At 63.9% G+C, this 57,671-nt stretch carries 54 protein-coding genes and 1 riboswitch (1 of these 55 running past the window's edge); of the genes, 34 read left to right on the forward strand and 20 right to left on the reverse strand.

What is annotated here, in order from left to right; translation table 11 throughout:
* The 3 genes from LK533_RS16005 to LK533_RS16015 all read left to right on the forward strand — a co-directional run.
* Positions 1–1,257, forward strand: a 1,257-nt coding sequence (locus LK533_RS16005) for a hypothetical protein (protein WP_229364079.1), incomplete at its 5' end; no start/stop codon positions are given.
* Positions 1,258–1,517: 260 nt separating this feature from the next.
* Positions 1,518–2,870 carry a sugar transferase gene (locus LK533_RS16010; protein WP_229364080.1) on the forward strand — a complete coding sequence of 451 codons (1,353 nt, stop codon included), beginning with the start codon at positions 1,518–1,520 and terminating at the stop codon, positions 2,868–2,870.
* Positions 2,871–3,243: 373 nt separating this feature from the next.
* Positions 3,244–3,504, forward strand: coding sequence for a hypothetical protein (locus tag LK533_RS16015; protein ID WP_229364081.1), 261 nt, complete (start codon positions 3,244–3,246; stop codon positions 3,502–3,504).
* Positions 3,505–3,619: 115 nt separating this feature from the next.
* Here LK533_RS16015 and LK533_RS16020 read toward each other — a convergent pair whose 3' ends face one another.
* Positions 3,620–4,012, reverse strand: a complete 393-nt coding sequence (locus LK533_RS16020) for a TraK family protein (RefSeq protein WP_229364082.1) — start codon at positions 4,010–4,012, stop codon at positions 3,620–3,622.
* 359 nt (positions 4,013–4,371) lie between these two features.
* On the opposite strand from LK533_RS16020, the gene traJ reads away from it, so the two are divergent.
* From traJ to LK533_RS16060, 8 genes are all read left to right on the forward strand, one after another.
* Positions 4,372–4,764, forward strand: coding sequence for a conjugal transfer transcriptional regulator TraJ (gene traJ, locus LK533_RS16025; RefSeq protein ID WP_420705875.1), 393 nt, complete (start codon positions 4,372–4,374; stop codon positions 4,762–4,764).
* Between the two features lie 13 nt (positions 4,765–4,777).
* Complete coding sequence (traI, locus tag LK533_RS16030; RefSeq protein WP_229364084.1) at positions 4,778–6,841, forward strand: TraI/MobA(P) family conjugative relaxase; 2,064 nt, start codon at positions 4,778–4,780, stop codon at positions 6,839–6,841.
* A 245-nt stretch (positions 6,842–7,086) separates the two neighbouring features.
* Positions 7,087–7,254: a helix-turn-helix domain-containing protein gene (locus tag LK533_RS16035; RefSeq protein ID WP_324255324.1), complete on the forward strand. Its 168-nt coding sequence runs from the start codon at positions 7,087–7,089 to the stop codon at positions 7,252–7,254.
* Positions 7,251–7,892, forward strand: a complete 642-nt coding sequence (locus LK533_RS16040) for a histidine phosphatase family protein (RefSeq protein ID WP_229364085.1) — start codon at positions 7,251–7,253, stop codon at positions 7,890–7,892. The genes LK533_RS16035 and LK533_RS16040 overlap by 4 nt, the downstream gene beginning before the upstream one ends.
* An 806-nt stretch (positions 7,893–8,698) precedes the next feature.
* The gene (locus tag LK533_RS16045) at positions 8,699–10,609 is read left to right on the forward strand and encodes a polysaccharide biosynthesis protein (RefSeq protein ID WP_420705876.1); all 1,911 of its coding nucleotides are present in this window, start codon (positions 8,699–8,701) and stop codon (positions 10,607–10,609) included.
* A gap of 42 nt (positions 10,610–10,651) precedes the next feature.
* Entirely contained in the window at positions 10,652–11,677 is a 1,026-nt protein-coding gene (locus LK533_RS16050; RefSeq protein WP_324255326.1) for an NAD-dependent epimerase/dehydratase family protein, read from the forward strand.
* A 17-nt stretch (positions 11,678–11,694) separates the two neighbouring features.
* Entirely contained in the window at positions 11,695–12,981 is a 1,287-nt protein-coding gene (gene tviB, locus LK533_RS16055; protein ID WP_229364088.1) for a Vi polysaccharide biosynthesis UDP-N-acetylglucosamine C-6 dehydrogenase TviB, read from the forward strand.
* A gap of 161 nt (positions 12,982–13,142) precedes the next feature.
* Positions 13,143–14,513: a hypothetical protein gene (locus LK533_RS16060; protein WP_229364089.1), complete on the forward strand. Its 1,371-nt coding sequence runs from the start codon at positions 13,143–13,145 to the stop codon at positions 14,511–14,513.
* A 194-nt stretch (positions 14,514–14,707) separates the two neighbouring features.
* Here the strand turns inward: LK533_RS16060 and LK533_RS16065 are convergent, their stop codons facing one another.
* The 3 genes from LK533_RS16065 to LK533_RS16075 form a co-directional block, all read right to left on the reverse strand.
* The gene (locus tag LK533_RS16065; RefSeq protein WP_229364090.1) at positions 14,708–15,781 is read right to left on the reverse strand and encodes an EpsG family protein; all 1,074 of its coding nucleotides are present in this window, start codon (positions 15,779–15,781) and stop codon (positions 14,708–14,710) included.
* A gap of 205 nt (positions 15,782–15,986) precedes the next feature.
* On the reverse strand, positions 15,987–17,381 hold the full coding sequence (locus tag LK533_RS16070; RefSeq protein WP_229364091.1) for a lipopolysaccharide biosynthesis protein: 1,395 nt from the start codon (positions 17,379–17,381) through the stop codon (positions 15,987–15,989).
* Complete coding sequence (locus LK533_RS16075) at positions 17,378–18,604, reverse strand: glycosyltransferase (RefSeq protein ID WP_229364092.1); 1,227 nt, start codon at positions 18,602–18,604, stop codon at positions 17,378–17,380. The genes LK533_RS16070 and LK533_RS16075 overlap by 4 nt, the downstream gene beginning before the upstream one ends.
* A gap of 116 nt (positions 18,605–18,720) precedes the next feature.
* Between LK533_RS16075 and LK533_RS16080 the strand changes: the two genes are divergently transcribed.
* The gene (locus tag LK533_RS16080) at positions 18,721–19,803 is read left to right on the forward strand and encodes a glycosyltransferase family 4 protein (protein ID WP_229364093.1); all 1,083 of its coding nucleotides are present in this window, start codon (positions 18,721–18,723) and stop codon (positions 19,801–19,803) included.
* Positions 19,804–19,916: 113 nt separating this feature from the next.
* Here LK533_RS16080 and LK533_RS16085 read toward each other — a convergent pair whose 3' ends face one another.
* Positions 19,917–21,083: a glycosyltransferase family 4 protein gene (locus tag LK533_RS16085; RefSeq protein ID WP_229364094.1), complete on the reverse strand. Its 1,167-nt coding sequence runs from the start codon at positions 21,081–21,083 to the stop codon at positions 19,917–19,919.
* Positions 21,080–22,351 carry a hybrid nucleoside-diphosphate sugar epimerase/sugar transferase gene (locus LK533_RS16090; RefSeq protein WP_229364095.1) on the reverse strand — a complete coding sequence of 424 codons (1,272 nt, stop codon included), beginning with the start codon at positions 22,349–22,351 and terminating at the stop codon, positions 21,080–21,082. The genes LK533_RS16085 and LK533_RS16090 overlap by 4 nt, the downstream gene beginning before the upstream one ends.
* 227 nt (positions 22,352–22,578) lie before the next feature.
* Between LK533_RS16090 and LK533_RS16095 the strand changes: the two genes are divergently transcribed.
* From LK533_RS16095 to LK533_RS16120, 6 genes are all read left to right on the forward strand, one after another.
* The gene (locus tag LK533_RS16095) at positions 22,579–23,886 is read left to right on the forward strand and encodes an O-antigen ligase family protein (protein WP_229364143.1); all 1,308 of its coding nucleotides are present in this window, start codon (positions 22,579–22,581) and stop codon (positions 23,884–23,886) included.
* 91 nt (positions 23,887–23,977) lie between these two features.
* A complete protein-coding gene (locus LK533_RS16100; protein WP_229364096.1) occupies positions 23,978–24,661 on the forward strand; it encodes a polysaccharide biosynthesis/export family protein in 684 nt (227 codons plus the stop codon).
* 7 nt (positions 24,662–24,668) lie between these two features.
* Positions 24,669–26,870, forward strand: a complete 2,202-nt coding sequence (locus LK533_RS16105; protein WP_229364097.1) for a GumC family protein — start codon at positions 24,669–24,671, stop codon at positions 26,868–26,870.
* A gap of 8 nt (positions 26,871–26,878) precedes the next feature.
* Entirely contained in the window at positions 26,879–28,093 is a 1,215-nt protein-coding gene (locus LK533_RS16110; protein ID WP_229364098.1) for a hypothetical protein, read from the forward strand.
* Between the two features lie 5 nt (positions 28,094–28,098).
* A complete protein-coding gene (locus LK533_RS16115) occupies positions 28,099–28,374 on the forward strand; it encodes a hypothetical protein (protein ID WP_229364099.1) in 276 nt (91 codons plus the stop codon).
* A gap of 442 nt (positions 28,375–28,816) precedes the next feature.
* Complete coding sequence (locus LK533_RS16120) at positions 28,817–29,500, forward strand: recombinase family protein (protein ID WP_229364100.1); 684 nt, start codon at positions 28,817–28,819, stop codon at positions 29,498–29,500.
* Between the two features lie 28 nt (positions 29,501–29,528).
* On the opposite strand, the gene LK533_RS16125 is transcribed toward LK533_RS16120, so the two are convergent.
* The 5 genes from LK533_RS16125 to LK533_RS16145 all read right to left on the reverse strand — a co-directional run bounded on the left by LK533_RS16125 (position 29,529) and on the right by LK533_RS16145 (position 33,204).
* A complete protein-coding gene (locus LK533_RS16125) occupies positions 29,529–30,005 on the reverse strand; it encodes an RES family NAD+ phosphorylase (protein ID WP_229364101.1) in 477 nt (158 codons plus the stop codon).
* Positions 30,002–30,475 (reverse strand): antitoxin Xre/MbcA/ParS toxin-binding domain-containing protein, encoded by a 474-nt coding sequence (gene parS, locus LK533_RS16130; RefSeq protein WP_229364102.1) that lies wholly within the window; start codon positions 30,473–30,475, stop codon positions 30,002–30,004. Before parS ends, LK533_RS16125 begins: the two co-directional genes overlap by 4 nt.
* Before the next feature lie 72 nt (positions 30,476–30,547).
* Positions 30,548–31,060 carry a flavin reductase family protein gene (locus tag LK533_RS16135; protein ID WP_229364103.1) on the reverse strand — a complete coding sequence of 171 codons (513 nt, stop codon included), beginning with the start codon at positions 31,058–31,060 and terminating at the stop codon, positions 30,548–30,550.
* 102 nt (positions 31,061–31,162) lie between these two features.
* On the reverse strand, positions 31,163–32,188 hold the full coding sequence (locus tag LK533_RS16140) for a methionine synthase (RefSeq protein WP_229364104.1): 1,026 nt from the start codon (positions 32,186–32,188) through the stop codon (positions 31,163–31,165).
* A 29-nt stretch (positions 32,189–32,217) separates the two neighbouring features.
* On the reverse strand, positions 32,218–33,204 hold the full coding sequence (locus LK533_RS16145; protein WP_229364105.1) for a DUF1852 domain-containing protein: 987 nt from the start codon (positions 33,202–33,204) through the stop codon (positions 32,218–32,220).
* A 122-nt stretch (positions 33,205–33,326) separates the two neighbouring features.
* A riboswitch (cobalamin riboswitch) is annotated at positions 33,327–33,553 on the reverse strand.
* 439 nt (positions 33,554–33,992) lie between these two features.
* On the opposite strand from LK533_RS16145, the gene LK533_RS16150 reads away from it, so the two are divergent.
* The 6 genes from LK533_RS16150 to LK533_RS16175 all read left to right on the forward strand — a co-directional run bounded on the left by LK533_RS16150 (position 33,993) and on the right by LK533_RS16175 (position 40,409).
* Positions 33,993–34,454 (forward strand): hypothetical protein, encoded by a 462-nt coding sequence (locus LK533_RS16150; RefSeq protein ID WP_229364106.1) that lies wholly within the window; start codon positions 33,993–33,995, stop codon positions 34,452–34,454.
* 288 nt (positions 34,455–34,742) lie between these two features.
* Positions 34,743–35,726: a replication initiator protein A gene (locus LK533_RS16155; protein ID WP_229364107.1), complete on the forward strand. Its 984-nt coding sequence runs from the start codon at positions 34,743–34,745 to the stop codon at positions 35,724–35,726.
* 393 nt (positions 35,727–36,119) lie between these two features.
* Entirely contained in the window at positions 36,120–36,959 is an 840-nt protein-coding gene (locus tag LK533_RS16160) for a helix-turn-helix domain-containing protein (RefSeq protein ID WP_229364108.1), read from the forward strand.
* A gap of 321 nt (positions 36,960–37,280) precedes the next feature.
* Positions 37,281–38,381 (forward strand): UDP-galactopyranose mutase, encoded by a 1,101-nt coding sequence (gene glf / locus LK533_RS16165; RefSeq protein ID WP_229364109.1) that lies wholly within the window; start codon positions 37,281–37,283, stop codon positions 38,379–38,381.
* Positions 38,378–39,340 carry a glycosyltransferase family 2 protein gene (locus LK533_RS16170; protein WP_229364110.1) on the forward strand — a complete coding sequence of 321 codons (963 nt, stop codon included), beginning with the start codon at positions 38,378–38,380 and terminating at the stop codon, positions 39,338–39,340. The genes glf and LK533_RS16170 overlap by 4 nt, the downstream gene beginning before the upstream one ends.
* Positions 39,341–39,344: 4 nt before the next feature.
* Positions 39,345–40,409: a family 43 glycosylhydrolase gene (locus LK533_RS16175; protein WP_229364111.1), complete on the forward strand. Its 1,065-nt coding sequence runs from the start codon at positions 39,345–39,347 to the stop codon at positions 40,407–40,409.
* Positions 40,410–40,436: 27 nt separating this feature from the next.
* On the opposite strand, the gene LK533_RS16180 is transcribed toward LK533_RS16175, so the two are convergent.
* Complete coding sequence (locus LK533_RS16180) at positions 40,437–41,558, reverse strand: acyltransferase family protein (RefSeq protein WP_229364112.1); 1,122 nt, start codon at positions 41,556–41,558, stop codon at positions 40,437–40,439.
* A gap of 273 nt (positions 41,559–41,831) precedes the next feature.
* Here LK533_RS16180 and LK533_RS16185 point away from each other — a divergent pair, with 273 nt between their 5' ends.
* Positions 41,832–42,848: a glycosyltransferase gene (locus tag LK533_RS16185; RefSeq protein ID WP_229364113.1), complete on the forward strand. Its 1,017-nt coding sequence runs from the start codon at positions 41,832–41,834 to the stop codon at positions 42,846–42,848.
* A gap of 66 nt (positions 42,849–42,914) precedes the next feature.
* Here the strand turns inward: LK533_RS16185 and LK533_RS16190 are convergent, their stop codons facing one another.
* The 4 genes from LK533_RS16190 to parA all read right to left on the reverse strand — a co-directional run bounded on the left by LK533_RS16190 (position 42,915) and on the right by parA (position 45,946).
* Positions 42,915–43,976 (reverse strand): acyltransferase family protein, encoded by a 1,062-nt coding sequence (locus LK533_RS16190; protein ID WP_229364114.1) that lies wholly within the window; start codon positions 43,974–43,976, stop codon positions 42,915–42,917.
* Positions 43,977–44,108: 132 nt separating this feature from the next.
* A complete protein-coding gene (locus LK533_RS16195) occupies positions 44,109–44,825 on the reverse strand; it encodes an SGNH/GDSL hydrolase family protein (protein ID WP_229364115.1) in 717 nt (238 codons plus the stop codon).
* Between the two features lie 201 nt (positions 44,826–45,026).
* Entirely contained in the window at positions 45,027–45,293 is a 267-nt protein-coding gene (locus tag LK533_RS16200; protein WP_229364116.1) for a ribbon-helix-helix domain-containing protein, read from the reverse strand.
* Positions 45,293–45,946, reverse strand: coding sequence for a ParA family partition ATPase (gene parA / locus LK533_RS16205; RefSeq protein ID WP_229364117.1), 654 nt, complete (start codon positions 45,944–45,946; stop codon positions 45,293–45,295). Before parA ends, LK533_RS16200 begins: the two co-directional genes overlap by 1 nt.
* A gap of 258 nt (positions 45,947–46,204) precedes the next feature.
* Between parA and rfbC the strand changes: the two genes are divergently transcribed.
* The 5 genes from rfbC to rfbA are packed head-to-tail and all read left to right on the forward strand — an operon-like array spanning position 46,205 to position 50,724.
* On the forward strand, positions 46,205–46,771 hold the full coding sequence (gene rfbC / locus LK533_RS16210) for a dTDP-4-dehydrorhamnose 3,5-epimerase (RefSeq protein ID WP_229364118.1): 567 nt from the start codon (positions 46,205–46,207) through the stop codon (positions 46,769–46,771).
* A gap of 11 nt (positions 46,772–46,782) precedes the next feature.
* A complete protein-coding gene (rfbB, locus tag LK533_RS16215; RefSeq protein ID WP_229364119.1) occupies positions 46,783–47,835 on the forward strand; it encodes a dTDP-glucose 4,6-dehydratase in 1,053 nt (350 codons plus the stop codon).
* Between the two features lie 24 nt (positions 47,836–47,859).
* The gene (gene galE, locus LK533_RS16220) at positions 47,860–48,864 is read left to right on the forward strand and encodes a UDP-glucose 4-epimerase GalE (protein ID WP_229364120.1); all 1,005 of its coding nucleotides are present in this window, start codon (positions 47,860–47,862) and stop codon (positions 48,862–48,864) included.
* A 37-nt stretch (positions 48,865–48,901) separates the two neighbouring features.
* Complete coding sequence (gene rfbD, locus LK533_RS16225; protein ID WP_229364121.1) at positions 48,902–49,852, forward strand: dTDP-4-dehydrorhamnose reductase; 951 nt, start codon at positions 48,902–48,904, stop codon at positions 49,850–49,852.
* Positions 49,849–50,724, forward strand: coding sequence for a glucose-1-phosphate thymidylyltransferase RfbA (gene rfbA, locus LK533_RS16230; RefSeq protein ID WP_229364122.1), 876 nt, complete (start codon positions 49,849–49,851; stop codon positions 50,722–50,724). Before rfbD ends, rfbA begins: the two co-directional genes overlap by 4 nt.
* A gap of 106 nt (positions 50,725–50,830) precedes the next feature.
* Here rfbA and LK533_RS16235 read toward each other — a convergent pair whose 3' ends face one another.
* The 3 genes from LK533_RS16235 to LK533_RS16245 form a co-directional block, all read right to left on the reverse strand.
* Complete coding sequence (locus LK533_RS16235; RefSeq protein ID WP_229364123.1) at positions 50,831–51,616, reverse strand: SGNH/GDSL hydrolase family protein; 786 nt, start codon at positions 51,614–51,616, stop codon at positions 50,831–50,833.
* Positions 51,617–51,981: 365 nt separating this feature from the next.
* Entirely contained in the window at positions 51,982–53,205 is a 1,224-nt protein-coding gene (locus LK533_RS16240; RefSeq protein WP_229364124.1) for a glycosyltransferase family 4 protein, read from the reverse strand.
* Between the two features lie 132 nt (positions 53,206–53,337).
* On the reverse strand, positions 53,338–53,922 hold the full coding sequence (locus LK533_RS16245) for an SGNH/GDSL hydrolase family protein (RefSeq protein ID WP_229364125.1): 585 nt from the start codon (positions 53,920–53,922) through the stop codon (positions 53,338–53,340).
* A 460-nt stretch (positions 53,923–54,382) separates the two neighbouring features.
* Here LK533_RS16245 and LK533_RS16250 point away from each other — a divergent pair, with 460 nt between their 5' ends.
* A complete protein-coding gene (locus LK533_RS16250) occupies positions 54,383–55,075 on the forward strand; it encodes an acyltransferase (RefSeq protein ID WP_229364126.1) in 693 nt (230 codons plus the stop codon).
* Positions 55,076–55,095: 20 nt separating this feature from the next.
* Here LK533_RS16250 and LK533_RS16255 read toward each other — a convergent pair whose 3' ends face one another.
* A complete protein-coding gene (locus tag LK533_RS16255; RefSeq protein ID WP_229364127.1) occupies positions 55,096–55,923 on the reverse strand; it encodes a M48 family metallopeptidase in 828 nt (275 codons plus the stop codon).
* On the opposite strand from LK533_RS16255, the gene LK533_RS16260 reads away from it, so the two are divergent.
* From LK533_RS16260 to LK533_RS16270, 3 genes are all read left to right on the forward strand, one after another.
* Positions 55,915–56,955 (forward strand): metallophosphoesterase family protein, encoded by a 1,041-nt coding sequence (locus tag LK533_RS16260; RefSeq protein WP_324255325.1) that lies wholly within the window; start codon positions 55,915–55,917, stop codon positions 56,953–56,955. The genes LK533_RS16255 and LK533_RS16260 overlap by 9 nt on opposite strands.
* Before the next feature lie 125 nt (positions 56,956–57,080).
* Positions 57,081–57,320: a hypothetical protein gene (locus LK533_RS16265; RefSeq protein ID WP_229364128.1), complete on the forward strand. Its 240-nt coding sequence runs from the start codon at positions 57,081–57,083 to the stop codon at positions 57,318–57,320.
* A 149-nt stretch (positions 57,321–57,469) separates the two neighbouring features.
* On the forward strand, positions 57,470–57,671 hold the 5' portion of the coding sequence (locus tag LK533_RS16270) for a hypothetical protein (protein WP_229364129.1). It continues 137 nt past the right edge of the window; 202 of the gene's 339 nt are visible here — the first part of the coding sequence; it begins with the start codon at positions 57,470–57,472; the stop codon falls past the right edge of the window.

Below are 57,671 nucleotides of genomic sequence, written 5' to 3' on the forward strand. Positions count from 1 at the left end.
GCATATGTTCTTGCCCCCAAGATCGATCTGATCGCCGTTTCCGGATCGGGCGTGCGCCCGGAAGATCTGATCACTGCGGTCGCCTTCGTGATCTATGCCTGCAAGCGCAGGCGTGCGCCGCTGAAGATGCCCAAGCATGTGGTGGTCTATGGGATCTTTATCGGCGTGAGCTATGTCTCGGCGCTGATCAACTATCCGCGAGAAGGCTTGATCGGGATCGTCTACGCGACTCGTCTGGTCGAATATATGGTCTGGTTCTTCGTCATGTACGAAGCCTGCCAGACGGTATCGCCTCGCCAGGTGCGAACCAGCCTGCTGGTCGTCAACGTCGCGCTGATCGTCTGGGGGGGGCTGGAAACCGCGGGGCTCGCCGGCGGCATCGGCAAGTTCACCGGTGCGAGCGAGCGACTTACCATCAACACCAGCGGTCCGTTCGAGACCTCGGTGATGCTGGCCATGCTCGGCTATGCCGCGCAGCAGTTGGTCGTGACGCCAGCCATGGGGGTCATGGTGATCCTGACCCAGTCGCGCATCACGCTGGTCGCGATGCTCGCGAGCTTCCTTGCGATCCGTCCGGGCCGTGGGCTGGTGCTGGCGGGCGCCACCCTTCTGGTCGCCGCAATCCTGGCGGGACCGATCATGTCGGTGCTGGGGGAGAGCCGCCTGGCGAAATCTGCAACCCCTGTCACGATGGTGAAGCTGCTGGTCACTCAGTGGGAGCGCCTGCCTCCGCTTGAGAATCCCGCCTATTTCCGTGCGCACTTCCTGGGTGCGGACACCGTGTCCCGGTACCTCGGCAACAGCAGCGCCCGCGGGGGCGACGTCAGCTTCAAGTTCCGTGCCGTGCGCTGGCCGCTGGTGGTCAAGTCCACGCTCTATTCGCCGGTGCACGCCCTGATTGGCTGGGCGCCGGGCGCCTGGGGCGTGGCGCTGGACAGCTATTACGTGCGGGTATTGGGCGAGGTCGGGCTGATCGGCACGGGCGTCTTCTTTTGGTGGCTGTTTGCCTTCCTGCGCAGCGCGAGGCGCGACAGCGTGGTCCGCTTCTCGATCTTCATGCTGGCGATCGTGGCGGTGTTCATCGACATCTTTACCTCCTCCAAGGTGATGCCGATCCTGTGGGCGTTCGCAGCCCTCGACCATGCGCGACATCCAGGCAGCCTGGCGTCGCCGATGTTCCGTCGCACCCCCCGCGCGCTGCCGCCGCCGGCCCAATTCGCATCGATGCCGCCGCCTCGCCTGCCGGTCCAGGCATAAGGCAGCAGTGGCGCTGCCAGCGCTTCAGATGGTGGGCGAAACTAGCAGGTGGTCGGTTGAAGGCATTGTCCCAGGCAATGCTAGCCGAGCCTTGATCCGCCCTCTATGGGTCTTGGGAAGGCAGTCCGAACCTCCGTCGGATCATGGTGTTGCGTAACATGTCTCTCGATAGCGAAGGACGGGGGGAGCGCAGCGCAGCCGCGGCGCCTTTACCTAGAGAAACCAGTAATTTATCCGGCCCGAGTGCGTGGGGTTCGGACATGACGACGCAGCAATGGCGTCCGAACAGCGGCGCCATCCGTCTGCGCACCTTTGTGTATCCCATCCTACTCGATGCCCTGTGCATCAGCGTCAGCTTTGCGGCCACGGCGCTGGCCCGGGGTGTTTTCTTCACGGAAACAAGCTGGATCTTCGTCCTGGCGCTGATCCTGCCGTCCTATCTGCTGGTGGCGTTGAACGGCAAAGTCTATTCAATCTCGCTCCTGTCGAAGCCCTGGCCGGCAGTGGGGCGGACGCTGCGCGCCTATCTGATCGCGCTGGCGGTGATGACGCTGGCGGGCTTCTACCTCAAAGCGAGCGAAGGCTTTCCCCGCCTGACCGTCGGCTTCGCCTCGTTGATGGCGGTCGTTCTGCTTGCCGCAAGCCGCTATTATTTCGTTCGGTATCGTCGCGCGATCGTCGGGGGAGAGCCCTACAGCGTGGCCCTGATCTGGGAGCCGGGGCAGCTGGTGCCGCCGATCGACTTTTCCGTGCGGATCGCGGCGGAAGGGTTTGCCGATCCGGAACAGCACGACCCGCTCATGTACGACCGGTTGGCAACGGCGCTGAGCGGCGTCCACAAGGTGGTCGTGTCCTGCCACCCCGACCGGCGCGCCGCCTGGACCCACGCCCTCAAGGGGGCCTGTATCCAGAGCGAGATCCTGATGCCCGAGCTCCAGTCGCTCGCCCCCCTGGGCATGAGCATCCATGGCTCCATGGCCGCGGTGGTGGTTTCCCATGGGCCGCTGAACCTTGCCGACCGCCTGATCAAGCGCGCCTTTGATCTCGTCCTGGCATCCATCGGCGTGCTTCTGCTATCGCCGATCCTGTTGCTGATCGCGCTGCTCATCAAGCTGGAGAGCAGGGGGCCGGTCTTCTTTCGCCAGAACCGGATCGGCCGTTCCAACCAGGTGTTCCGGATCATGAAGTTCCGCAGCATGAGCGTCGAGGGAAGCGACGGGCATGGCGTACGCTCGGCATCGCGCGACGATGACCGGATCACGCGGGTCGGCAAGATCATCCGCAGCACCAGCCTCGACGAACTGCCGCAGCTGTTCAACGTGCTGGCCGGAACCATGAGCATCGTCGGCCCGCGCCCGCATGCACTGGGGTCGCGGGCCGCGGACAAGCTCTTCTGGGAAGTGGATGAGCGATACTGGCATCGCCACGCCGCAAAACCTGGCCTGACCGGGCTGGCGCAGGTCCGCGGCTATCGCGGTGCGACCATCGTCGAGGACGACCTGCGCAATCGTCTCCAGGCGGATCTCGAATATCTCGAGGCATGGTCGATCTGGCGGGATCTCAAGATCATTGCCGCAACCTTCCGCGTGCTGGTCCACCGAAACGCGTTCTGATCTGCGCGGCAAGGCGGGCAGTGAAGCATGCGCAGCGGCCGCGCCGCCCTCAGCGGTATCAGGGCGCGTCGGGCTGCGGATGTCAGCAACGGTCCAGCAGATAGGGCAGGTGAGGTACTACCCCACAGCTACCTTTGCTGACCCCTTGCTGCGCAACCCTGCATTTGCGATCGTAGCGACGCGGCCCGGTCAGTCCCGGCCGTGGGGCGTAGGAACCCCTTCACCACGTCGATCTGGTCGAGTTCTCGGCCGGGTGGCCGACGCACATGTCCAGGGCTCTGCCTAAAAGCGGCGGCGCCTTGTGCGACGTGCAGGGTTCCTAACACCCGGCTTTTGGCCGGGCTCCGCCTCCTAAATAACCATGGAGGTACCTGTGCTGGACGATGACTTTGATGATGATGCTCGGGACGAGGTGCTTCAGCGCCTGGACGCACGAGTGAAGACCATGATCGGCGTGCTAGAAATGGAGTTTCAGGCCACGCCCAAGGACATCGTAACTTCGGTCGTGACGTTGCTCTCGGATCGCGATCCGGCAGGTATGGCGGATCATCTGACTGACCACGCAAACAGGCTGGTGACGTTTTTTGGAGCAGTCCCGCAGCGAAATTTCCACCCCAAGCTCAGGCGACGGTAGTCCTTGCGGAATGGTCCGCATCTCAGCCGACCACTCGCACTTGGGATTGCGTTAAGGCCCCGTTCCCGTCCGTCAAAAGCTTAGCGCACGATTCCGAGTATCCTTTCACCGGACCCTAGATAAGATCCTCCTTCCGAGGAAACGGGTTATGGATGAACCTTGCCGGCTTCGGCTTGGGAGTGGGTTCGATGCCTGCTGCCTCGGCTGCCTGAGCGACCATGGGGGGCGTCTTTTTGGCCGACTTCCGTGGCATTCCGAGTGCTGGTTTACCTTGGATCAAGGTGCGGACATATTTGGCGAACGCGGTGTGGCCGAACCGGATGCGGCCCTCGGCGCGAAGCTGCTCCCAGATCATGCGGCCGGACCAGCCCTCATCGAGCGCTGCCTGGATGTCGTCCTTGGCCCGCAGGAACTCGATCCGATTGCGGCTGCTGCTGCCCTTCTCCTCCGCGTTCACGAACTCCCACATGCGCTCGGCGAGAGATTTTTCTGGAGGTGTGTCGGTCATGGCGTTTCAACGCTACGCTCGCGCTCAAAGCAGGACAAGGCGGAACATTCCGCTACACAGCCGATCAAAGCCGCACAAACTTGATACAAACCTGCGTCAAACCATGTAAAAAGCAGAATGATGCAGGACAAAGGCGAACGTCCGGCTTTGTCCTGCATTGTACTAAGTTTGTATCTAGAGTGTCCGAGGTTTGTGCAGAGCAGACGAAGGGCAAGATAGGTGATGTTGGCTAACCAGCGAGCCGGCTAGCCAACATCACACCGCCTTATTCGCAGCGGGGCTGCTCAACGGCGATCTTGCTCTACGAGATCGAACGGCTACCGCCGTGAGAGGAGGATGCCATGGTCGAAGCAGCGGAGATCAGCGCCGACGACAAAGCGGGAACTAGCCGCCGCAGTCGTCATCTTCGCGTGCCCGTAACGGCCGAAGAGGGCCGCACGATCGAGGCGCTGGCAGAGCATGTGGGCCTGCCGATTGCGGCTTATCTGCGCCTGGTCGGGATCGGCTACCAGCCTCATAGCATGATCGACGTCGAGCAGGCCCGCGAGTTGGTGCGCGTCAACGGCGACCTCGGCAGGTTGGGCGGGCTACTAAAGCTCTGGCTTACCGACGATGCCAAACTGGCCGAGCTGAAACCGGACAGGGTGCCTGAGATTATCCGAGGCCTGCTGAAGCAGATCGAAGCCAACCAGGAGCAGATGAACGACATCATCAAGGCCGTGCTGCGCTCCCGCCAAAGCTACAGCGACTAGGGCCGCCCCGCCGATGATCGCCAAGCACAGCCCCATGAAGGTGACGCGCAAGAGCGACTTCGCCGGGCTGGTCCGCTACATCACCAGTGCCCAAGGCCGTGACGAGCGGGTTGGCGAGATCACGATCACCAACAGCACGGCTTACGCCCCGGAGGGGGCGGCGTATGACGCGATGCTGGTACAGTCGGCCAACCACCGGGCCGCGGCGGACAAGACCTACCACTTGATCGTCTCCTTCGCCCCCGGTGAGCATCCCGATCCCGCAGTCGTGCGGGACATCGAGGAGCGGCTGTGCATCGGGCTCGGCTTTGCCGAGCATCAGCGGATCAGCGCGGTTCATCACGACACCGATCACACGCACCTGCACATCGCGATCAACAAAATTCATCCCGACCGGCTGACGATCCACACGCCGCTGCGCGACTACCGGACCTTGGCCGAGCTGTGCGAGCGGCTCGAAATCGAGCATGGGCTGGAGCGAACGAACCACCAATCGCGCAAGCGAGGAGGGGAGACCCGTGCCGCCGACATGGAGCAGATTGCCGGCCTGGAGAGCATGATCGGGTGGGTACGCCGTACCTGCGGCGACGAGATCAAGGCGGCTGATAGCTGGCAGTCCCTGCACGCCGCCATGGCGGCCAATGGGCTGGCGATGCAGGCTCGCGGCAACGGGCTCGTCGTGGTCGCGCAGAACGGAACCGTGATCAAAGCCAGCTCGATCGCCCGCGAGCTGTCCAGGAAGGCGCTGGAGGGCCGTCTGGGGCCATTTGTGGCGGCCGATGCCGCGCAGGTGTCGACCGTGCCTGTACGAGCCTATGAGCCCCGTCCGATGCCGTCCCGCGTCAACACGGCCGAGCTGTTTGCCCGCTACCAGGACCAGCAGAACAGTCGCCGTACGGCCCGATCGGCTGAACTGGCAGCGGCATCGGCGAAGAAGGCGGCCGCGATCGAGGCGGTGAAGCGTGCGGGCCGGCTGCGCAGGGGGGCAATCAAGTTGACGGGCGGGAGTGGCCTCACCCGCAAGATATCCTACAGCCTCGCGTCCCACGCGGCGAAGCAGGCGCTCAACAAGATCGCGGCGGCCTACAGCCGCGAGCGCGATCGGATCAACAAACGCAACGATCGGATGGGCTGGCACGACTGGTTGCAGGTCGAGGCCAAGGCTGGGAACGTCGAGGCGCTGGCGGCCCTTCGCGCCCGTGAGGGCCGCAGGCACACACCTGCGAATGCGGTGCAGGCGAGCCCGACCGCCGGACACGGTCTCAGCGCGATCGAGCGCGCCGACCATATCACCAAGCGTGGCACCATCATCTATCGGACAGCCGGTGCGGCCGTCAGGGATGATGGGGCGAGGCTGCACGTCTCCCGTGGCGCCGAGATCGAAGGGATCACCGCCGCGCTCAGGATTGCGCGCGAGCGGTACGGTGAGGAGCTGTCGATCACCGGCAGCGCCGAATTCCGAGAACGGGTCGCGCAGGCCGCGGCCAGCGCCTCGCTTCCTATCCGGTTCAACGATCCCGAACTGGAGCGTCGCCGGCAGGCGCTCGCTGCCGGCCCCGACCGGCAGGAGACGGTCGATAAAGCCAGGCGGTATGCAGGCAGAATGCCGCCCATTGCTCGTATTGGTCGAAATCCACCGCCCCAAGCTCATGGCCGCGTGCGGCATCTGTCGGAACTCGGTATGGTCGACACCGCAGGCCGACCTTCGCTGTTGATGCGGAACAGGGACGCTGAGGCCCCACGGGAGCGACTTTTGCGGTGGAATGTGCCGAGGGCTGGGGCGGCGCCTGAACGGATCGATGCGGCGGGGAAATACATCGCCGAACGCGAGGCCAAGCGCCGGGCCGGAATGGATGTCCCGAAACACCGCCCCTTTGAGGCGGGCCACGGCCCGCTATCCTACGCCGGCACGAGAGAGGTGGAGGGCCAAAAACTGGCGCTTCTCCGACGCGGCGACGAGATCATGGTGCTGCCGGTGGATGCCGCCAGCGCGGCCAGGGCTGCCAGATTGGCAGTAGGCGATCGTATCGAGATCGGGGCCGATGGAGCCTTGAAGGGTAGGGGGCGGGGCCGATGAGCATCGACGTGCCATGTTGGCGTCGGCAAGCGTCTGCACGAAAGCATGCGGTGCGGCGAACCTCTGAGAGTCGACGCCTAGGGTCTGGCAGATCGTGGCGGTCAGCCGGTCCGGCAGCAGGACCACCGGCGGCACCTGGATCGGATCGCCGACGACAATGGTCCGATTGGCGCGCCGATTTCGAGCGGCATCTTATCGACGAGAGAGCCCGTGCCGGCCTGGCTGCCAGGCGTGCACGTGGTCGCTTGGGAGGCCGTCCCCCGGCCCTCACCCCCAAGCAGCTTCGCGAAGCCCGGCTGCTGCTCACCGGTCCCGAGGCGACGGTGACGGCCGTGGCCGAGCACTACGGCGTCAGTCGAACCACGCTCTACAAGGGGCTGAGGGAGCTTGCGGCCAAGGAAGGGAATGCATGAGAGCCATATTCATTCGTCATGGGCAGAGCACCGGTAACGCCGGCATGCCGTGTCATGATCTGGCGACGATCGAGCTGACCGAGAAGGGCTGGAACCAGGCTCGCCAGGTTGCGACGGACTGGACCGAAACACCATCACTGATCGTGACCTCACCGTTTCTCCGCACCCAGCAAACGGCCGCCCCGACGATCGAGCGCTTCCCAGACGTACCCATTGAGGTGTGGCCAATCGAAGAGTTCACCTATCTCCAGCCTTCCCGCTGGAACGGCACGCTGGCGGCCGACAGGGCGCCGCATCTGGTACGGTATTGGGACGAGGCCGACCCGGCCTATTGCGATGGCGAGGGCGCGGAGAGTTTCGGCGCGCTGCTACGCCGCGCCGAGGCTGCGTTGGGGCGGCTTGCCGCCCTCACCTTACCCGGTCCGGTCTACATTTTCAGCCACGGGCAATTCATCCAGGCGGTGCGTGCCGTCGTCACGGAGGCCGAGCTGGACGACCGTGGGAAGATGCTGCGCTTCTGGCGCAAGGGCGAGCCGCCGGCGATCGGCAACGCCGAGCTGGTGTCCTTCGCGTGGTCGGATGCTGGATGGAGCCACACGCCACCTGTCGCGGGTGATAGCGGGGTTGTGCCGTTCTGATATCAGGCAGGCGCGCGTGCGCCTGGAGCGATCGGGCAACCTGGTAGTGCCGAGCGGATGCGCAGCATGGCCAAGGTAGCCAGCGCGCTTGAGCGCGATCCGTAGCTTCAATCGGCGCTGCATCGTCATGCGCCCGAGCTCAAGCTGAACCTGGAACAGGATCAACCGATCGGCGACGCACTGGCAGCATCGGTCGCGACAGGGCGCGAGCGCAATCGGGTGGAGCCGGTAGTCGTTCGTGCTTTCGGATAGAAAAGGGAGATGCGCGGCAAGGATCACGAACCGGCTGCCGCGACGAGGGCGTTTGAGCGCCTACGCGGGGGCGCCTGACAGTATCTCGCAGTTCTTGGCCGTTCGGCTCACCGCGCTGATTTCCGCGGTAGTGCTCGGCAATGCAGGCAACACGCGCAACGAGCGCTCGGAATTCCGCTCTGACACGCAGCGGAACGCTTGCCGGCGACGGCCGTGACCCAGGAGCATCCGGCCATATGGCGTCGTAACCGAACGGTTGATGGATCTCTCCCTTGGTTAGAGGGATCGATCTGTGCGACGTCGCTCTTGCCTTTCCCAGGCGGCGAGGCGGTGCTAACGGGCAACCCTACAGGTACGTCATTTAACGTACATCATGGTCAGTTATCAAAGGGCGGCCAGCGAATAAATAGAAAAAGGCCGCAAACCGCTTTCAGAAAAGCAGAGACGCCCAAGCCGAGCAGAACGAAAATGTTTACATAGCAGGCCGCTAATCAAATGCGCGCAGGCCGCGATGATGCAGAAAGACTCTGGGGATGGTTAATCAAATCGCGCGCATGTCATTAAGTGCGCTCGATACTCTTACTGGCCTTCGGCGGTCGGCCAGACGGTGGATGGTATTCTCCGCCGACGTTCTGCTCTGTTTCCTGGCCGCTTGGATTTCACTGGCGCTACGGCTTGGTGAGTGGCCAAACGACTTTCGCATATTGCTGATATTGACTGCCGTTTCTGTTTGCGTGTGGGCACCGGTTGCTTGGCGGGTGGGGGTATACCGGAACCTTGTTAGGTTTTCCGGGGCCCGTGCATCGGGGCGCCTTTTCTACTCCTGTGCTTTGTTGGCAGCTGCTCTTGGGGTCATTTTCGGAATTCTACAGATACAGGGAATGCCGCGCACCGTATCTGTGATCCACCCCATAATATTCTTCCTACTGATGCTCTTCATCCGGCTGAGCATGCGCTTTGTCGTGGGGGATCTGCTGCACCTTGAGCCCGGAAAGGGGGCGAGCCGGCGGCGGCTGCTGATCTACGGTGCAGGACGCGGTGGCCAGCAACTCGCAAATTCGCTACGTCAAGAGCGGCATTTGACGCTCGTCGGCTATGTCGACGATGATGCGCGGCTAAGCAATCAGCAGATCGACGGATTCACGGTCTGGCATTCCTCGTCTCTTGATCGCGTTCTTGAAGAACGAAGGGTCGACGAGGTTCTGCTCGCGATACCCAGTGCGTTGCGAGCGCGTCGGCGCGAGATCGTAACTGCTCTGCAAGGCCGCAAGATACGCGTCCGAATGTTGCCGGGCTTAAGGCAGCTCATCGACGGCCAGGTCACCGTCAGCGACCTTCGCGACGTTCAGGTGGAGGATCTGCTCGGACGCGACGCGGTGCTGCCCAGCGAACTGCTGATGGCAAGCTCTCTGCTGAGCAAGAATGTCCTGGTGACAGGCGCGGGCGGATCGATCGGCAGCGAGCTCTGCCGCCAGATCCTGCGGTCGCGGCCCCGCCGCCTGATCCTTGTCGAGCAATCGGAATATTCGCTGTACGCGATCGAGCGTGAATTGCGGCAGCTGGCTTTGGTGGAAGGCTATGATGTCGAGCTGGAGCCGGAGCTTGCCGATGTGGCCGACCGGGACTCCGTTGCCCGGATCTTCCGCCGCTGGCAGCCGGAGAGCGTTTATCATGCGGCGGCCTACAAGCATGTGCCGTTGGTGGAGCGCAATCCGGTCGCGGGTCTGCGGAACAATATCTTCAGCACGCTCCATTGTGCCCTTGCGGCCGAAGCGGCCGGCGTGGGGCGCTTCATCCTGGTGAGCACCGACAAGGCGGTGCGCCCAACCAATATCATGGGGGCTTCCAAGCGGGTCTGTGAACTCGTTCTGCAAGCCAGGGCGCAGGAGCAGCAGAATACCCTTTTCACGATGGTGCGCTTCGGAAACGTGCTCGGTTCGAGCGGCTCGGTGGTGCCTCTGTTCAAGGCGCAGATTGCGGCGGGAGGGCCGGTCACGATCACGCACAAGGACGTCACCCGCTATTTCATGACCATTCCCGAAGCGACGCAATTGGTGATCCAGGCGGGCGGCATGGCCAAGGGGGGCGAGGTCTTCGTTCTCGACATGGGCCAGCCCGTCCGCATTCGCGACCTCGCCGAGACGATGATCCGGCTTTCGGGTCTTGCCGTGCGCGATGAAGCGACCCCGGACGGAGATATCGAGATCGTCGAGGTCGGGTTGCGCCCAGGCGAGAAGCTGTACGAAGAGCTCCTGATCGGCGGGGATCCCGCACCGACGGACCATTCGCGGATCATGCAGGCGCGGGAAGCGGTGCATCCCTGGGGAAGCTTGTCGGGCATCCTGGAAGAACTTCAAAGTCATTTGAGCAGGGGGAATGTTGGGAAATCTCTCGATATTCTGCAGCAACTTGTTCCGGAATACAAAAATCCGGAAATCAAGCAGGCTGCTCTTTATAAGCTATAAAACTATTTAAGCTGGGTGAGATAACGCGTGGATAGCAGCGTAGTGAAGGAAAGCCCGCGGCGGATATTCGTCACGGGAACGGCAGGGTTTATCGGATTCCACTTGTCCAAGTTGTTGTTGGACGAAGGCTTTGTCGTTGCCGGATACGACGGCATGACGGACTATTATGATGTCCGGCTGAAGCAGCGGCGTCACGAGGAACTCCGGAAAAGCCCCAATTTCTCCGCTACGGAAGGGATGCTCGAGGACCAGGCTCTGCTGGACGCGACCATCGATGCGTTCGCGCCCGACGTGATCGTCCATCTCGCGGCCCAGGCGGGCGTGCGCTATAGCCTCGAAAATCCCCGCGCCTATCTCGACAGCAACGTTATCGGCACCTTCAATGTCATGGAGGCTGCGCGTCGCAACGCGGTTCAGCACCTTCTGATGGCCTCCACCTCGTCCGTCTATGGTGCGAACGAGGAAATGCCGTTCACCGAAACGGAAAAGGCGGACACGCAGCTCACGATCTACGCGGCCACCAAGAAGGCCAATGAGTCCATGGCGCATGCCTATGCGCATCTGTGGAACCTGCCGACGACGATGTTCCGCTTCTTCACGGTCTATGGCCCGTACGGACGCCCCGACCTTGCGCTGTATAAGTTCGTGGACGCGATGCTCGATGGGCGTCCGATCGACATCTACAACCACGGCGACATGTACCGCGACTTCACCTATGTCGCCGATCTTGTCCGTGCGATCCGCCTGTTGTTCGATGCGGTGCCCGAGCGCCCGGCCTCGCGCGCGGACATCGTTCCGGGGGACTCGCTCAGCCCGGTTGCGCCGTTCCGCATCGTCAACATCGGCAACAACGACAAGGTACGCCTGCTCGACTTCGTCGATGCGATCGAGGAGAGCTTGGGCATCAAGGCGATCCGCAACTACATGCCGATGCAGACAGGCGACGTGCCCGCGACCTGGGCCGATGCCTCGCTGCTCGAACGGCTCACCGGATATCGCCCGGCCACCGACTTCCGCGACGGCATCGCAAACTTCGTCGCGTGGTTCCGCGACTATTCGGGAAAATGATCATGGATCGCACAGACATGGCAACGCCGGCTTCGCTCGAGGACCTCAGGGTCGCGGTCATCGGGCTTGGCTACGTCGGGCTGCCGCTCGCGGTGGAGTTTGGCCGCATTCGCGACGTGGTCGGCTTCGACATCAATCAATCGCGGATAGAGGCGCTGCGGCGCGGCGAGGATACGACGCTCGAAACCGATGCCGACGAACTAGCGGCAGCGAAGGGCTTGCGCTTCTCGACGGATCCTGCGGATTTGGCCGGGTGCAACCTGTACATCGTGACCGTCCCCACCCCGATCGACGAGCACCGGCGTCCCGACCTGACGCCGCTGATCAAGGCGTCGGAGACCGTCGGAAAGGTGCTGAAGCGCGGCGACATCGTCGTCTATGAATCGACCGTCTATCCCGGCGCGACCGAGGAGGACTGCGTTCCGGTGCTCGAGCGCCTTTCCGGGCTCAAGTACAATCACGACTTCTTCTGTGGTTACAGCCCGGAGCGGATCAACCCGGGCGACAAGGAGCATCGCCTGCCGACGATCCGCAAGGTGACTTCTGGCTCGACGCCGGAGATCGCGACGCTGGTCGACAGCCTCTATGCCACGATCATCACGGCTGGTACCTACAAGGCGGAAACGATCCGCGTCGCCGAGGCGGCCAAGGTCATCGAGAACACGCAACGCGACCTCAACATCGCGCTGATCAACGAACTCGCGATCATCTTCAACCGCATGGGTATCGATACCGAGGCCGTGCTCAAGGCCGCGGGTACGAAGTGGAACTTCCTGCCGTTCCGCCCAGGCCTGGTCGGCGGCCACTGCATCGGCGTCGATCCATATTATTTGACGCATAAGGCAGAGGCGATGGGGTATCACCCCGAAGTTATCCTTGCTGGGCGCCGGATTAACGACGGCATGGGCGCCTATATCGCCGGCCGGATGGTGAAGGCGATGCTCAAGCGCCGCATCCAGGTTGACGGCGCCCGCGTGCTGGTCCTCGGTTTGGCGTTCAAGGAGAACTGCCCGGATCTGCGCAATACCAAGGTCATCGACGTGGTAAGCGAGCTGCGCGACTATGGCATCGTCGCGGACGTGTACGATCCCTGGGTGTCGGCGGACGAGGCACACCACGAATATGGGCTGGAACTGATCGAGAACCCGGAAGCCGGCTGCTACGATGGGATCGTGCTTGCTGTCGCGCACCGCGAATTCGCTGAGCTCGGTGCCGACGGCATTCGGGCGTTCGGACAGCCGGGCCATATTCTCTATGACTTGAAATACAGTCTTCCGGCCGAAGCGGCCGATATCCGGCTTTGAGTATTGGCCGGGTGCTCTGGGACAGTATGTTAGCCGTGGCGTGCTGCCACGGCTCAGTCCGCGGACGCGCTCGGCCGTAGTTTTTCCTGCTAGCGCGACGTGGGGTCGACAGCACCGCACGTCTTTCAGTAAATCGGCATATGTGTACGCGGCGCGCATCGATGCAGGCCTTTCTAGCGCTTATCAGCGCCTCGACGTCGATGGCCGCTCGAAGTCCGGTGGCCGCGACACTCACCCCGGAGCAATTCGGTGCAAGGGGTGACGGTCGCACGGACGATAGCGCTGCCTTTGCGGCCCTCAGCGATGCAATCAATGCCGCCGGCGGCGGCACGATCGCACTTAGGCCGACCACGTACCTGGTGGGTACACTCGGCCCGGATCTTGTGCCGCGGCGCCTGCTGGAGATCCGGGGCTGCTCTAGCGCTGTAAGGATCAACGGCAATGGAGCCGTCCTGCGTTGTGCGTCGCGCCAACCATATGGCGCTTTCACGCAGGAGCTGAGGCCCATCACTGAACCGGCCAAGAAGGGTGATGGACGGCTCTTGTTGAGGCCATATGCTGCCATGGTGCTCGTTGAGGACTGTTCCGGGCCGGTTGCCATTGAGAATCTGGAGCTGGACGGAAACGTCTCCGGTCTGCGCATCGGTGGTCCGCATGGCGGAGATAGTTGGCAGATCGGCTGCTGGGGCGTCGGTTTGCGCAACAACGGCGGCTCAGAGCGCATCGTGAATGTCTGGGCGCACGATCAGGCGCAAGACGGCTTCTACATCGACGGGGTGGACAGCGATGCGCCCCGCGTCACGCGGGAGCTGATCCGGCTTCGCGCGCACCGTAACGCGCGGCAGGGGCTTAGTTTGGTAGGCGGACGCGGCTACACGGTCACCGCATCTGAGTTTGCTCAGACCGGACGAAAGTCGATCCACAGCGCTCCTGCGGCGGGAGTCGATATCGAGGCGCAGCGGGGGAAGCAGATCCGCAGGATCCGCTTTGCTGATTGTACGTTCTCCGACAATCATGGGTGCGGCCTTGTCGCGGACAGCGGTGACAGCGCTGACCTGAGTTTTAGCCGGTGTACGTTCGTCGGTACGACGAACTGGTCGGTCTGGGCTCGTAAGCCTGCCATGGTCTTTGAGCATTGCCGCTTCGTCGGCTCGATCGTCCATGGATTTGCGGACCCGAGCCCTGCGCGAGCAACGCGCTTCAGCGACTGCGTTTTTACAGATGAGCCTGCTCTCTCCCCAACCGGCATGGTGTACCTGCGAAAGAACATCATTGCCCACCTGCCGTATGCACAGAACGTGTTGTTCGATCGCTGCCGCTTCAGGCTGCGGCATGGTGGCGTGCTGCCCTGGAGTGTCGGACCCATCTGGCGGGACTGCAGCATGTCGCAAACAAGCAAGCAGATCGCCCACACGCGCGGAACCTTCAAAGGTACCAACCGCATCGATGGGCCGGTCTCTACCGCCAAATCGGTGATCGAAGGGATGCTGTATCTGAACGGCAGGCTCCTGCCCCGATCAGGTGCGCGATAGAGCGAATACCAAGAAGAGTGCGCATTCAGGCCTCGCCATTGCCTAGGGAACGCGCTGCCGCGATCAGGAGGCAAACAGCCGTCGACGTCTCCCTCTCTGTTGAAGGCGCAGCTCGTCACTTAGCCAATGTTGACCTCATCTTCAGGAGCGAAGGACCTCAAGCACTTTTAGCAGTTTGGGAGTGTCCGCGCCGCTTAGCGAAGGCCTCTCGAATAAGTTGGCTCTTCATAGAGCCAGTTCTGATATGGAACATAGCAAATTTCGAAATTGTTGCTGGTCGATGTCCATACATATAAAAATGCCAGAAACCCAAGGCTGATCACAGGCGCAAGCACCCGGCCAGGACGAAATCCCTCCAAATGTGCCGTCCGTGCAAATATCATCGCTTGGATGGGGATGAGATAATATCCAAGGCGGTCTGCGATAACCGACGACAGGGGCAGGATCAAAACCAAGCCGATCAGGGCGCCCGATCCGTATACAGCGAGCGGATAGTCACCGGGATACTCTTCGCGCCACTGTCTACGGAGAAGCAAAAAGAAGAAAATTCCGCTCACGGCCAGCATTGCCAAACGGTAGACTGCTCCGTTGGCATCGTAGCCGGTGTCTACGTATCGATCGATTGCCTGTTGACCGGCTGCGCCGAGCACAACCAAGCTTACGGCAGGCACAGAAAGAAGGCCCATAGTAACGATACGTGCGGTCGGTGTGAGGCGCTTGATCCCCAGCGGAGCTAGAATTACGAACACCAAGGCGCTGTTATGCAGCGAGGCGGCAACGGCAACCATGAAAACATACCGCTTCCATCTTCCAGCCATCAGACATGTTACTGCATAACACATGATGCCGATAGCGGCGCCCTGCCGGATACCGGACATCGGCATGTTGATGATCAGCACCGGGAAAAGCAGCGCCATGAAAAATGCGGGATTTGGCTGCCGCCTGGCGAGGCTGTGGACGCCAAAGAAGAATATCGCCGCGGTGATCACGTTGATCCACGGGAAGTATATATCCGATGCGGACAGGGCGTATATCATCGCCCACCACCCCGGTTCACTGTCCTTTAAAGATTCCGTTAGGCCGAGAAGGTAGGCTTTGTCATATTGAACGGCGTACCCCTCCCAGTCGCAGCCAACCTCATATCTGAACGCGACAAACGCGAACAGCGCAATTGAGGCGAAGTAGTAAAGCCTTTTCCGGGCAACAAGACTGGGTTCCGCTAAGTGAGAGGCAGCGAACAGAAGCAATGCAATCGTAAAGTAAACCATTATTCCACCACTGCCGCTATATTCCAGATCACCGAGGAGCGTGTTGGCGCTGCGCTATTATCGACCCAGCGCAATTCGGCCGGGAAGATGCGGACATTGCGACCCGCGGCGAGTCCCGGGTCGCGCGCCGCGCCGTTCACAATGCGGAGCCTGGGCAAACAGGCGAGACCGGACTAGCCTTATCAGGGGAAGGTTCATGGTTGCGTCATTCTGCCGGGGTTGGGCGAGCGGAGCGGAGCAGGGTCAGCACGCCGAGCAGGCCAGGCTGCAGACCCAGTGTTGCCGTCGATCGCCAGCTCATGAAAAAGCCCCGTGAGACCGAGCCTGCGAGCATACCGATCGCGACGCCGGAAGCGCCGTACCGATCAACCAGCAGCAAACTGAGTACAGTAGTAAACGCCAGTCCGAGCAGGAAACCGAAGGTGACGCTACCCTCCTCATTCGTCATGTTAAGCAGCGCCTGATTAGCTCCGAACAGGGCCGTGGCGAAGTGGGCGAGGGCCAGGATGATCATGGGCAGCCAGGCATCGCCATACTCGGGCCCGAACACCGCGACGACCAGCGGGGTACCTGCTGCCAGTAGAATAGCGATCAGCCCACCCGTCCCGAGGATAGACGCGATCGCGGCGCCTGCCATCAGCCGTTGCAAGCGGCGCTTCTCTGCCAGTGCATGAAATCGGGCGATATAAGGCGCTATAATGAGGTTGATGACGGTGATGGGTAAGCCGAAGAACAACGCGGTAGCAGCCGCAACGCGGAAGTAACCGGTCTCGGCGGGTAGGGCATTGAAGCTGATCAGCATGATGCCAACTTGCGCGTCCAGCGTTCGCAGCAACTCGGTCGCGAACATGGGCAGGCTTGCGCCAAGCCACGTCCTCGGTTGATAAACCCCCATATGGCTTCCAAGTCGCAGAGGCAAATAGCGGAGGATGGCCAGCAACAGCAGGATAAGAGCGGCTATGGCTGTCATCATGTTCAGCCCTAGGGCGCGTGCTGCAGACATTGTCCTGGTGAAGTGCATCACAAGGAACAAGGCCCCAGCGAACAGGCCTGGACGCAGCAGTGCGTCGAAGGAGCTTGCGAGAACGACATTGCCCATTCCACGCAGCACGCCCGAGCCGAACGAGATCAATGCATAAATCGGCACGATCAGCAGCAACCATGCATAAGCATCATGTTCTGCGGACCACGACGGCATCCAGTGCAACGCCGGAAATGCGACAATCAACGTCAGCAGGCTTGCTATGACAACACCTACTGAGAGCCCGACGAGCGTTCCTTTAAAGGCCGGCAGGTCAACCCTTGAGGAATGCACTGCCAGCTCGCGAACCACGAGTTGGGTGAAGCCGAACTGGCAAGGCACCGATAGAAGCGCCACGAGTGCCATGATCGTGCCGTACAGGCCGTACTGCTCCGGCCCGAGATAGCGGGCCAACTGAACGCCAACTCCAAAGGCCATTGCTGTTCCGAGTAAGCGTACCCCAGTGCTGCCGATGGCGGCGCGCGCGATTTCTCGGCCGAGCCGGCCCCCCAACCCAATGCGAGAGAGCAGGGATGCTGGGCCGTCGAGTTCGGGGGGTGGTGGCGAACCGACACTCATTGCAGCCGCAGTTCTACGGGCGAAGCGGCACCGGAACGACGCGCTACGATGCGTGCGTAGAGGGCGTCGTAGTCGCGCGCGCCTGCGTTTGTGGAGAACAGGTCTTCGGCAGTGCGGCGGCAACGTTCCGGCAGATTGGGATCAGCAAGGAACGAAACCAACTCGGCAGCCGCAGTCGCCATGTCATCTTCTGTGTCCACCAACACCCCAACACGATGATCCTGGACGATGGTGCGGACATCGCCGATGCCACCGTTGCAGATAACGGGAACCCCGCTGCCTAACGCCTCGGCCATACGGGTCGGGCAGCTTGCGAGCTTGGACGTACCCGAGCGGAAGAACATGGCCAGGGCGTCGAAAGTTCGCATGCGCGGTGCGACGGCCCCCGGGGCAAGGGCGGTAATCTCCATGTCGGCTGCGTCAAAGTCATGTTCCGCTGCAAGGGCGCGGATGCGATCAGGGTCATCGCGCGAGAGAATGCTGAAGCTGGCATCGGGCGCGATGCGCCGGATCTCACGGAAGCTGGCGAACAAAAGGTCGATCCGGAACCACCCACTGAGCACGGTGCCGACCGAGCCGATCCTCAACGGTCCAGAGGGCCGGGGCGCTGCCTGGGGAAAGAAGCGATTAAGGTCCGCACAGGTCGGAATCGAGACGATGTCCTTGTCGGCAGTCAGTTCCGGGTCGTGAGCGCGCAGGTGGTCGGCCGCCGCGTGGGTCACTAGCACAATTCCTGCGGCCCGGCGCATGCACAGCCGTTCCATCCCAACGATCGCCCGGTGAAGTAGCGAGCCCCGTTTCAGTCGATTTGCGGCGATCAGTTCCTCGGGCCAGAAGGCGCGCGTGTCGAAGACGAACGGGGTACGTGTGAGCGCGCCGATCAGTACCGCCACGAAACAGGGGATATAGGCACGTGCATGGATGATGTCCGTCTTGCCGCCTATGGCTTCCCTGAACGCAATTGCCGTAAGCACGAGCAGGTCCCATGCCGTTGCCAGCAGGCGGGGGCGGTGGTGATAGCGGAGCGGTATCCAGCGGATACCGGCAGCGTCGCATGCTTGTCTGCGCTCCGCGATCAACGCGTGATCCGCCAGATCCGCCGGCTTCTCGACCGTGACCAGGGTGATCTGGTGCTTCTTGGCCAGTCGCGTGAGGTAGCCGAGGACCTGAGAGACACCCAGCGGCTCCGCGAGCCCGGTATAGGACAGGTACAACAACTTCATCAGGCGAGCATCCTCGTGCGGCGAACCTGCCGGCGGGCCAGGGGTATGACGGTTAACTGGACGGGGTCTACCGAAACCGTTAGCGCGAAGCCAGAACGGGACGGGGCTTTGGCTGTATGAAGATGATTGCCTTCATGAAATATGGCGAAAAAGCCGCCAGTACTCGCCAGCGTCTCCTGCAATTTGTTCCGGAGCTAGAGGCTGCGGGTATAAAAGTTGAGTGGTTTCCTCTTCTTGGCGACGGCCAGATAAACCAGACCGGAAGGTTGCGCAATACTGCACCCATAATGGCAGCCTATCTCCGGAGAGTGCTGGCATTGCTGCGCGCACAACAATATGACCTAGTATGGATCCACAAAGAACTGTTCCCCTATACGCCGGGCTGGTTCGAGGGACTCATTGGCAGGATGGGCATACCGGTCGTCTATGACTTCGATGATGCGATCTTTCACAATTACGACCTTAGCCGCCGCCCGTTGGTGAGGCAGCTGCTGGGACGGCGCTTCGAGCCACTGCTGCGTCGCGTAAGCGCGGTAAGCTGCGGGAATGCGTATTTGTGGGATTATGCCGCGCGCTTCTGCCCGAACAGCGTGGTGATCCCTACGGTGGTGGACACCGACGGTTACCGGCCGCGGTCGCCGGCGCCGGATGCAGGTCCCCCGGTCATTGGCTGGATCGGGTCCCATTCCACCTGGAGCTATGTTGAGCCACTGGTGCCCATGCTGGAGGCGCTTGTGGTCGAAGGGCGTGCGCGCGTGCGGATCGTCGGCTCGGGGGTGGCGGCAGCGGATCTTCCGGCGTTTGAGATGATAGACTGGACGGAAGCGACGGAGATCGCCGAGGTCCAGGCGATGGACATCGGCATCATGCCGCTGACCGACGACCCGTGGAGCCGCGGCAAATGCGGCTACAAGCTGATCCAGTATATGGCGTGCGGCCTGCCCGTGGTCGCCTCGCCGGTCGGGGTGAACGTCGACCTGGCGCAGCCGGGCGTCAACGGCATGCTTGCGGAGACGGTGGAGGAATGGCGCGGCGCGCTGGTGAGCCTGCTGGAGGACGAAACCCTACGCGCTGCTTACGGCCGGGCCGGGCGGGAGCGGGTGGAGCGGGATTTTTCGCTGAAGGCCCATGCCCCGCGCTTCATCGCGCTGCTCCAGTCTGCCGTGGCAGACAAACAGGACGGACAACCGCGTCCGTGAGCGCTTGTATGGAACGGCCGATGACGGATCCGTATCCGACTGCGATGCCTCGGCTACCACGCTCCCGCCGAATGCTGCTTAACCTCGCGGAACGCAGCACCGGTTGAGCTGCATCAGGTGAGTTCGTGCGTGGAGAGAAGGGTGCGGTAGATCTCAAAATGCCGACGCGTCACATCGTTGACGTCAAACCGATCCTCTGCATGCGCGCGTCCTGCGACGCCCATGCGGACACACAGGTCGCGGTCGAGGATCAGGCGATCGATTGCATCGGCGAGCGCGATGGCATCCTTTGCCGGGCAGAGTAAGCCGGTGACTCCGATGGCGATCGCGTCCCGGCAGCCTGGCGTATCCGTTGTGACAATTGCGCGACCCGCCGCCGCGGCGTCGATCAGCGACTTGGGAAAGCCCTCGCGGTATGAAGGAAGGGCGACGATGTGCAGTTCCGCCAGCGCCGCTGCAATGTCCGAGGTGTACGGCACCCATTCGACCACGCCCTCGCGTACCCAACGCTCAATTTCGGCGGGCGTGACCGAGGTCGGGTTCGTCAAGTCGGGGTCGCCGATCAATGCGAACGTCGCGTTGCGACCGCGGCGGCGTAGCTCGCGCGCTGCGTCGACGAACTCGTAGACGCCTTTGTCGCGGAGCAGGCGTGCCGGGAGGCCGACACGCGTTTCCGGGCCAACCGGATGCGGCCGCATGGTAATCTTCTGAAGATCCACACCCGAGCCGCCGATCCGGTGGACCGATACTTTGTCGAGCTTGGCGAACTCGACCATCCGGGCGTCGTCGCCATTCTGGAAGATGAAGCTGACGGCGCGGCGGTTGAGCCCAAGCCGCATGAACGCGTTAATCGCCCGCCGCAGTACGCCCTTCATTCCGCCGCCGCTGCCCGTGTAGACATATCCGAGACCGGAGACGGCGCCCACGACGGGAACGCGGAGTATCTTCGACGCCAAACCAGCGTGGAGGATGCATTTGATCGCGATCGCGTGGATCAGCGTGGGGCGGGTATGACGGACGATAGCGAAGGCTCGAAGAAAGGTGAGGCCTTCGCCAAAGATCGATGTCCCGCCGCGGTTGATGTTCCACTCGATCCACTCAGCGCCGGCTGCACGAATTGCCTCAACCGCAGTCGCGTGGAAGGGGCAGGCAACGGTGACGCGATAGCCCTCTGCCACCGCCCCCTGGACCAGATTCAGTCGGTGCGAAACAAAAAACGGCGCATCCCCGACAAAGTAGAGGATGTTTTCAGCCATGTCTTTCACGGAGGTGCTGCTCATCCTTGTGGCGCCTCACCGGAGACAATACGATCGCCTCGACCGCGGCCGAACGCCGTCTGCAAGATGAGCGTGAAATTGATCGCCAGAGACTGCACCTTCATGTAGACATAATCACTGCGTGCCAGTTCTTGTGGACGGCTCATGTCGATCTCGCGGACCTGCGCATAGCCGGTGATCCCAGGCTTCATTGAAAAGATGCCAAGCGTCGAGCGCGCGTTCACCAATTCTTGTTGCACCGGCAGGCAGGGGCGAGGGCCGACCAGCGTCATCTCCCCCCGTAGCAGGTTCACTGCTTGCGGTAGCTCGTCGAGCTTGGTTCTGCGGAGGAACTTGCCGGCTTTTGTCACTGCACTGACGCTGACTTCGTGCGTACCGACCGAAGCGGTGTCGCGCTTCATCGTGCGGAATTTGTAAAGCGTGAAGGGCACCTGTCCCTTGCCGACGCGGGTTTGCGCGAAAATGGCAGGGCCGGGGCTGCCGAGGCGGATCACTAGCCACAGGACCAGGATCATGGGGAGAAGCAGAATAAGGATTGCCATTGCGGCCAGCACGTCGACCGCGCGCGTAACCCCCCGGTATAGGCAGGAACGCAAAAGATCGTCGGTCAGGATTTTCGGTTTCGGCAAATCGTTCTCAGGGTTCGCCACGTATACGGCCAAGCTCTGTGCTGACGTTGTTGGTTTAAGCGTCTTGAACAAGCCGAACAGCGCTCTGCCGAAGATCCCGAGCTGATTGAGGATGCCGAGCTTTTTGCCAAAAAAACTCTCATCGTAAAAGTAGCCGATATAAACGGTATCAAGACCTGCGCCTAACGAGGCAGAGAGGTTGCGCTGAGCCAGTCTCTTGCTAACCGCGTAAGGCGAGTCGTTGCTGTCATCCAAAGCCTGAACCGACGATATGTTGATGAACCGTCGACCGTTCATGCGCATGAAATGCGCACAAACAGCATTTGTGAAATCAACGTTGGCCCGGGTGAAATCTTCTAAAGTGCCAGGTTGATCGTTGTTGCGGACGGCAAGATGGATAAGCGTGTCGCAGATTTCTTGTCCGGGGAGTGCTTCGTAATCGGCGCAATCGACCTGGGGATGCTTGGCGTACATCGTCCGCAAAGCCGATGCATCGCGGCCAAGGGCAAGGATGCTATATCCCTGATCTCCCAGTAGCGGGATCAGGTGGCGGCCGATGTTCCCTGACGCTCCGGTTACGATGAAATCATATTGCTTAGATTTCTGGTGGGTCATTTGACCTTGAGCATCCGATACCTGCATGGGCGAGGGCGCGAAAGATCAGTCTGATCTGGAGTTGTCAATCCGGTTCCGGTCGGAGCGCCTCGGGCGTTGCTGCGCAACGATCGCCGGACGCGACGAGGTGCAGTTCCTCTGTTTCCCTCCAGGAGAGGATCGCATAAGCGACCAATCCTATGCGGAAAACCTCCAGCTTTATGGTCCGGTTCAGACCCACCCATGCACTGATACTCCTCTATGCCTTGCTGGTTGTGGTGGAAGTCGCTGGCGGTGCCTCGCGAGCCGATGCTTCGGGGCAGGTCATCGTCCGCGCTGCGGCATGGGTAGCGCTGATTGGTGGACTGTTGTTCGGCACCCGTCCCGATCTTCGTGGTGGACGCGCGGTGGCGTTGATCCTTGCCGCGGCGATCGCGCTGCCGCTGGTGCAGCTGGTTCCGCTTCCCCCCGCCATGTGGACGGCGCTGCCCGGGCGCGATCTCATCACCCACGCGGCTTTGGGGGCTGGCGAGCCGCAGCCTTGGCGGCCATGGGCCATCGCTCCAGGGGCGACCGTGAACGCCGCATCCTCCTTGGTCGTGCCTGCCGCGGTCCTTTGGCTCATGCTGGGCCTGGGGGTGGAGGAGCGCAGGCGGCTGCCCGGCTTTCTGCTGTGCCTCGTGCTCGCCTCCACGCTGATCGGTCTGGTTCAGGTGTCGAGCTTCAGCTTCGACAATCCATTGATCAACGAGTCTCCGCACACGGTCAGCGGCACGTTTGCCAATCGCAACCACTTCGCACTGCTGATGGCGCTGGGATGTCCGCTGGCGTCCGTCTGGGCGTTCGGTGCGCGGGAAGTCCGCCCCTGGCGCCACGTCGCCGGCCTGGCGAGCATGGCGCTGTTTCTGGTCGCGATCCTGGTCAGCGGCTCGCGTGCCGGGCTGCTCCTGGGGAGCCTCGGGCTCGGAATGGCGCTGCTTCTCTCGGGAGCAACGGTCAAAAAGGCGCTCGGCCGTTATCCGCGCTGGCTGTTTCCGGCACTGGTCGCCGGCGTTCTGGCGATCGTCCTGGGGCTGGTGTTGCTGAGTATTGCGGCGGACCGAGCCGTGTCGATCAACCGGTTGTTCGAACAGGATCCGGGACAGGACATGCGGAGCCGCGGGCTTCCGACCGTGCTGTCGATGATCACCGACTATTTCCCGTTCGGATCCGGGCTTGGCGGCTTCGACCCCATCTTCCGTATCCACGAGCCGTTCGAGCTGCTGAAGTCCACCTACTTCAACCATGCGCACAACGACTTTCTTGAGATCGTGCTTGACGCCGGCCTCCCCGGACTGGTGCTGCTTCTCGCGGCACTGTTCTGGTGGGGTTGGGCGAGCGTTCGCGCGTGGCGTGCCAGCTTAGGCCCGGATGCCATGCTTGCCCGGCTCGGCTCGGCGATGCTGCTGCTCGTGATGCTCGCCAGCGTCTTCGACTATCCAGCCCGGACGCCGGCGATCATGGCTCTGGTCGCAATTGCCGGGGTATGGCTCAGCGGGCGCTCAGGCGCACGTCGTGCAAGTTCTTTACCAGCGGCAGCATAGCCTCTAGGCGTAACACGTGGGGCCAGAAACTCCGACGTTTCCGAGAAAGTGTTTTTTCAAGAACATGCGTAGATTGTGTGTCGGACTGTTGTTGGCGAGCGCCTTGACAGCATGTGGGCGGACGCCCCCGCTGGAGCGCAATCCAGGCCTCACCGTGGTGGAGAACAGCGCTGAGCTGCCTCCGCCAAATCGCAACGATCTCACAGCGGCCGACCGGCCGGCACTGATCGGTCCGCTCGACACCATTCAGGTCGATGTCTTCAATGTGCCCGATCTCAGCCGAGAGATGCAGGTCGACGCAAGCGGCGGCGTCTCGATGCCGCTCGTCGGCATGATCGACGCTCGCGGCAAGACCGCTGGGGAACTCGCCCGGGACATCGAGACGTCGCTGCGCGGCCGCTATGTCCGCAACCCCCAGGTCACGATCAACATCAAGAGTTCGGTCAGCCAGGTCGTTACGGTTGATGGCCAGGTCGTAGAGCCGGGCCTGTATCCGGTCACCAACCAGATGACGCTGATGCGGGCGATTGCGTCTGCCAGGGGTATGACAGAATATGCTAGAGCAGAGGAGGTCGTGATCCTGCGCACGGTCGATGGGCGGCGCATGGCTGGTCTGTACAGCATCGCGGCTATCCGTCGGGGCGCGTACGAAGACCCTGCTATCTATGCCAATGACGTGATCGTAGTGGGCGATTCCCCACAGCGTCGCCTTTTTCGAGATCTTGTATCGTCAGCGCCGCTTTTTGTGGCCCCACTCGTGGCAGTCCTGCGGTAGATCTCACATGAACATGACAGCACAACAACTCCGGCACGGCGCGGTGGCCACGCCCGCTGATCCGGCCGGCACGGAAACGGACCGCCTCCCGCTCATCCGGCAATATCTGCGTATCGCGCTTCGCTGGCGCTACGTCATCCTCGCGGCGGTTGTAGGCTGCTTCCTTGTCGGCCTCATCAGCACGCTGCTGATGACGCCGCAGTACACCGCCAACACCATCATCGCGATCTCGCGGGAGTCGAGCAACGTCACCGACATCCAGGGGGTGGAGCGCGAGACCAGCACCGCCGACCAGGAGTTCTACCAGACTCAATATGGCCTGCTGCAGTCGCGTTCTCTGTCTGAGCGTGTCGCCAACCAGCTGCGCCTGGTCGATGATCCGGCATTTTACGAGCGGTTCGGCTATGCGTCGGAGGCGCCGGCGTTCCGACAAGTAAACGGGCGCTACCTTGCGCAGGGACGCACCACGCGGTTGCGCAAGGCGGGCGAGATCCTGCTTGCGAACGTCGCCATCAAGCCGACGCGACTGTCGCGGTTGGTGACAATTGCGTTTACGAGCCGCGACGCGAGCTTTTCGGCGCAGGTCGCCAATGCTTGGGCGGACAATTTCATCCAGTCCAACCTCGAGCGCAAGATCCAGGCGACCTCCTATGGCCGCGACCTTCTGCAGCGCCAGCTGACGCTTCAAAAGGAACGGCTCGACCAATCCCAGCGTCAGCTCGTCAATTATGCATCGGCCGAGCAGATCATCAACTTGCCGGCCCAGTCGAGCAACGGCACCACCACGTCCGAACGCTCGCTCGTCGCCGACGATCTGGCGACGCTGAATGCCGCGCTTTCCCAGGCGACCGCCGAGCGGATCCAGGCAGAGGCGCGCTTCCAGCAGGCCGGCAGCGCTGGCGCATCAACCGAGGCATTGCAGAATGCCGCGATCAACAGCCTGCGCCAGCGGCGGGCGGAGCTTGCGGCCGACTATCAGCGCCTGATGGTCCAGTTCGAGCCGGGCTATCCCGCGGCCCAAGCGATCAAGTCCCAGATCGACCAGCTCGATCGCTCCATCACGCGCGAGGAGACACGCGTCTCGGGTTCGCTGCAGGCCGGCTATCGCCAGGCACAGGAGCGCGAGCGCGCACTGACCGCCAAGGTGAACGAGCTCAAGCAGGGCTATCTCGACCTGCGGCGGCGCAGCATCCAGTACAACATCTACCAGCAGGAGGTGGATACCAACCGTGCCCTCTATGATGGGCTGTTGCAGCGGTTCAAGGAGATCGGCGTCGCCGGCGGCGTTGGCGTCAACAACACGTCGGTCGTCGATACCGCGGATGTTCCGCAGAAGCCGTCGAGCCCGAAGCTGCTGATCAATCTGCTGATCTCGCTGCTTGCCGGCTTGGGCCTGGGTGCGCTGCTGGCCTTCGCGCTGGAGCAGATGGACGAAGCCATCGCCGATCCGGCGGAGTTCGAGCGGCTGTTCGGGGTTCCGCTGCTGGGCACCGTGCCGAAGGTCGAGGACAGCACGCCCAAGCAGGCGCTGCTGGACCCGCGTTCGGATATGTTCGATGCCTATCTTGCAGTGCAGACCAGTCTGGCGTTCACCACCGAGCATGGGGTGCCGCGCTCGCTCATGGTGACGTCGACGCAGCCGGCAGAAGGCAAGTCCACGACGTCGCTTGCGCTCGCTGCCACGCTGGCACGCGCTCGGCGCAAGGTGATCCTCATCGACGGCGACATGCGCTCGCCGTCGGTGCACCTCTTGGGCGGCGTCAGCCATGATCGGGGTCTTAGCAACTTCCTCGCCGGCGAAGACGACGTCGCCTCGCTGACGTTTTCGATGGCGGATCTTGGCTTCACCGCCATGTCGGCCGGACCGATCCCGCCGAACGCGGCGGAGCTGCTCGCCGGCAACCGGCTGTCGCTGCTGATCGAGCGTCTGCTGCAGGACTATGATCATGTGGTGATCGACTCCCCGCCGGTGATGGGCCTGGCCGACGCGCCGCTGATCGCAAGCCGCGTGGAAGGCGTGGTCTGGGTGACCCAGGCTCAGGGCGCGCGCTCTGCGCTCGTCAAGACGGCGCTCCGCCGCCTTGCTGGCGTCAACGCGCGCATCTTTGGCGGCGTGCTGACCAAGTTCGACGCCCGGAAGGCGCACTACGGCTACGGCTACGGGTATAATTACGGCTATACCTACGGTCGCGACGGGAAAAAGGCGTAAGCAGAATCATGAGCGGGAGCGGGCAACTCGCGCAGCGCTCGCTCAAGGAGTGGGCCATCCGTGGTGGTGCCGCGGCGCTGTTGGCGGTCGCGGGCTACTTCAGCATGGCTCAGACCGTCGCGCAGGTGGTCGTGAAGGACGATCCTGCGCTCGCGGCAAGGATAGCGCCGTGGGACGGCCGGATCCTGTCCGCCGGGTTTGAAAGCATTCCTGCTTCTTCCGATTTCACTGAACGCAGCATGCAAGCCCAGGATGCGCTGCGGAGAGATCCAACGGCCGTGAATGCCGTTGCGCAACTTGGTCTCGCCGCACAAGCAAGGGGCGATGTCGCCGGTGCGGGACGCCTTTTCCGCTATGCGGAGCGGCTTTCCCGGCGCGACCTGCAGACGCAGCTCTGGGCGATCGAGGATGCCGTTGGGCGCGACGATATCGCCGGCGTGCTGCGGCATTATGACGTGGCGCTCCGCACCAAGGCGCAGAGCCGGGCCATCCTGTACCCGGTGCTCGCGTCCGCCATCAACGACGCACAGGTTCGTGCCGAACTCGTGCGGACGCTTGCGGGCAGGCCGCTCTGGGCCGACGACTTCCTCGGCTATGCGGCGTCGTCCAAGGAAAATTCGCAAGCGACTGCGGCGCTGCTGGCTGCGCTACACCAGCGCCATGTCCCCGTTCCCGAACCGGTGAATGCCGCCCTGATCGGCTCCATGGTCGCGCGGGGGCAGGGGGAAGCGGCCTGGCGCTTCTATGCGGCGGTGCGGGGCCACGCAGACCGCCGGCGCGCGCGGGATCCGCGGTTCTCGGCCGTGCTGGCGGCGCCGACAGTGTTTGACTGGACGCCCGTCAACGATGGAAGCGTGACCGGCTCCATCCAGCCCAGCGGCAGCAATGGCCTGTTCGACTTCTACGTGGTCCCCGGCGGAGGCGGTGCGCTCCTGAAGCAGATGCAGCTTCTGCCGCCCGGGACCTATCACCTCAGCGGTCACAGCCGTGGGATCGAGCAGGAGCGCAGAGCACTGCCCTATTGGGTTCTCCTGTGCGGTTCGCGGGAACTCGGCCGTGTCGAAGTTCCGAACTCCGCGGAAGCGGGCGGTAGGTTCGCAGGGCTTCTGACAGTTACTGCCGGGTGCCCTGTTCAGACATTGACCTTGATCGCGCGGCCATCGGAATCCGTGTCGGGTTTGGTGGGTCAGATCGACCGTCTAGAGCTGGCACCCGCACCATGAGGCGGATGCGCGGTCTCTTTCTCGGCCTCTGTCTGTTGGCGGCCGGCCCGGCGTTCGGCCAGATCGCGGATTCCACCGTCGGTCGCGTCGGCCAACGCCAGACGCGGCAGGAGGCGGCTCCCAATGTGCGGCCGCTTGCCCGCGTCTCCGGCCGCATCAGCAACCGGGTGCAATCGCGCATCCGCAACCGCATCGACCGGAACTACAACCCGCAGGCAAATGCGACGTCGCCGTTCGAAGTTGCGGCGGATCGGGCCCGTACCGGCAGGTCCCCGCGCTGACCTGCGGGCGGTGCAGGCCACGATCGTGCGGCCGCACCTGAAGCAATAGCCTGTGCCTTCACCGTGCTCCGGCAGTCGCGCTCGGATTGCGGCAACCACGCATCTGGCGCTGACCCTAACAGCACGAAGGCGCGGCCCTCGTGAACATCTCGGCTCCCAGTTCGATCGCCAGGGACAGTCCGAGCGACTTTGTCGTCGGGCGCGGATCCCCCATAAGGAACGCCTGGGCAGACGTGAGCGGCCGGACGTCGAGGTGAAGCCCGCCGAGCGCCTCGCGCACCTCGGCCAGGTTCGCCGCTCCAGTTCGTAAATCCCGTTCATGTGGAGAATGGATGGCTAGGAAGCTTCGGCTTGTTTGGCCAGGCTACACAGGATCGGTACTTGTCATTGTGAGCCAGATGCCGCAGCAGTGGCTCACATGGGTGTACCCGAAGGAGCTGCCATGTCGAACCCGGTCCGCGTCGCGCGCGTGTACCTGCGCGTCAGCACGGACGAGCAGGATCTCACCCGGCAGGAAGCGATCGTCGATGCCGCGCGCGCGGCCGGCTATTATGTGGCCGCGGTCTATCGCGAGAAGGCGTCGGGTGCGCGGCCGGACCGGCCCGAGCTGTTGCGCATGGTTGCCGACCTGCAACCCGGCGAGGTGGTGGTGGCCGAGAAGATCGACCGGATCAGCCGCCTGCCGCTTGCCGAGGCGGAACTGCTGGTGGCGACGATCCGGGCCAAGGGCGCGCGGTTGGCGGTGCCGGGCATCGTCGATCTGTCGGACCTCGTCGCCGACAGCGCGGGCGTCGCGCGCATCGTGTTGGAGGCGGTGCAGGACATGCTGCTGCGGGTCGCACTTCAGACCGCGCGCGACGATTACGAAACGCGCCGCGAACGCCAGCGCGAAGGCATCGAGATTGCCAAGCGGGCAGGGCGGTATCGGGGCCGGAAGCCGGACCTTGCCCACCATCGCCGCATCATCGGCCTGCGGGAGGCAGGCATGAGCATCGCCAGGACGGCCGAACTCGCCGGATGCAGCATCGCTCAGGTCAAGCGGGTGACCGCGCTGCACCGGGCGAAGAACCCGACGGACAAGCCCGAAATTGTGCCGAACGCCCGGCCTGTCGCGCCTCCCGCATGAGCCTTGAACGGCACCTCAAAGGTCGTCGTCACCGCGCAAGTCGGGGATCGTAGAGCCAACGGCGGACCTTCTGGGCGGTGATCCGCGTCGCATCAGCATGCGCGGGATTGATCAGGATGTTGTCTTCTTCCGGTACGATGACCGAGGGAACACACAGCAGCGCGGATCGGCGCTCTGTTATCCAGCGCGTACCAACCTCGGTGCTGGTCAAACCGGCAGGCTCCGCGTCCCATCCGACATGCTGGGCAGGGTCGATCGTCTCGCGTCTGGCCCAGATGTCTTTGGGGACGGTGACCTCGACCAGGTACCGGTTCAGCGGCAGACCCGAAGCGTTCAGGTGAACGACGGTTTCCAGGCAGGCGAGCGCCCGACTGCTGCTGGTGTAGGTTACAGCGGTGCCCTTGCTGTTCCAGCGGCCGCCGGTGATCCGGGCACCGGTTCCGGAAAGGTCGTCGGCTGTGTAGGTCAGGGTGTCAGTGCCGATCCGCCAAAGGCGGTGGCTCACGCATAGGCTCCGCTCTGAATCTGCGACAGCGCCTGTGCAACCAGTGCCTGTCCTTCCATGGTGTCGAGTAGATCGATCGGCTTGTCACCGCCCAGTGCGGGCAGGGGCTCCCGCAACCAATCCGCCAGCCACACAGGAGCATCAAAGCCTTCTGGCTCGCCGGCCTCGTCCACCATGGCTTCGACCTGGCCGATCAGCTTCGCCAGACCGACGACGCGTTCGCTCTCTTCCACCGATAGCGCACCGCCCTGTGCCGCCTTGCGGTTCACGGTCGCGGTCTTGAGGTTGAGCGCCTGGAACATGACCTGCTGATCAAGCTGAAGCTCGCTGCTCAAGCGCTTGACCCGATCAGCAGGGATCCCCGCCTTGATCACCTCGATGCGCCTGACCGGCGAAGCCCGATACAAGTCCATGAAGGCGAAGGAGCGCGCGTGGCGCACCTGTCCGTCCACTGACACGGCCAGACTCATCTCGATGCTCCTTTGAGCACCAATATAGCTCAACTGAGCAGTGGTGCAAGGTTCGCCCTGAGATAGCGGCTGTCATCCTCCGGAAACCGACACAAGCGGCGCCAGGGTGTGGAAGCTGCTGGAGTGGAAGACCAGCGGTGCGACATCGTCGGCGATCGCTGCGCGGTGGAGGCGGAACAGGATGATGTCGTGGTCGCCGGCGGCGATCTCCTGCTCGACCGAACATTTCAGCCAAGCCGTCGCGTTCCGCAGGAAGAGGGCGCCCTCCGGCGTCGCCTGATAGTCCAGACCCAGAAAGCGGTCGCCGGTGCTCTGCGCCAGCTGCCGCGCCGGTGCCCCATGGCTGCTGCCCAGAAACGAAATCCCGATCCGGGGACGCAGTCGCAGCTGCCGCCAGGTTGCGGATCCATGCCGGATGCATACGGACACCAGCGGTGGCGTAATCGAGATGGCGACAAAGGCGCTCGCGGTCATGCCCAGAGGATTGCCCTGGTCCATCGCGCACAGCGCGGTGACGCCGGTTGGGAAACAGCCGAACAGGCGGCGCAACTCGGCATCGCCGCGGATTTCGTCCAGGGCGTTCATGTGCTGTGGCGGACCCGCACCACCCCGGGGATCGTGCGGTCCAGGGGGGCGGGCCGCAGCCGGCTCAGCAGGGCAGGCATCGCGGCGTCTCCCATTGCCAGGTCAGGCCGAAAGCTCTGCGCGCACGATCGCGGCACCCGCGCCCAGGGCCTGCAGCTTGCCCTGTGCGACCTCCCGCGCCAGCGGCGCCATGCCGCAGTTGGTGGCGGGGTAGAGCTTGTCCGCGTCGACGAACCGGAGCGCGTTGCGCAGCGTGTCGGCAACCTGCTCCGGCGTTTCCACGGTGTCGGTCGCCACGTCGATCGCGCCGACCATCACCTTCTTGCCGCGGATCAACTCGATCAGGTCCATCGGCACGCGCGAGTTCTGGCACTCGAGGCTGACGATATCGATCTTCGATTTCTGCAGGTTGGGGAAGGTCTCCTCATACTGCCGCCACTCCGACCCCAGCGTCTTCTTCCAGTCGGTATTGGCCTTGATCCCATAGCCGTAGCAGATGTGCACCGCGGTTTCGGCCTTGAGCCCTTCCGCCGCCTTTTCGAGCGTGGCGATGCCCCAGTCGTTCGCTTCGTCGAAGAACACGTTGAACGCGGGCTCGTCGAACTGGACGATGTCGACGCCGGCTGCTTCCAGCTCGCGCGCCTCCTGGTTGAGGATCCGGGCGAACTCCCAGGCCAGCTTCTCGCGGCTGCGGTAATGGGCGTCGTAGAGCGTGTCGATCATCGTCATCGGGCCGGGCAGCGTCCATTTGATCGGCAGGTCGGTCTGCGCGCGCAGATATTTCGCGTCTTCCACGAACACCGACCGGGGGCGCGACACGGCACCGACGACGGTCGGCACGCTCGCGTCATAGCGGTTGCGGATGCGCACGGTTTCGCGCTTCTCGAAATCGACGCCGTCCAGATGCTCGACAAAGGTCGTGACGAAATGCTGGCGCGTCTGCTCGCCGTCGCCGACGATGTCGATCCCGGCCTTACGCTGATCGTCGACGGCCAGGCGCAGCGCGTCCTGCTTGCCCGCGGCCAGCGCCTCGCCCTCCAGCTTCCACGGCGACCAGAGTGTTTCGGGCTCGGCGAGCCAGGAGGGCTTGGGCAGGCTGCCCGCGGTGGTGGTCGGCAACAATGTCATGGTCGGAAATACCTTGTGAGGCGGGGAGATCAGAGGGCGCAGGTCGCGGACCATTGCTGGAGCAGCGCGGCATGCGGCTTGATGAAATGCTCCTCGGCAAAGCGGCCCTGCTCGATCGCGAGCCGGCTGCGTTCCTCGCGATCATAGACGATGCGGGTCAGCGAATAGTCCTGGTACTGGAGGCTCGGTCGATAGCGCGCCGCGGCGACCGAATTGGCGTTGTAGATCTCGGGCCGGTAGATCTTCTGGAAAGTCTCCATCGTGCTGATCGTGCCGGCGAGCTCCAGGTCGGTATAGTCGCCGATCAGGTCGCCGATATGGTAGAAGGCCAGCGGTGCCACGGCATGGCGCGGCATGAAGGTGCGGACCTTCATGCCCATTTTCGCAAAATAGGCGTCGGTCGCCGAAAGATGGTCGTTGCGATATTCCACGCCCAGGATCGGGTGCACGTTCGCGGTACGGTGATAGGTCTGGCTGCTCGACACGCTCAGGCAGATGACCGGCGGCTTGGCGAACCGCTCGCGATAGGCGCTCGAGTTCAGGAAGTGCTTGAACAGATTGCCGTGCAGGTCGCCGAACCCTTCCGGCGCACCGCCGCCCGGGTTCTGCCGCAGGTGGTCCGGCAGCACGACGCTGAAATCATAGTCGCGGACATAGGACGAGAAGTTATTGCCGACGATGCCCGCGATCCGCTCTCCGGTGCTCTTGTCGACGATGGTGGTCTGCAGGATCTCGATCAGCGGAAACGCCTCGCCATGCTCCGCGGCATCGATGGTCAGCGCCGCGGAGAGGATCGTGAGCTCGACGGCGTAGCGATCCCCTGTGGGATTGTCCCAGTGCGCCAACGAGTTGAAGCGGTTGTCGATCATCCGGAGCGTGTTACGCAGATTCTCCTGCCGGCGCTCCCCGCGCGCCAGATTGGCGAAGTTGGTGGTGATGCGCGTGTTCTCGGCGGGGCAATAGTCCTCGTCGAACGGGATGCTGCTGATCGTGAACGTAAAGCCGCTGCTGGTCATGACTCACCTGTCTTGTCCGGGCAGGAGTCAGGGGAGCGCGCAACGGAACAGCCGGGCCAAAGCAGTGGTAACGCCACAGGCCTTGCAGCAAGCGCGATCCACCGGAGGAACCCCCGTCCGAGGAACGTTATGGCGTCGAAGGCAGGTCTCCTGGCTTACGGGTCATCGCGGCAGTCCCGGCCTTCCCGAGCCCCTTGGCAAGGGGCTCAGTGACACGAAATGGGACCGCCGCTCGCCGCTTACAGTTGCGGGGGCAGCGCCGGACTCTGCCCAAAAAGGGCACCACCGGCTTCCCGTCTTAGCCCCATCGCCATGCCTGGGATGGGGAACCTCGACGCGCCGGTTGAACAGCATGGCGCGCCTGCTGTCAATATAGATATAAAGACATCTTTATATCTTGATGTGCTGGACGGTCAGGCTGTTGCCGCAGCATGGCTGGATCGTCATCGCGACCCTGCGCGCACGCCCGAAGTGCAAGACTGCTTTACATAACAAATCGTATCAAGCCGAAATTTGGGGACACTGCTAAGGTGGCTGGCGCGACCGCCAGGGCGCGCATTGGCGCCATCAACTATGCTGAGGTGCTACTTCGTGCATGCGGCGTGCCGGATGATGCCATGCTCGATCTCTGCCGACGCCGCGCTCCGCTGACGCCTACCACAACATGTATACACCACTACACGCATACAGCTTGTTGGATGACGAGGTTTACATCGAAAAAGCGTGAATTCCAGTCGGATACAGGATTTCCGCTTTCGTTCCGATGCCGTTTGACTCAGAATCATCCCATGCCGATCCGCCCGGAACATCGCTGGCTCTATCCGATCGACTGGCGCGAGCTCTCCGCCTTTGTCCGCTTCCAGCGCGCCAAGGGGCGCTGCGAGCATTGCGGCCGGCCGCATGGTGCCCGGGTGCAGCATCTCGGCGACGGCCGCTGGTATGACGAGGAACGGCGCTGCTGGCGGGACGATCGCGGCCGGCGGGTGCGCGGACTTGCGACCCCGGACCGTTTTCCCAGGCAGCTGCGCATGGCCGAGCTTGCAGGCGAGACGGTGCTGCCGCGAACGCGAGTGGTGCTCGCCAGCGCCCACCTCGACCATGATCCCGGCAACAACCACCAGCGCAATCTCGCCGCCCTGTGCCAGCGCTGCCATCTGGCGCACGACCGCCCCGAGCACCGCCGCCGACGCTGGACGACTCTGTTCCGCCGGCGAGCCTCCGGGGATCTGTTCCTGGGCGCCTATCGGTAGGGTTTGCCGTCCAGGCAGCGGCTCAACCTGCCAAAGCGACCAATGTAGCGCCCCCTCCGGTACACCGGCGCCACGCCCCTGAGGGGTATAGAAGCAAGGCCGTCGATCTACGCAGTTGGATGACTGGATGCGGAAAGCGGCAGTTCTCGGAATCTGAAGAAACCGGATTTCACGCGATCAGGCTATTTCTACTCGAAAGCACGAATAGCGTGGGCCGTGCCGGGCCTCCTCCCTCTGCCGGTCCCGCATAGGGGTGTGCAGATTCGTGCTTTCGAGTAGAAATAGCTCATGACCAAGACGCCCCCCGCCCCGCGCGCCAAAGGCGGCAAGCCCCAGCCCAGGAGCAAGCTGCAGCCTAAAAACAGGGCGGTGCCCCAGGGCGAGCTGTTCCTGCTCGACAGCCCACTGCACGGCGAGATCCGCGGTGAGCGGTCGCTGATGGCCTTCCCCTTCTTCGCGCTCGCCAAGAACGCGTGGATGAAGCCGCTCGCCTACAACACCGAGAGCGTCTCGATCGAGGTTCGGCCCAGTGCCAGCGGGGTCGCGACCATCTATGACAAGGAAATCGTCCTTTATATCGCCAGCCTGATGGCGGCGAAGATCGAGGCGGGCGAAGACGTGGCGCAGGACTTTATCTTCACCGCGCACGACCTGTTCACGGTTACCGGTAGCAATCATTCGGCGCGTTCCTACGGCCGGCTGTCTGAGGCCCTGGAACGGCTGCAGGGCACCCAAATCAAGACCAACATCGAAGCCGGTGGCGAAGGCGAGGAAGGCTTTTTCTCGTGGCTGTCGGAAGCCCGGCTCCATTACTCCAAGACGCGCAGCGGCGAGCGGCGGTTGAAGGCAGTCAAGGTCCGGCTTTGCGACTGGCTGTTCCGCGCGATTTTGCGCGATCGGCAGGTGCTCAACTATGCGCACGCCTATTTCCAGCTCGGCCCGATTGAGCGGCGGATCTATGAAGTAGCGCGCTCCACCTGCGACGGCGAGCGGATGGAGGTCGACCTCGCCACCTTCCGCCTACAGATCGGCTATCAGAACCCGCTGGCGAACTTCCGCAACGCGCTCAAGCAGATCGCCGGGACCAATGCGATCCCGGACTATCAGCTCGAGCTGGTGGAAACCGTGGGTGCGGTCGAACCGGCGCGGCGCGGGCGTAAGTCCAATCCGTTGCGCGTCGTCATTACCCCGCGCCTGCCCGAACTGCCGCTGGATCCGAAGCCCGAATCACCGGCCGCATCGGCGCTGACGACCGCGGAGCCCGCCGAGTAATTCTTACTCGAAAGCACGAAGTCACCGGCGATTTCCTACCCGAAAGCACGAATCTCGCGGGCATTTCCTACTCGAAAGCACGAACTTTTTTGGGCTTTCCTACTCGAAAGCACGAACCGTAAACCCTTCCGACGCGGCAGTTTTGCTGCGAGAATCGCAAGAAGGTCGGCGCTGGTGCCGACCACGGAAACGGAAAGCGGCTGTGACCCCATAAAGAAACGCCCGGCACGAGGCCGGGCATCCCAGGTTTGATGGAGCGACGTCGCCAAACGTCGACCCGAGGTCGCTAACTACCTCCTCCAGATACGCCTGTTCGAACTCCGGTTCAAGGATGCGCGTTTCGCGCCACGCCCTCTTTTTGTCTCGGTCCCAGCCCCGGTGAGGGGATGGAAGATGACGGCGTTTACCCTGGGGGAAGCGACGGCGCTGGCGCTTGGCAGCTTCGGCGGCGGCACCGCGCGTCGCAAGCCCGCGCGCTCGGGCGGGGTCCACCGCACCGGCGCGCCGGTGCTGCGCGACAGCGTCGAGGCGGGCAGTTTCGAGGAACAGTTCTTTGCGGTGCCGGCCAAGGGCGAGACCGACCGGCTGCTGCGCATGGCGCGCGCGGCGCTCGACGCCGGCCGCCGGCTCAAGCGCGCGGTGCGGGTCGAAGGGCGTGAGCTGTCGGCGGCCGAGCGCGCGATCGCGGGCATGACCGCGGGCGCGGTGCGGGTGTATGAGGAACTGCTGACGCTCGCGCGCCTCAACCGCGGCCGCGTCTATCCGAGCTACGACCATCTCGCCGCTGCCACCGCGCTCGGCCGCGCCACGATCGCGCGGGCGCTGCACATCCTGGAGCATGCCGGCTTCCTGGTTCGCCAGCGTCGTTTCCAGCGGGTTGCGGGCGACGGGCCGGGCCCGCGCTACGAGCAGACCTCCAACGCCTATCGCCCTACCCTGCCCCAGCGGCTGCTGGCGCATCTGCCGCGCTGGCTGCGTCCGGCGCCGCTGCCCGACGATGTCGTGCACCAGGCTGCGTTGCGCGCCGAGGAGCAGGCAACGATGCGCGCCCAGCTGACGTGCTGCGAGCTGGCCGAGGTCACGGTTGGCGGTGCACTCGGCAAGGTGCTCGCCAAGCTCGGTGCGCGGATCGATGGTCAGGAGCGCGAGTCTCAAAACCATCCGGAACCACTCCTAGACTCTTATTTCAAGAAATCAGCAGTCGCCGACCTAGCCGGTCGACGGCGTACCTGAGGACAAGACAGACACAACGCCACGCACGCCATCCAACGAAATACCCGCCTAACATTCGGGCGCGTCGGCTCCGCCGCCGCAATGCTCCCCGACGGGAGCAGGCGGATGGGGCATCGCGCCTTTGCACCGCAGGCAGTTTCAGGGACGGATCATGTCATAAATCCGGGCCTATCTTTGGGTACAACGCCTGACCGAAGCACCTCGGACCTACATTTCCGGCGCGTTGACATCCCTTATCCCTAAGGCCAGTGGTCCCCCGTTCCGTGCTGCCGAGATATGGCCGTGCCTGCCGATTGTTTCCTCTCTTTCGACACGAGGCTTATGAACTTTGATTATCTCATCGTAGGCGCCGGTTTCGCCGGGTCGGTCTGCGCAGAGCGATTGGCGAACGCGGGACATACGGTCCTGCTGATTGACCGGCGCCCGCATATCGGCGGCAACGCCTATGACGAGAAGGACGAGCACGGCATCCTTGTCCATCCCTATGGGCCGCACATCTTCCACACTAACGCCAAGCGGGTGTTCGAATATCTGAGCCAGTTCACCGACTGGCGCTTCTATGAGCATCGCGTGCTGGCCGAGGTCGATGGCGATCTGGTGCCGATCCCGATCAACCGCACCACCATCAACAAGCTCTACGGCCTCAACCTCGACGAAGAGGGCGTGCGCAAGTACATCGAAGACGTGCGCGTACCGCGCGAGCCGATCCGCACCAGCGAGGACGTGGTGCTGTCGTCGGTCGGCCCGGACCTGTGCGACAAGTTCTTCCGCGGCTATACCGCCAAGCAATGGGGGCTCGACCTGTCCGAGCTCTCCGCCGGCGTCGCCGCGCGCATCCCGACGCGCACCAACGACGACGACCGCTATTTCGCCGACAGCTTCCAGTTCATGCCCGCCGAGGGCTATACGCGCATGTTCGAGCGGATGCTCGACCACCCGAACATCGAAGTCCGCGTCGGCACCGACCTTGCCGACATCAAGGACAGCGTCGAATATGACCACATGGTCTACTCGGGGCCGGTCGACGCCTTTTACGACTGCCGCTTCGGCAAGCTGCCGTACCGCTCGCTCGAATTCCGCCACGAGCATCTCGCCGACGTGGAGCAGGTCCAGGCGGTGGGCACGGTCAACTATCCGAACACCGAAGAATTCACCCGCATCACCGAGTTCAAGCATCTGACCGGCCAAAAGGCGGCAGGCACCTCGGTGGTACGCGAATATCCGCAGGCTGAAGGTGACCCCTTCTACCCGATCCCGCGGCCGGAGAACGAGGCGCTGTTCAAGCGCTATCAGGAACTGGCGGACGCCGAGGAGAAGGTGACCTTTGTCGGCCGCCTGGCGCAGTATCGCTACTACAACATGGACCAGGTCGTGGCCGCCGCACTGGCGACCGCGGATGGACTTCTGAAGCCCCGCACGTGAGCAGCATCGCCGCCGTTGTTGTGACGTTCAACCGCAAGGCACTCCTGGTGGAGTGCCTTCGCGCGTTGCTGGGCCAGACCAGGCCGCTCGACCGGATCCTGGTGGTGGACAATGCCAGCACCGACGGAACGGGCGAGCTGCTGCAGGCGGAAGGGCTGCTGGACGCACCCGGCCTGCGCTACCTGCGGCTCGAGAACAACACCGGCGGCGCCGGCGGCTTCTACGCGGGCATGAAGGCCGCCTATGACGAGGGCCATGACTGGCTCTGGCTGATGGACGATGATGCCGAGCCGGCCATCGACGCAATGGCGAAGATGGTTCCCTATTTCGTGCGCGAGGACGTGTCCGGGCTTGCGCCGATGGTCACCGATGGCGCCTGGGCCGACGAATATGTCGAGCCCCACCGTGGTATGCGCGTCGATGGCGCGATCGCGGGCGTGGTGCGCCCGCTCGACCCAAGCGAGACGGCCGGGCGCGAGACGCTGGAAATCACCCACGCCTCGTTCGTCGGCCCGCTGTTTCCGCGGCGCACGATCGACCGGATCGGGCTGCCGATCTCCGAATTTTTCATCCACTATGATGACTATGAGTATGTCCAGCGCGCGCGCCAGGTCGGCCCAGTCCTGCTGGTGATGGATGCCAAGATTGCGCACAAAGAAGCGCGCAACAACAACCGGTTCGAAACCAAGGCGTTTCTGAAGAAGGAAGCGCAGCGGCCCAAATATGAGGGCCTGTGGCTCGCCTATTACGGCTACCGCAACATCACCTGGCTGACGCGGAAAGAGGGTGTGTCGCTCAACTATCTGCGGCTGATCTCCCGCCACGCACGCCAGTTGCTCGAGGTGGTCGCCTATGACGACCAGAAGTGGAAGCGAATTCGCTTCTGGAATGCCGCGCTGCGCGACGGGTGGTCCGGCCGCTTTCGCAACGACAGGCCGAAGCAGCTGTTGAAGCGCTGATTTCATGATGTTCGGAAAGCGCCCGCAAGGGCGGACAGCCCGCTGGGCGCGTGCGCTTGCCTGTACAGTCACCCTGTTGGCCGCAAGCGGTGCCGGGGCCCAGAGCTTCACCAATCCCGTCCTGCCCTCCGGGCCCGACCCCTGGGTCGCACGGGACGGCAAGACCTATTACCTCATGGTCACGCGCGGCGACCGGCTGACCATCCGTAAGACACAGGACATCACCCGGGTCGCCGATGCGCCCGAGGTGACGGTGTGGACCCCGCCTGCCACCGGCCGCAACGCGCTTTCGATCTGGGCGCCCGAACTGCACCGGATCGGCGGAAAGTGGTTTATCTATTACACCGCTGCCCCCAGCGGATTTGACGACAATCTCCACCGCGGCATCTTTGTGCTGGAGAATGATGGTCCCGATCCCACGCAGGGCCGCTGGATCGACAGAGGCCGCGTCAACACCAACCATTCGGCGATCGACGCGACGGTGTTCGCCTATCGCGGCAAACACTACTTCGTCTATTCGCACCAGCTCGGCTCCGAGAGCCGGCTCGTGATTGCGCGTCTGGCCAATCCCTGGACGCTGGTCGGACCCGAGGTGGTGATCTCGACGGCCGACAAGGATTGGGAACGCCAGATCTATCCGATCAACGAGGCGCCCGAGTTCCTGGCGGGACCCAAGGGCGAGCTGTTCCTGACCTATTCGGCGAGCGCCTGCACCAGCGACGACTATGCGGTCGGCCTGTTGTCCGCCCCGGCCGGGTCCGACCCGATGAACCCGCGTGCCTGGACCAAGGCACCCAGCCCCGTCCTCACCAAGGATCCGGGACCCGGGGTCGGGGTATTCGGGACCGGGCACAACGGCTTCTTCACGTCGCCGGACGGCAAACAGAACTGGATCGTGTTCCACGCCAATCCCGGACCGAGCATGGGCTGCACGTCCAACCGCGGCACCTGGATCGCGCCGTTCAGCTTTGGGGCGGACGGCAAGCCCGTCTTCCAGCGGCCATCGGGGCCGAAGGAGCAGCTGGCGGGACCAAGCGGCGAAGCGAACGGCCAGCGCGCGCCTCGCTGAGCCCGGATCGCCGCGCGTCCGGCGATCCTACCAGCGCGAATCCGGGGTGAACATTGCCGGCTCGGCGCGGCCTCGCTTGCCCAGCCACTGCGTCAGCCAGCGGCGCGCCGGCCGCTCGAACAGCACCAGCGACAGCCAGGCGACCGGCAGCATCAGCACCATCCCCGCGACCACGAACAGAGTCATGGTCACGCCCTGCAGCTTCAGGAACGTCGCGCCGACGCCCGTCAGCAGCACGGTCTGGACCAGCGGGTGCAGCATGTAGAGCGAATAGGTGAGCTGACCGAGCGGCGCGAGCCGGCGCGCGGTGCGCGAGGCGGGCTGTTCGGAGGCGGCGATCCCCAGGGCGCCGATGGCATAAACCAGCGGCAGCAGCAGCAGCTTGGGACATTGCAACAGGCATCCGGCCAGAAACACCAGCAACGCGACCAGCAGCCAACCGGAAGCCCAGGGGATGCGGCCCAGCAAGGTGCGATACCGGAAGCTGATCACGCCTAGCAGGAACGTCGGCAGGGCGCGCAGCACGCCCAGGTCGAACGACCATTCGAGCCACGACCAACCCGACTGGTTGGACACTACCGTCAGCAGCACGATCGTCGCAGCTACGATCAGCAGCGACAGGCTCCGCCGCGCCGCGATGGCTGCCAGTACCGGAAAGAGCAGGTACATGCCCATTTCCGCGCTGATCGACCAGCTCACATAGTTGAAGGTTAGCGAGGAGCAGGGTCCGAATGCGTGCAGCAGTAGCAGGTTCGGGGCCACGCACCGCGGATCGTAGATCTCCGGGTGATTGCTCGGCAGGTGCCCCATGGCGTTGAGGATGCCGAAGGCGGCGAAGACGGCAAAGGTCGCCCAGTGCAGCGGAAGGATGCGGGCCGCGCGCTTCCACATGAACTGTCCGAAGTCGCCGGCGCTGGAGACCCGGCCGGAATAAACCGAGCTGATGACAAAGCCGGAGATGAAGAAGAACAGGTCTACCGAGAGGGTCAGGCCTTCGAACCGGGCGCGCACGGCATCGGCATATTGCCCGAGGCTCATCTGGTTCTGGAAGTGATAGAGGATGATCAAATAGGATGAGGCGATCCGCAGCAGATCGAGATAGATCATGCGGTCGGATTCCAGCTTCAGCGCCAGCATATCCCGCTTCAACAACATTGGTTCATCCCCCTCACCCGCGCGTCGTGCCCTAGGCGATGCCGGCAGCCTGCTCAAGCGCGGCGCGTGGGCCTTTGCGGAAGCGATCTCGAGGCTTGTGCCGGCCACGGTTCGCGATCATGGAGAGGGCATGACCTCACGTACGGCGAAGCCGCGGGCCCGCCCCTGCCCCGTTCTCGCCAGCCAGGCGGCAAGGGCGCCAGGGGCAGCATCCGGCCGGGCGGCGCAGGGTGCGCCGGTCGCGGCACGGCAAACTCCGGAACTTCGATGATGGTCCCTACGGAACAGTCCCAGCGCATCGTGGCGGTGCTCGCCACCTATCGCGACCGTGCGACGATGCTGGAGGCGGTGCTTGAGCGCCTGCAGGAAGAAGGCGTCGCCCAGGCGGTGGTGATCGACAATGGCGCTACCTGGCCGCTGGTCGAGCGCTTGGCGGCGCGCTTCGGCGACTTTGTGAACGTCGTCGCCATGGGCGGCAATCGCGGCTGTGCGCTGGGCTATGCCCGCGGCATGGAACGCGCGATCGAGCTGGACGCCGATCTGATCTGGCTGCTCGACGACGACAACCGGCCCGCCCCCGGCAGCCTCGCCGCGCTGGTGGCGGCTTGGCACGAGGAGCGGGAACAGGTCGGGGCCGATTGCCTGGTGGTGACCGCGGTCCGCGACGAGCATCATGCCGATGTGCTGGCCGGCGTTCCCGAGCAGCACCTCAAGATCCGCTGGGACAGCTTTGGCGGGTTCCACGTCCGCGACCTTGCGTACAAATTGTGGCGCCGCACCCCATTCGGGCGCCCTTCGGGGCAGGCGCCCGAACGCGTGCGTGTCGACGTGACCCCTTATGGCGGCTCGCTGTTCCACCGCGCGGTGGTGGCGAGGTTCGGCCTGCCGCTGCTCGACTTCTACCAATATGGCGACGACACCGAGTTCATGTGGCGAGTGACGCGCGGCGGCGGCCGCATCGTCGTCGTCACCGCGGCGCGGATCGAGGACCTGGAGATTTCCTGGAACCCCACGGTGCAGCTCGCCAACCGCTTCAGCGGTCTGGTGGCCGGCTCCAGCGCGTTCCGGACCTATTATTCGACGCGCAACGCCGCCTATTTCGAATCCCGGTTCCGCCGTCGCAGCCGGCTGATGTTCGGGATCAACCGGCTCGTCTATCTCGGCCTGGTCAGCTTTTATGCGCGCCGCAGCGGCCATCCCGAACGTTTCGAGCTCGTCCGGGAAGCGGTGGCCGATGGACTGGCGGGACGGCTCTCGATCAACCCGCGCTACCAGCTGCCCTGACTGGCCGAGCCGTCGCCGGCCGGCGACAAGGACACCTGCCCTATCTGCGAGCGCGCGCGGCGCGGATCACGCCTTTGCCGGCTGCGCCTGTTCCGGTTCGGAATGCGGGACCACGCCGTTGAAGAGAAAGTGCAGCACCGCAAACCGCCGTATCAACAGTTCGTGCAGCAGCCAGCTTACCCCGAAGGAGGTGGCGGCCAACATCACGAAGTTGCCCGCCACGCTCAGGCGATTGCTGATCAGCAGGGGCGCGGCGATGCCGATGACGGGCAGGTGCAGGAGATAAATGGAATAGGAGGCCCGGCTAAGCCGGGACAGGAAGCGCGGCCGCCAGTGCATGGCAATCGCGGACGCCATGACGGAACAGCACATGCCTGCGGCGACAACTCCGGAAGCCCCGGCGATCGCCAGCTTCAGCAAGCGATGCTGCTGCGGAAGAAGATATCCCTGGAGGCTTTCGATCACCAAAAAGGCGATCAAGAACAGCACGACTCCTCCCCACGCCACGGGTTTGCGCCGGATGAGCCGAAGCAGGTCGGCGTGTTTCTGAACGACCATCCCTCCCAAATAATAGATCGCAACCGCAGGGGACTGCAGGAAATTGGATGTCCATACATCAACATCGATATGAGCAACAGGATAGCGTGATGCAGAAAGTAGGCCGCTCAACATTAAAAAGCTAGTCAAAACGGTTTTCGCGCCCGCCACCGCGCAGAGTGTGTTGATTATCTCTACCACGGATGGCCGGCTGAAAACCCAAGAGAACAGAGCCAAGTCCATCAGAAACCAGAGATGGACAGGGTTGTATCCGCCATGACCGAACACATTGACCTTGAAGTACTGCATCGGCAGCACCAGCAAAATCCAAGTGCTTAGAAAAGGTACGCAAAGTTGAGTAAGCCGGCGCCGAATCCATCCAATCTTCTTGTTCTGAGCGTGCGACGCCAGAAAACCGGCGATGAAGAAGAAGACGGGCATCCGAAAAAGCGCACTGGCGCGGAACATAGCGCCATATAGATCGGTTCCGAGGTGTAATTCCGCTGCCACGGCAGGGCCAGAATGGATCAATGGGCCGATAAGGAGGAGTGTAGCTCGGTACGTGTCGAGCCCATAAACGCGATCTGCCATTCCGGCTTTATTGCAGAAATACTAAACTTCTGTAACGACTCGATTACGGAATTGGCATGCCCGATCGAGATCTCACCCGACGCAATATCGGGCATGGAGATATGCCCGACGCCTTATGGGGGAGCGACTCTGCTAGCGCGGGGTGCGCGGCGGATATTGCAGCAGCAGTCCCAGTGGCTTGACGTACATCTTTGCGAGGCGTTCCTGTCCGGACTGCCGCAGGTGGACTCCATCGGCATAATGAGGTGAGGTACCGGGATCGGAACGGTCCCCAATCTCGGGATCGGCGGCGACGTCGATCACGGCGTCGGCACCGATGCTGTTGGCGCGGACCAGTTGATTATATTCCAGGCGCTGCTGCTCATGCGCGGGGTCCAACATCCAGCCTGAATCTCTGCGTGGCAGCACCGTGTTCACCGCGACGTAGAAACCGGCGGCCTGCGACAGCGACACGAACGGCTTGAGGATGTTGCCGTAGAGATGGGCGGCCGTGCTGCCGCCGAACAGGTCGTTGGTGCCCTGCTGGATGAGCAGGACCGACGTATGCTCCTTGTCGCGGAAGGGGAACAGGTCCTTGTCGCGCTGACCCAGGCCGGTCAGCATCCATTGGCCGCTGACGCTGACGTTGTGGATGGCGATGCCCTTAGGCAGGCCAAGATGCTCGATCGCGGCCCAGTTGTCCGCACCGAGCCCGACGCCGATGCTGTCGCCCGCTTGGACGATCACGCCATGCGTAGCCGGGATGCCGCTCGGCTTTTCGGTTGCGCGGCGCGCCGCCGGCGTCGCGTTCGCTTCGCCAAGCAGGGCAGTCGCTGGAATCGTGCTCGTCTCGTTGCTGTCGCCGGACACCAATCCGCACGCACCGAGCAACAGGCAGGCGCCGACGCATCCCAGGAGCCGGCGAGATCGGTTGAACGCTGATCGGATCCGCATCGATTGCTGTGCCCTCTTGAAGCCGATTGCTTCCTAAGCGTTGACCGCATCCTTGGCCAGTTCGTGCGACACCGGTTCGGAGAGCAAGCAACTCCGGCCAGTGGAACCCCCCTGCCCTCAATCGCCGATAGGGCTTTCGCCATGCTTTCTCAGCACGTCGTTGAACGCCTCGGCCATCAGCGCCTGGAGGCTCCTCCCCTGCCGCCGCGCCAGCATGTGCATCGCAAACGACATTTCCGGGGAGAAGAAGCCGGCGATCTGCTTGCGACCCTGACGGCTCGGTGGCCCGGCGGGCGCCTCGGCCGGTGCGGCCGCCGGTGTGGGGGCGGCCGCAGCCGGCGCGGTGCGGTCGCGGAGGTTGGCAAAAGAGGGCTTACGGCTCATCAGCGGGCCTTTCGTGCGGTTCGACGTGTCGACAGGCCGACCTGTCGGCATGCCCAGTCATAGAGTTGGCGGATTTCCTCTGCCGCGCGCCCGGTCGGCTCGGTCTCGAGCACGCTCAGGCCTTCGGCACTGGCGTGGCGGTACGCCGCCCGATCGGGAAGGGCCACCGGGCACGGCGGGGTGCCATAGCCCGTCACGAGCTCGCCCACCTCGGCATAGAGGCGCGGGGCGTTGGGGGAGCCGGCGGTGAACACCACAAAGGCCGGCTTCTTGAGGAGCTGCACGAGCTTGGCGGTGGTCTGGATGGCGGCGAGGTCAAAGGCGCTCGGCCGGCACGGGATCAACACTAGGTCGGCCAGCTCGACCGCGGCACGTGCGGCGCTGTCAGCATGCGGGGGCGTGTCGATCACGATCAGCTCGGCGCCCTGCCCTGCTGCCTGGGTGACCTTGGCGGCGAGCCGGGGTGGCGGGCTGTCGATCACCTCGGGCGGCCGGTCCTGGCGCCATGCGGCCCATTGGCTCGCCGTCGCTTGTGGGTCGGTGTCGACCACCAGGGCAACTCGCCCCGCCTCATGCGCTGCCGCCGCAAGATGGAGCGCAAGCGTCGTCTTGCCCGCCCCTCCCTTCTGGCTGATCACCGCCACTACCGCCATAACAACTATACCTGTCTACATGTATGCGTCGCGACTGGTCGACGTTTAGACTTCTTGCCCCAGCAAAGGGCAGCCGGCAACGCCAATCAGTCGAGCGACCGTGCACATACTCGAATTTGCAACGTGTCAGCGTGTCGACACGGCAAGGTCATTTCGCTCAGCTTCCGCGTGTCGACGTGTCAGATCATGTTTTCAGTACCAGTTTGCAGCGCAGCAACGCTATAGGACTGCCATCCCGCACGGTCAGAAAGGCACCTCTTGTCCCCCGTCCAGCTTATCCGACCCAAGCGCTTCGGCGATGCCCGCGGTTGGTTCACCGAAGTCTATTCGGAGCCGGCCTTTGCAGCGCTCGGCATCTCCTGCCGGTTCGTGCAGGACAATCATTCGCTGTCCAAGCCGCAGTTCACGCTGCGCGGCCTGCACTTCCAGGTGCCGCCGCATGGCCAGGACAAGCTGGTGCGCTGTGCGCGCGGGCGGATCTTCGATGTCGCCGTCGACGTGCGCAAAGGGTCGCCGACCTATGGCGAGTGGGTCGGCGCGGAGCTGTCGGCCGAGAACGGCCACCAGCTGTTCATTCCGATCGGCTTCGCGCACGGCTTTGTGACGCTCGAGGAGGATTGCGAGGTCACCTACAAATGCTCGGACACCTATTCGCCCGAGTGTGACGGCGGCATCCGCTGGGACGATCCGGCGGTCGGCATCGTATGGCCGATGCCCGAAGGAACGCAGCCGGAGCTCAGCGCCAAGGACAAGGTCCAGCCCCTGCTCGCCAATTTCGACAGCCCCTTTCCCTATGACGGCCGCCCGCTGGCGCCGCTTTCCTGAGAGTCAGACCCATGCGCATCTTCGTCACCGGCGGCGCCGGCTTCATCGGTTCGGCCCTGGTCCGGCACCTGATCGACAACACCGAGCATGAGGTGCTGAACTTCGACAAGCTGACCTATGCGGGGTCGCTGTCGACCGTGGAGCGGGTGGCGAACTCCAACCGCTATCGCTTCGTCCAGGGCGACATCTGCGATGCCGAGGCGGTACGCGCCGCGATCGCCGAGTTCCGGCCCGACGTCGTCACCCATCTTGCGGCCGAGAGCCATGTCGACCGCTCGATCGACGGGCCGGGCGCGTTTGTGCAGACCAACGTCGTCGGCACCTTCGTGATGCTGTCGGAAGCCCGCACCTATTGGCAGGGGCTGGAGGGAGACGCGAAGGCGGCGTTCCGCTTCCACCATATCTCGACCGACGAAGTGTACGGTTCGCTCGGCGACACCGGCTTGTTCACCGAGGAAACCCCCTATGACCCGCGCTCGCCCTATTCGGCGTCCAAGGCCGGGTCGGACCATCTCGTGTCGGCCTGGGGCCATACCTATGGCCTGCCGGTGCTGATCACCAACTGCTCGAACAACTATGGCCCCTATCACTTCCCCGAGAAGCTCGTACCGCTGATGATCGCCAAGGCGCTCGCCGGCGAACCGCTGCCAGTCTACGGCAAGGGCGACCAGGTGCGCGACTGGCTGTTCGTCGAGGACCATGTCCGCGCGCTGCAGGTGGTGTTCGAGCAAGGCGAGATCGGCCGCACCTACAATGTCGGCGGCTTCAACGAGAAGCAGAACATCGAGGTGGTGCGCACCGTCTGCGCGATCCTCGACCGGCTGCGCCCGCGCGGTGACGGCAAGAGCTATGCCGAGCAGATCACCTCGGTCGCCGACCGTCCGGGCCATGACAAGCGCTATGCGATTGATGCCTCGCGAATCAACCAGGAGCTTGGCTGGCACCCGGCCGAGACGTTCGAGACCGGCATCGAGAAGACCGTCGCCTGGTACCTCGCCAACGAGGGCTGGTGGCGTCCGCTGGTGGAAGCCAAAGCGTCCGAGCGGCGCGGCATCGCGGCCTGAAGCAAAGCAGGAGAGGGAGGCCCCATGACCAAGCCTTGTGTTCTGGTGACCGGCGGTGCCGGCTATATTGGCAGCCATGCCGTGCTGGCGCTGCTCGACGCGGGCTATCCCGTCGTGGTGGTCGACAATCTCGTGACCGGCTTCCGTTGGGCGGTGGACGCGCGCGCCGCCTTTGTGGAAGCTGACATCACCGATGATGCCAAGGTCCGTGCAGCGATGCGCGAGCATCAGGTCGGCGCGATCATGCACTTCGCCGGCTCGATCATCGTGCCGGAATCGGTGAGCGATCCGCTCAAATATTACCGCAACAACACTGCGGCGAGCCGCTCCCTGATCGAGAGCGCGGTGGCGTGCGGGGTGAAGCATTTCATCTTCAGCTCCACCGCCGCCACCTATGGCACGCCCGAGCGCGTACCGATCGTCGAAAGCGATCCGACGCAGCCGATCAATCCCTACGGCATGTCGAAGCTGATGACCGAGGCGATGCTGAAGGACGTGGCGCATGCGCATCCGTTCAACTTCTGCGCGCTGCGCTACTTCAACGTCGCCGGCGCCGACCCGGCCGGGCGCAGCGGCCAGTCCACGGCGGGCGCGACGCATCTGATCAAGGTCGCGGTTGAAGCTGCGACCGGCAAGCGCGGCCATGTCGGCGTGTTCGGCACCGACTTCGACACTGCCGACGGGACGGGCGTGCGCGACTATATCCATGTCAGTGACCTGGCCGCTGCCCATGTCGACGCGCTGGCGCTGCTGTTGGCCGAGCCGGAACGCAGCCAAATCCTCAACTGCGGCTATGGCCATGGCTATTCGGTGATCGAGGTGCTGGATGCGGTCGATCGCGTGACCAACGTGACGATCGAGCGCCGGATCGAAGGCCGCCGCGCCGGCGATCCCGCCGCCCTGATCGCGGACAACAGCGCGATCCTGGCGGCGCTGCCGTGGCGTCCGCGTTATGACGATCTCGAGCGCATCGTCACCGACGCGCTCGCCTGGGAGCGCAAGCTTGCCGAGCGCGCAGAAGGAGCATGATGCATACCCGTCAACTTGTCGACATGTCGGAAAATCGATGATCCAACACGCAATCCTCGTCACTGGCGGTTCCGGCCAGCTTGGCATCGAGTTGGCACGCGCCACGCTGCCCCAGGGGTGGCAGGTGGTCGCGTTCGATCGCACCGGGATCGACCTGACCGACCCGGCGGCGATCGCCGCCACGGTCGCAGGCGGGCATGACGGACAGCCCTGGGCCGCGGTGATCAACGGCGCCGCCTATACCGCGGTCGACAAGGCCGAGAGCGACATCGTCACCGCCTGGAAGGTCAACGCCCTGGCACCCGCTGCCTTTGCCGAGGCCTGTGCTCAGGCGGGCATTCCGCTGGTGCAGGTGTCGACCGACTATGTCTTCGCCGGCGACAAGCCTGTGAGCGGTGCCGAAGGATCTGCCCTGGGCAACGTCGAAGGGCAGGGGGCGTGGGAAGTCGACGACCCGGTGGGTCCGCTCGGCGTCTATGGCGCGTCCAAGCTCGGCGGCGAGCTGGCGGTGCGGACCTCCAGCGCGCGCCACGCGATTATGCGCACAGCCTGGGTGGTGAGCCCGCACGGCCATAACTTCATCAAGACCATGTTGCGGGTTGGTGCCGACCGCGGCCATCTGCGCGTCGTCGGCGACCAGCACGGCTCGCCCACCAGCGCGGCCGACCTGGCAGCAGCGCTGTTGACGATCGCGATGCGGCTTGCCGAGAATCCGGCGGCGCCCGGTGGCACCTTCCACTTCAGCAACGCCGGTGCGGCGAGCTGGGCGGACTTCGCGGCCGAGATCTTTCGCCAGTCGGCGGAACGCGGCGGCCCCACCGCCACCGTGGAGGCGATCACCACCGCCGAATATCCCACTCCGGCGCGTCGTCCCGCCAATTCGCTGTTGAGCCATGCCGCCATCCAGCGGGCCTATGGCATCACCCCGCGTCCCTGGGCCGAGGCCCTGGGCGATATTCTCGACGAACTGATCGGAGCCAAGAAGTGAAGGGCATCATTCTCGCCGGCGGGTCCGGCACGCGGCTCCACCCGGCAACGCTGGCAGTGAACAAGCAGCTGTTGCCGGTCTACGACAAGCCGATGATCTACTACCCGCTGTCGGTGCTGATGCTGGCCGGCATCCGCGACATCCTGATCATTTCCAGCCCCGAATATCTCGACAACTATCGGCGCCTGTTCGAGGACGGATCAGCGTTCGGCCTGTCGGTCTCCTATGCCGAGCAGCCGAGCCCCGACGGCCTGGCGCAGGCCTTTACCATCGGCGCGGACTTCATCGGCGACGACAATGTCGCGCTGGTGCTGGGCGACAACATCTTCTTCGGTGCGCACCTGACGGACCTGCTGGCGAGCGCGGTCGCGCGCACGCAGGGCGCGACCGTATTCAGCTATCGGGTCGAGGATCCCGAGCGCTATGGCGTGGTCGAGTTCGGCGAGGGTGGCCGAGCGATCAGCCTGGAAGAAAAGCCCGAGGCGCCCAAGTCCAACCATGCGGTGACCGGCCTCTATTTCTACGACAACCGCGTCGTGGACTATGCCCGCAACCTCAAGCCCTCGCCGCGCGGCGAGCTCGAGATCACCGACCTCAACCGCCTCTACATGGAAGCGGGCGACCTGTACGTCGAGCAGATGGGCCGCGGCTATGCCTGGCTCGACACCGGCACCCACGACAGCCTGCTGGAAGCCGGCGAGTTCGTGCGCACCATCCAGCATCGTCAGGGCATCCAGATCGCCTGCCTGGAGGAAATCGCCCTCCACCAAGGCTGGATCTCGACCGACCAGGCGCGCGCTGCGGGTGAGCGGTTCAAGAAGACCGCATACGGCCGCGCGATCCTGCACGCGGTCGAGGCGCAGCGAACCTAAAGGGGCGGCGTGTCTTGCGTGTCGGCTTTTATACGTGTCGACACGTAGGGCACGGAGCTGCGCAATGCTCGGGCGCATAGCTGCGCTGCCGATTGTGCCCCAATCGCTATTTGGTGACGCTTGCTGCAACGAGATCCGCGAGGACCTTGCCCGTACATCGATGCATCACATCGTTCGGGTGGAATAGGTCTCCGGCAAGCAGGCTGCCGAACGGGTATTTCCCTGAAGAAACTAGCTTTTTCATAAGTTTGTAGCGATCGAACACCGCGATGTCCTGCTGGTCCGCTACTTGGACCATGGCGTTCATATAGTCTTCGTAGAAGGCGGGCTGACGTTCATAGTGCTGGCCAGTTACGATGATCAGCTGGGACTTGCGCCTGATCTGGGTAACAAGGTTGTCAAAATCGACACGGAAAGCATCCACGCCGGCCTGGGTGGGCTGCGCCGCGGCATCGTTCACGCCCACCTGCAGGATCATGAGCTGGGGGTTCATCGCAAGCGCATCGCGCTGCAACCTGCTGCGGACTTGGGACAGGGAATCGCCGGGAACGCCAGCATTCACCACAACGAATTGGGCAAGACCGGTATAGTCTGCGAGCAGGCGCTGGGCCACGGCGACATATCCGTTGCTCGGCGAACTTGCCCCATTGCCCGCGGTGCTGCTCGAACCGATTGCCACGGCCAGGACCGTGCCACTGACCGGGGCGATCTGGAGGCCAGACCGGTTCAGGACCGAATCCTCAATGGTACATGCCGCCGGCACGACGATCGCATCCCCCCCCGGAGCCGGTGTCGGCGTGGGGATGGGGGTCGTAACCGGAGGAGTGATGACGCTGCCACCGCCATCGCTCTGCGCCGAGCCCCCGCCACAGGCGCTCAGCGCCAAAGCCACTCCCGCCACGCAAGCGACGTGACGGGTCACCTCCAGACACCGCTGGAGCGTAGTTTCTGACGACGGCATTTTCCCCCGGAATACGTACAATTACGTATGCGCCTGTGGGTCGCCTGTTACAAGGTGACGTCTCGCCATCGGGCACGGGCTGCCTGCCGCCCGAAAGATTGAGGCGGCGTTCCTGTCCCACTATGATCCTCGAGTGCCGATCACCGCGTGCCGGGCGCAGGCGAAGAGCGCGAGAATGGGATAAAGGAGAATGCGGTTGGGACGACGGAGTCTTGGGCTGGCGATGTGGGCGATCCTGCTGATGGTGGCTGCGACGCTCTACATGCCCTGACCGGCTGCAGCCGGCGGGCGGGCGGTCACGCCGCGGCCGCCCGGTGTATGCCGATCGCATCCTCGTAGACGCGCAGGGTCCGCTGGTAGAAAAGCTCGGCAGAGAAATCGCTCGCCATCCGCTGCCGGCCGGCCGCTCCCATGCGCTGGGCAAGGGCTGGGTCCGCCGTCAGGCGGCGCACGCGATCGACCATTGCCGCGACGTCGCCGGGCGGCACAAGAAAGCCGTCGATCCCGTCGCGCACGGTGTCGAGCATGCCGCCGATCGCCGAGGCGACCACCGGCGTGGCATGGGCGAGCGCCTCCACGCAGGTCAGCCCGAACGCCTCCGGCCAAAGCGAGGGCACGATCACGCACGCCGCCTGGCCGATCGCCGCCTGCAACGCATCGCCGCGCAGGACGCCCCGGAATTCCACATTGCCAAGGCCTTGGTCGCGCGCCGCCTGGATCAGATCCTCGCGCCGGCTGCCGTCGCCTACGATCACCAGTCGCTGGTCGGGCAATCCCGCGGCGATCTCGAGCAGCAGGTCGGCGCCCTTGGGCGTCTCCAGCCTGCCGAAGAACAGCACCTCGCCGGATCTCATGCCGGGCTGCGGCTGCGGCGGGATGTCCACCGGGTGATGCACGGTGACGAGCTTGTGCGGGTCCATCCCCATCCCGATCAGCAGGTCGCGCTGATAGTCGCTGACGGTGATGTAGCGCGCGATGTCGCGCTTGTGACCCAGCCAGTCGCTCGCCTGCATCTCGGCATAGTTCCAGGCGGATCGCACGAGCGATCCCCCCGCGCAGCGATGGCGGAGCACCTCCCGATAGCGTCCACCCCGGCACTCGGTGCAGAGCTGCCCGTCCCGGTACAATGTCGAGACTGGACACACGGCGCGATATTCGTGCAGGGTCTGCACCACCGGGATGTTGCGGCGGCGCAATTCCGGCAGGATCGCCGGCGTCAGCCGCTTGAAATAGCTGTGCAGGTGGACGAGGTCGACCGGATGCTCGTCGAGCAAGTGCGCAAGCGCACGCCGCGCGCCCGGAGAGTAGAGCGCCTGCAGCAAGGCCTTGGGGCTGGTGGCCTCGGTGCGCGGTGCCGGCGGAAAATAACGGGCATAGGGCGTGGGCGCGTTCTGCGGGTCGGCGGCGGTGAAGGGGATTACCTCATGGCCATGCGCGCGCAGCACGCCTTCCAGCGTGAACATCGCCACGTCCATGCCGCCGACGACGAAATAGTTCTGGCTCATATTCAGAATGCGCATGGGCGTCCGTCGTCGTGGAACTCAGATGCGGATCGCCCGGTCCCCGAGGCAGGGGTGGCGGCACCGCTGCCCGCTATGCCCTGCAACCCCTGGTGCGGGCAACGGCCGGGCAGGGGAAGGTGACCGTGCGGCTCAGCGCGACGGCGTGCGGACCGGGCGCTGGAGAAAGGGGCTCAGGACCGCAGCGTCCAGGATCGCCATGCGTTCCTGCCCTTTCAGCGACAGGTGCAAGGCGTCGGCATAGAGGTCCGACGTCGCCGGGTTGATGCCGTCGCCCAGCAACGGGTCCGCGGCGATGTCGTTGACCGCATCGGCCTTGGCGGTGTTGGCGCGCACCAGGTTGTTGTAGAGGATGCGCTGCTCCTCCATCGCCGCCGTCCAGCCACTGTCCGCGCGCGGCAGCAGCGTGTTCACCACGACGTAGAAGCCGGCGTCCCTTGCGCTGGAGACGAACGGCACCAGGATGGCCTGGTAGGTGAGGCTGGCGCTGGTGCCGTGATAGAGGTCGTTGGTGCCCTGCTGGATCAGCAGGATGGACGGGACGCTGGTGCTTCGAAACGGAAAGAGTTCGGTCTCGCGCATCCCGTAGCCGGTCTGCATGGTCTTGCCGGGGACGCTGACATTGTGGACGACCACGTCGCTGTCGAAGCCGAGATGGTCGATTGCTGCCCAGTCCTCGGTCGTCAGCCCGGAGCCGATGCTATCGCCTGCTTGCACGATGACGGCCCCCGGCACGGCCGCAATCGGTGTCGATGTCGAGGCAGGCGTGGGCGTGGGACTGGGAGCAGGGGACGGGGTTGGGGTGCCACGGACGACCACCACGCCGGCTGATGGGGCTGGCGTTCCTCCATCTTCGCCGCAGCCGGTCGCCATTCCTGTCAGGCTTAGGATACCGGCCATGCGAGCAAGGTACTGGAACAGGTTTCGCAACATGGTCGAACCTTTCGTTTCCTGACGCCGCCGGGGGCACCACGCCGTTGGAGCAAGATCTGCGCCTTCGGTTCGCTCGCGCAGGGTCCATGGATGGCACAACCGCCCATCCTGGGGTAAATCGCGGCTCCGCATCCCGAAACGAGGGCAGCTTGCCGATCCTGTTCCAACCTGTCGTCCGTCCGCATACCGATGCGCACGTATGTGGCCCGCTGTACGCCACGGGTCGTCGCGCCTGGCGCCTCCGATGATCGCGGCCCTGATCCAGAAGCTGACCGGCCGGTCCTATACGATCCGGTCGGGCGACATCGGCTATCTGCTCGCCAAGGGGGCCTGGCCGATGCTGCGCGGCCTGTTGTGGTCATGGTTGCGCCTCCGGCGGTCCAACGGCCTTCTACTGGGGCCGCATGTCAGTTTCGTGATGGGAAGGCGTTTGCGCGCGGGGCGGGGTGCCTCGATCGGCGGCTTTTCCTATGTCGATTGTTCGGCCGAGCACGGCGTCGTGCTGGCCGATCGCGTGACCATCCGCGAGCGCGCCTGGATCCAGGGGCGCAGCGGGCTCAACCAGCCTGCCGAGGGGCTGTGGATCGGGAAGGGCAGCTACATCGGGCCCAATGCGGTGCTGGGCATCGGCGGACCGATCCGGATCGGAACCGACGTGCAGATCGGCGCCGGGTTCACCGCATCGGCGGAGTCACACGTGGGCGACGCCAACGGCAGCTATGTCACCGGGCACGTCAGCAGGCGCGGGATCCGGATCGGCGACCGCTGCTGGATCGGCAACAATGTCTCGGTGCTCGACGGGGTGGAGATCGGCGAGGGCTGTGTGATCGGCGCCGGATCGGTGGTCACCCGCTCGCTGCCGCCGTTCAGCCTGGCGCTTGGGGTGCCGGCGGCCGTTCGCCGCAGCCTGTTGCCCTCGGGCGGGCAGGGGGGCTGACCCTTGCGCCGGTGCCGTGCCTAGGGCGCCTGTACCAGCAGGGCCTGCCAGTCGCCGCTCAAGGGCTGGTCGCGCGTTGCGAGCAGGGCAGGGCGATGCGGCCGATCGTTGCCGAGCGCTGCGATCGCATGCTGGATCGTGGCGACCCGGTCGGCCCATGCCGGATGCGAGCGGCTGCGCAGGATGCCGCCGGCGCGCTTCGGCCCGAAATCCTTCCAGAAACGCACCGCCACTTGCGGGTCGTAGCCGGCGTTGGCGAGCAGCGAGACCGACAGGATGTCGGCTTCCAGCTCGGTCTGGCGGAAATAGCGCGCGTTGCGTCCAAAGCCCGACAACATGCCGTAGTCGACGTTCTTCGCTTCCAGGCGCTCGCGATGGCGCAGGATGTTGTGCGCAAGCTCATGGGCGACCACCGCCGCCAGCTGGTCTTCCGGATAGGTTTCCAGGAAGGGGCTGCCGATCTGCACCATTTCCCCATCGGCCTTGGCCGTCCACTCGGTGCCGATCTCGACCTCGAAGCGGCTGCGGCAGGCCGGCACCGGGCGCACGGTCTGGGCATAGGCCGCGCCTTCCCTGCGACCGTGCACTTCCAAAGGCGTGTCGGGCGACAGCGCCGCCACCTGGCCCGCTACCCGCTGGGCCGCGGCGGTGGTGGCTTCCGCTTTCAGATCGGCAGGGGCGAACCGGGCGGTGCCGATGCCGAGCAGCGTATCGTCGGCACGGATCCCCGCTTGTGCGGCAGGCGAGCCCTCGATCACCGCTTCCACGCCGACCGGGCCGTCCAGGTGGAAGTAGCGGACAGCAGCCGCACGCAGGTCGCGGGAATATTGCTCTGGGGTATGGAGCACGAGCCCCAGGCCCGGTTCCTGCCGGTCGCACAAGGACGCGTTCGCGGTCGCCAGGCGATAGCCGATGCGGGCCAGCAGGGTGTCGGCGGTACGGATGGCGGGAAACACCGGGTCTGCGGCCGGTGCGGGTGCGCCACACCCGATTGCAAGCGCTGCGCCGATGCACCAACCCAAGCTTGCGCGGCAACCGCGCCGCACCATCTGCCGACATTCCCTGTTCATGGTAAAGTGCGTAAAGCAGTCGCGATGCTGACGAAACTCCTCTTTCGACGCCAGAAAACCATGGTGCCGGCCGCCAGCGTGCCGGAGGGCCGCCGGCTCTATGCCATCGGCGACATCCATGGCCGGTTGGATCTGCTCGACGGCCTCTTGGCGCAGATCGCGCAGGACGAGGCGGCGCGCGGCGGCCCTGCGGGCGAGCTGATCTTCCTGGGCGATCTGGTCGACCGGGGACCGGAGTCCGCCCAGGTGATCGACCGGCTGATTGCGCTCAAGGCCGAGCGGCTGGGCGTGCGTGTCCTTCTGGGCAACCATGAGGAGATCTTCCTCGGCGCACTGGCGGGGGATGCAAAGGCGCTCCGCCTGTTCAGCCGGATCGGCGGCGAGGAGACGATCCTGAGCTATGGCGTCTGCCCGCTGGCCTATGCCCGGGCCGATTATGACGAGCTGCACGGCCTGCTGGTCGATGCGGTGCCGGCAGCGCATCGCGCGTTCCTCGAAACCTGCGAGGATATGGTAGTGGCGGGCGACTATGTGTTCGTGCACGCCGGCATTCGCCCGGGCATCCCGCTTGTGGAGCAGCGGCCTGCCGATCTTCGCTGGATTCGCGAAGAGTTTCTTGGCGCCCGCACCCCGCTTGAAAAGCTGGTCGTGCATGGCCACACCATATCGGAAGAAATCGTCGAGCTGCCGCATCGTATCGGCATCGATACCGGTGCCTATCGCTCTGGAATCCTTACTGCGATGGGATTTGAAGCGGAAAAACGTTGGGTCCTGCAGGAACAGGGAGCCCGTGTAGCCGTTGCAGCCTAGTCTCGAGCGTTGCATAAGGCCAACACCAAGCCAGAATCGTATTGCACTGCACCAACCGGGTTGTCTCACACCAAGGCGGATGGTATCGGGCAATGGATTTGGATTTAAATAAGGGAGCGTACACTATGCGTATGGGCAAGCTGCTTACCGCCGTCGTGGCATCGTCGATGATCGCGGCTCCGGCAATGGCCAACGGAGCGGCGTCGCTGTCGGTCGCCAACAATGCCAAGGCTTCGACCTCGGCCAAGAAGTCGAACGAGCTGGCCGGTGGCGGCATCCTCATCGGCGTTCTCGCTGCTGCTGCCGTGGTCGCGGGCATCTACGTCGCCGTTGACTCGGACGACGACGCTCCCAACAGCAACTGAGCTGTCGGAAGTTTAGGAAGAATGGCGGCCTTTCGGCCGCCATTTTTTTGCCTGAAGCACATGGCTGTTCCGAGCGTCGGCCGTGGCGGTGTTCCTGTGCCGACGAAGGGAAATGACGATCGCTTTCTTGTGCCTTTGCGAGTTTCCTGATGGCCGGATTTGAGGCGGCGATGGACCTGCCCGCCCGCTACCACGCCTGGATCGAATGGATCGGCGACGGCACCGGCCTGCCCGACGCCATTCTGCATATCCATGCAGGCCTAGCCGTGCTGCTGCTGACTCGTCTCGTCAGCGGCCGCTCGCTCGGCACCTTTATCCCCTTTACCGCGGTGGTGCTTGCCGAGGCGGCCA

The organism is Sphingomonas sp. PL-96 (assembly GCF_020707215.1).
Classification (GTDB): Bacteria; Pseudomonadota; Alphaproteobacteria; order Sphingomonadales; family Sphingomonadaceae; genus Sphingomonas.

Coding starts and splice junctions, on each gene's coding strand:
- LK533_RS16010 (WP_229364080.1), top strand. CDS start 1,518: ATGACGACGCAGCAATGGCGTCCGAACAGCGGCGCCATCCGTCTGCGC.
- LK533_RS16020 (WP_229364082.1), bottom strand. CDS start 4,012: ATGACCGACACACCTCCAGAAAAATCTCTCGCCGAGCGCATGTGGGAG.
- traI (WP_229364084.1), top strand. CDS start 4,778: ATGATCGCCAAGCACAGCCCCATGAAGGTGACGCGCAAGAGCGACTTC.
- LK533_RS16040 (WP_229364085.1), top strand. CDS start 7,251: ATGAGAGCCATATTCATTCGTCATGGGCAGAGCACCGGTAACGCCGGC.
- LK533_RS16045 (WP_420705876.1), top strand. CDS start 8,699: ATGTCATTAAGTGCGCTCGATACTCTTACTGGCCTTCGGCGGTCGGCC.
- tviB (WP_229364088.1), top strand. CDS start 11,695: ATGGCAACGCCGGCTTCGCTCGAGGACCTCAGGGTCGCGGTCATCGGG.
- LK533_RS16060 (WP_229364089.1), top strand. CDS start 13,143: ATGCAGGCCTTTCTAGCGCTTATCAGCGCCTCGACGTCGATGGCCGCT.
- LK533_RS16065 (WP_229364090.1), bottom strand. CDS start 15,781: ATGGTTTACTTTACGATTGCATTGCTTCTGTTCGCTGCCTCTCACTTA.
- LK533_RS16070 (WP_229364091.1), bottom strand. CDS start 17,381: ATGAGTGTCGGTTCGCCACCACCCCCCGAACTCGACGGCCCAGCATCC.
- LK533_RS16075 (WP_229364092.1), bottom strand. CDS start 18,604: ATGAAGTTGTTGTACCTGTCCTATACCGGGCTCGCGGAGCCGCTGGGT.
- LK533_RS16080 (WP_229364093.1), top strand. CDS start 18,721: ATGAAGATGATTGCCTTCATGAAATATGGCGAAAAAGCCGCCAGTACT.
- LK533_RS16085 (WP_229364094.1), bottom strand. CDS start 21,083: ATGAGCAGCACCTCCGTGAAAGACATGGCTGAAAACATCCTCTACTTT.
- LK533_RS16090 (WP_229364095.1), bottom strand. CDS start 22,351: ATGCAGGTATCGGATGCTCAAGGTCAAATGACCCACCAGAAATCTAAG.
- LK533_RS16105 (WP_229364097.1), top strand. CDS start 24,669: ATGAACATGACAGCACAACAACTCCGGCACGGCGCGGTGGCCACGCCC.
- LK533_RS16110 (WP_229364098.1), top strand. CDS start 26,879: ATGAGCGGGAGCGGGCAACTCGCGCAGCGCTCGCTCAAGGAGTGGGCC.
- LK533_RS16115 (WP_229364099.1), top strand. CDS start 28,099: ATGCGCGGTCTCTTTCTCGGCCTCTGTCTGTTGGCGGCCGGCCCGGCG.
- LK533_RS16120 (WP_229364100.1), top strand. CDS start 28,817: ATGTCGAACCCGGTCCGCGTCGCGCGCGTGTACCTGCGCGTCAGCACG.
- parS (WP_229364102.1), bottom strand. CDS start 30,475: ATGAGTCTGGCCGTGTCAGTGGACGGACAGGTGCGCCACGCGCGCTCC.
- LK533_RS16135 (WP_229364103.1), bottom strand. CDS start 31,060: ATGAACGCCCTGGACGAAATCCGCGGCGATGCCGAGTTGCGCCGCCTG.
- LK533_RS16140 (WP_229364104.1), bottom strand. CDS start 32,188: ATGACATTGTTGCCGACCACCACCGCGGGCAGCCTGCCCAAGCCCTCC.
- LK533_RS16145 (WP_229364105.1), bottom strand. CDS start 33,204: ATGACCAGCAGCGGCTTTACGTTCACGATCAGCAGCATCCCGTTCGAC.
- LK533_RS16150 (WP_229364106.1), top strand. CDS start 33,993: ATGCCGATCCGCCCGGAACATCGCTGGCTCTATCCGATCGACTGGCGC.
- LK533_RS16155 (WP_229364107.1), top strand. CDS start 34,743: ATGACCAAGACGCCCCCCGCCCCGCGCGCCAAAGGCGGCAAGCCCCAG.
- LK533_RS16160 (WP_229364108.1), top strand. CDS start 36,120: ATGACGGCGTTTACCCTGGGGGAAGCGACGGCGCTGGCGCTTGGCAGC.
- glf (WP_229364109.1), top strand. CDS start 37,281: ATGAACTTTGATTATCTCATCGTAGGCGCCGGTTTCGCCGGGTCGGTC.
- LK533_RS16175 (WP_229364111.1), top strand. CDS start 39,345: ATGATGTTCGGAAAGCGCCCGCAAGGGCGGACAGCCCGCTGGGCGCGT.
- LK533_RS16185 (WP_229364113.1), top strand. CDS start 41,832: ATGATGGTCCCTACGGAACAGTCCCAGCGCATCGTGGCGGTGCTCGCC.
- LK533_RS16190 (WP_229364114.1), bottom strand. CDS start 43,976: ATGGCAGATCGCGTTTATGGGCTCGACACGTACCGAGCTACACTCCTC.
- LK533_RS16200 (WP_229364116.1), bottom strand. CDS start 45,293: ATGAGCCGTAAGCCCTCTTTTGCCAACCTCCGCGACCGCACCGCGCCG.
- parA (WP_229364117.1), bottom strand. CDS start 45,946: ATGGCGGTAGTGGCGGTGATCAGCCAGAAGGGAGGGGCGGGCAAGACG.
- rfbB (WP_229364119.1), top strand. CDS start 46,783: ATGCGCATCTTCGTCACCGGCGGCGCCGGCTTCATCGGTTCGGCCCTG.
- galE (WP_229364120.1), top strand. CDS start 47,860: ATGACCAAGCCTTGTGTTCTGGTGACCGGCGGTGCCGGCTATATTGGC.
- rfbD (WP_229364121.1), top strand. CDS start 48,902: ATGATCCAACACGCAATCCTCGTCACTGGCGGTTCCGGCCAGCTTGGC.
- LK533_RS16240 (WP_229364124.1), bottom strand. CDS start 53,205: ATGCGCATTCTGAATATGAGCCAGAACTATTTCGTCGTCGGCGGCATG.
- LK533_RS16250 (WP_229364126.1), top strand. CDS start 54,383: ATGATCGCGGCCCTGATCCAGAAGCTGACCGGCCGGTCCTATACGATC.
- LK533_RS16260 (WP_324255325.1), top strand. CDS start 55,915: ATGGAGCACGAGCCCCAGGCCCGGTTCCTGCCGGTCGCACAAGGACGC.
- LK533_RS16265 (WP_229364128.1), top strand. CDS start 57,081: ATGCGTATGGGCAAGCTGCTTACCGCCGTCGTGGCATCGTCGATGATC.